Raw genomic sequence first — 56,717 nt, 5'->3', positions numbered from 1 at the left:
CGGTGTTCGCGGAGGGGGCGAGCCTGGACTGGTCGGCGGTGTTCCTGCGAGACCGGATGGACAGCTCGGCCGGAGTGGCGGCGGCCACCACCACCGGGTTCATGCTGGCCATGGCGGTGGCCCGGATCAGCGGGGACGCGGTGGTGAACCGTTTCGGCGCCGTCCGTACCGTGCGCGCCGGGGGCGTGCTGGCCGCTTTCGGCGGACTGCTGGTGGTCCTCGCCGGGCAGCCGGCGGTGGCGATGACCGGGTTCGCGCTGATGGGCCTCGGCATCGCGGTCGTCGTACCGCTGTGCTTCGCGGCGGCCGGGCACGCCGGGCCGAACCCGAGCCAGGCCATCGCGGGCGTGGCGACGATCACCTACACCTCGGGCCTGGTCGCGCCCAGCCTGATCGGTGGAATCGCCCAGGCGACCAGCCTGGTGGTGTCGTTCTGCGTGGTCACGGCGCTGGCACTGGGTCTTGTGGTGTTCGCGGGCGTGCTGCGCGCCGGGACGCGGCGTTCCCGTGAGGAGGTCAGCTCCGAGGCCGCAGCAGTTCCCGGCCCACGGCCCTGAACGCCTCGCTCCAGGGCGCGGGGCGCAGGGTGGCCGCGTCCAGCCGGACGAGCACCCGGGTGCCGCGCGCGTAGGTGGTCGCGCCGTCCGGCGAGCAGAAGCGGAAGCCGTAGGTCAGGCCGGTGGTGCCGAGCCGTTCCAGCCAGAGGTGGACGGCGTAGGTGCCCGACCTGGTGACGGGTGCCTCGTAGCCGATCAGCAGCTCCCTGACCACGTTGCAGGCGTCGCCCGCCGCGGCCCAGTCACCGTCGAAGCGGATGCCGTGCCCCTGCCACAGCTCGGTCCAGGCGCGCTCGACCAGCAGCGGGTAGCGGGCGTTGTGCAGCATCCCGAGGGCGTCGAGGTCGTCGAAGTGGACGCTGACCGGCAGTAGCCGGCCGAAGGAGAGGGCGGGGGCGGGCAGGGCTTCGGCGGTCACGGGTGGGGCTCCTGAGCACTGGACGAAGCGGTGGGGACACTCCATCCTAAGCGGACGCTCAGGAGCCCCGGTCCGGAAGGGACTGGTCAGCCCGCGATCGAGTCCAGCTGCTCGGCGGCCGGACGCAGTGCCCAGAGGTCACCGCCGGGCGGCGCCTCCAGCCGCCGGACCGCCTGCCGGGCCGCCTTGTCGCCGGCGTCGGCCGCCGCGTGCACGACGTCGCTCGCCGCGTACCGGTGGAACTCCAGCTCCGGGTACGGCCAGGCGGCCGCCCCGGTCGCGGCCGGCAGCAGGTAGTCCACGGCCTCGGACAGGCTCTGCCCGTCCGGCCCCCGGTAGCTCCAGAGGTTCACGCCGACGTGCCGGCCGATGGCCGCGAGCCGGGTGTAGGCGACCAGGTCGAAGGTCGAGTAGTGCCAGCTCCTGGTGCGGGCCAGTTCCTGCGGCTGGCTGCCGTCGCCCGCGACCTGCGGATCTATCCGCTTCGCCCGCGCGTCCAGCACGGTCTTCCTGGCCAGCGCCCTGTCGCCGGTCGCGTAGGCGAGGGCGGCGAGCTGCATGTCGTAGAAGGTGCCGTGGTTGTTGGCCGCGGCCCCCTCCTCCTTGCCGAAGGCACTGTCCTTGAGCCAGCCGAGGAAGTCGGTGTTCCAGCTCCGCATCCCCGCCCGGTCGGCGGCGCCCCAGCCGGGGGCCCCGGTGCCGAGGATCGCCAGCGCGTCGACCACGCTGGTGTACGACTGGGAGAAGTCGATGATCCCGATGGCCCGGCCGTCGTACTTGCACGGGATGAACTGTGCGTGGTCCAGGTTGGGGTTCATCCGGGTCGCCGGGTCGAGGAACCAGGTGCGCAGGACCTGCCCGGCCTTCTCGGCGTACTCCCGTCTGCCGGTGTAGTACCAGGCCAGGGAGAGGTCGTAGGTCGAGTCGAAGACCTTCTCGACGTCCTGGCGGTCGGTGCCGGTGTCGACCTCGGGGTTGCGTTGGCCGTCGCGCTGGACGTAGGGACAGCCCCAGGGGTTGTCGGCGGTGGGGGTGGTGGTGGGCCACCAGTAAGGGGCCTGGCTGAGGTACTCGTGGACGTCGCCGCCCGGGGCGGGCTTGGGCTTGTCGACGACCGTCCAGGGGCCCTGGTCCAGCCAGCCGTCGGCGCGGGTGGTCAGGTCGCGCAGGGCGCGCCGCAGCCGGGGGTCGCCGTCGCGCAGTTCGGTCCTGGTCTGCTGGAGCCGGGCACCGTCGAGGACGGCGGTGTCCGGGGCCCGGGTCGTGGCGTGGGCGGAGGGGACGAGGACCGCTCCGAACGCCACCAGGGTCGTCAGCAGCACGGCCGCGCGGGATCTTCCACTCATCGAGCGACTCCGATCAAACTGAAATCAGATATATGAACGCAGTTCATGAGTAGGACCGTGTGAGCGTAGAACCGCAGGCCGGCCGTGACAATGGTTCGGACCGTCTTCACGTACAAGGAAAGCGAAGCCCACCATGGATCTCGGCGTGCGCTGGAAACTGCACGGCGACGGGCGCACGCCCGCGCCCGGAGCGGTGGTACGCCCCGACGAACGGCTCTCCTGGCCGCGGACGGTAGGGCTCGGCGCCCAGCACGTGGTGGCCATGTTCGGCGCGTCCTTCGTGGCGCCCGTCCTGATGGGCCTGAACCCCAACCTCGCGATCATGATGTCCGGCGTCGCGACCGTGCTCTTCCTGCTGGCGACGCGCGGCCGGGTGCCCAGCTACCTGGGCTGTTCGCTGTCCTTCGTCGGGGTGGCCGCCGTCATCCGTGCCCAGGGCGGCACCAGCGCCACCGTGACCGGCGCGGTCTTCGTGGTCGGCGGAGTGCTGTTCCTGGTCGGGCTGGCCGTCCGGCGCTTCGGCGCCCGGATCATCCATGCCGCGATGCCGCCGATCGTCACCGGCGCGGTCGTGATGCTGATCGGCTTCAACCTCGCGCCGGTCACCGCCTCCACCTACTGGCCGCAGGACCAGTGGACGGCCCTGCTGGTGATGGCGTTCACCGGTCTGGCCGTCGTCTGTCTGCGTGGTTTCTGGTCGCGCATCGCGATCTTCCTGGGCCTGGTCTTCGGATACGCCCTGTCCTGGGCCCTGGACCGGATCTTCGGCCGGATCCACTCCGTGGGCCCGAGCGGCAAGGTCACCGACCACTGGCGCCTGGACCTCTCCGGCGTCGGCCGGGCCGACTGGATCGGGCTGCCGTCCTTCCACGGCCCTTCCTTCCAGTGGTCGGCGATCCTCGTCGCCCTGCCCGTCGTCATCGCCCTGGTCGCCGAGAACACCGGGCACGTCAAGGCGGTCGGCGAGATGACCGGCGACCCGCTCGACGACAAGCTGGGCACGGCGATCTCGGCCGACGGCGTCGCCTCGATGCTCTCCACTGCCGTGGGCGGCCCGCCCAACACCACCTATTCCGAGAACATCGGCGTGATGGCCGCGACCCGCGTCTACTCCACCGCCGCCTACTGGGCCGCCGCCGGCTTCGCGCTGCTCTTCGGCGTCTGCCCCAAGTTCGGCGCGATCGTGGCCGCGATCCCGGGCGGGGTCCTCGGCGGCATCACGGTCATCCTCTACGGCATGATCGGCCTGCTCGGTGCCCAGATCTGGCTGCACGCCGAGGTCGATCTGCGCAACCCGCTGAACCTGGTCCCGGCGGCGGCCGGCATCATCATCGGCGTCGGCAACGTCAGCATGAAGTTCACCGACACCTTCTCCCTGAGCGGCATCGCCCTCGGCACCCTGGTGGTCATCGTCGGCTACCACGTCCTGCGCGCCCTGGCCCCGGCCCACCTCAAGCGAGCCGAACCGCTCCTGGACGAGGGCACCAGCTCGTACGACGACAACCGGCCGTAGAGGGCGCCCGGCGGGCCGGTTCCCCCTTTCCGGGGAAGCGCCGGGCCCGTCGGCACGCGCGCCGGGCCGGAGCTGGGACCCTTCCCCCATGGCGCAGTTGCACCACCTCACCGCCCCGGTCGGCACCGTCCTCGACCGGATGCGCGCACTGGACGCGGACCTGCCCGAGCGGGACGGGATCGCCGTCTTCAACCGTGTCTACCTCGCCGTCACGGAGGAGGTCGAACGGCGCCTGGACGCGGGCCGGTTCGCGGACCCCCGGGCCGCGGCGACCCTGGACGTGCGGTTCGCCGAGCGCTATCTGTCCGCCGTGGACGCGGAGGCGGCGGGCCGTCGGCCCCCGGCCTGCTGGCGGCCGTTGTTCCAGTTCCGCCGCCATCCCGGGGTCGGCCCGCTGCAGTTCGCGCTGGCCGGCATCAACGCGCACATCGGGCACGACCTGGCGCTGGCCGTGGTGGACGCCTGCCACACGCTCGGCTGTGAACCGGCCGACCTGGAGGACGAGTTCGACCGCGTGGGCGAGCTGCTCGTCTCGCTGGAGGAGCGCGTCCGCGAGGACCTGATGCCGGGTCCCGACCTGCTCCAGATCGCCGACCCGCTGACCCACCTGCTGGGTTCCTGGAGCCTGGAGCGGGCCCGGGAGGCGACCTGGGCGGCGGCGCGGGCGCTGTGGGCGCTGCGGGGGTTCGGGGACATCGCCGAGGAGTTCACCGACCGGCTGGACGCGGCGGTGGGCCTGGCCGGCCGGATGCTGCTCACGCCGATGTGCCGCTGAGCCGGCCGGATCCGACCGGCCCCGCACCCGCCCCGAAATCCCCGGACCCCCGCCCCGCGTTGACAGCGGGCACCCGACTGCAAAGGAGCACCGGCATGACCACCCGGCTCGGCTTCGGCCTTCCCCAGATGCGGCAGTACTCCCTCGGCACCGACGTCCCCGACGTGGCACGCGCCGCCGAGCAGATCGGCTACGACAGCCTGTGGGTCTTCGAGCGGGCCCTCTTCCCGGAACCCGCCACCCAGGGCCTGTACAACATCCCGGGCCTGCCCTGGCCCGACACGTACCGGAACGTGGCCGAGCCCCTGGTCACGCTGACCCTGGCCGCCGCGGCCACCGAGCGGGTCCAGCTGGGCAGCAGCGTCCTGGTGGCACCGCTGCACAACCCCTTCCAGCTGGCCAGGTCCCTGGCCACGCTGGACGCGGCGAGCGGCGGCCGGGTGCTGGCGGGATTCGGCACGGGCTGGTCGCTCGACGAGTACGCGGCCGCCGGAATCCGGCCGTTCGAGGAGCGCGGCAAGGTGCTCGACGAGCTCATCGACGTGTGCCGGGCGGTGTGGGGCCCGGACCCGGTGCGGTACGACGGCGAGATCACGAAGATCGCCTCGGCCGTGGTCGGCCCCAAGCCCGCCCGGCCGATCCCGATCCTGCTGGCGGCGTCCAACAGGAGGGCCCTGACCCGGCTGGTCGACCGCGCGGACGGCTGGCTGCCACTGGGGATGGGCGCCGAGCAGCTGGCGGCGCAGTGGCGGGGGCTGCAGGACCTGGCCGCCGGACGCGGCCGGACGAAACCGCTCCGGACGGTGCTGCGGATCAACGCCACGTACACGCCCAAGGCGTACGACGGCTCCGACCGGCAGCCCTTCCAGGGCAACGCCGACCAGATCGTCGAGGACCTGGTGGCGCATGCGGCGGTCGGTCTGGAGGAGATCCTGATCGACCTGGAGACCACCCCGCGCGACGCCCAGGAGCTGAAGGAGGTCGGCGCCGAGGTGTACGAGAAGGCGCGGGCCGCCGGGGTCTGAGCAGCCCGCCCTGTCGTCGGTCGTCTGCGGCGCCGTCGTGGCTGGTCGCGCGGTTCCTCCCCCAGCCTTCGGCCGGGGGACCCCCAGCGCCTCTTACGGGGCGCTCAGTCCTCCGGAAGCTCCACCGGCGCGATCTCGTCGTAGACGTCGCCGGGGCCCGGGTTGGCGGCGTCGGTGGCGCCGCCGAAGTGGTGCATGACGCCCCAGACCGCGTTCAGCGCGGTCTGGACGGCGCCCTCGGCCCAGCCGGCCGTCCAGGAGATGTCGTCGCCGGCGAGGAAGATGCCCCGCTTGTCGTCGGGCAGCGAGTCCTGCATGAAGTGCGTGAACAGGCGCCGCTGGTAGCGGTAGTGGCCGGGCAGGTTGGCCTTGAACGCGCCCATGAAGTAGGGCTCGTTCTCCCAGGACACGGTCACCGGGTTGCCGATGATGTGCTTTCTGATGTCGACCTTCGGATAGATCTCGCCGAGCGACTTCAGCATGACCTCCATCCGCTCGTGCGCGGACAGCGGCAGCCACTTCAGGCTGTCGTCGCACCAGGTGTAGGAGAGGCAGATGACGGCGGGCTTGTCCGGACCGTCGTCGAGGAGGTAGGTACCGCGGGTCATGCGGTCGGTGAGCGTCATCGACATGACGTCCCGCCCGGTGTCCTCGTCCTTGTCGAGCCAGAACGGCCGGTCGACCGGTACGAACAGCTTCGAGGACTCCATGTAGTGGGTGCGCTCGATCGCGGTCCAGTGGTCGATCGGGAAGAGCGAGTCGTCGCAGGCGATCTTGGAGAGCAGCATCCAGGACTGGGCGGTGAAGACCGCCGCCTGGTAGGTGCGGATGTCGCCGTTCGCGTCCGTCACCGTGATCCGGTTGCCGGTGGTGCGGTGCAGCCGGGTCACGGCGGGCCGGGGCACGCCGTTCTCGTGCAGCGTCGCGAGCGACGTCCCGTACGCCCAGTGCACGATCTTCTCCGGCTCGCGCTCCCAGAGCCTGAGCGGCAGCTGCTGGGAGCCGCCGACGATGCCGCGGTGGTGGTCGTCGGCCTCGGTGTAGACGACCCGCAGGATCTCCAGGATGGAGTTGGGGAAGTCGGTGTCCCAGCCGCCGGTGCCGAAGCCGACCTGGCCGAAGATCTCCCGGTGCCGGAAGGACCTGAACGCCTCGGAGTCGCAGAGGAAGCCGTAGAAGGTCTGGTTGTCGAGCTGCTCGACCAGCTTGGCCCAGATCTCGCGGATGCGCGGCACGTCCCGTTCGCGCATCGCGCGGTTCATGTCGGAGAAGTCGGCGCCCTCGTCCAGGCACCGGTTCCAGGCGGCGGCGACGTCCCGGTAGACCTGCGGGAGGTCGTCGATCGTCTCGGCGTAGTGCGACTCGCCCTTGAGGTCGACGACGGTCGAGGGGGTCGCCTCCGCGAGGGGGTTGGGGAAGGGCCGGGTCTCCAGACCCACCAGGTCGATGTAGTGCTGGAGGGCGGTGGAGGAGGGCGGGAAGCGCATCGCACCCATCTCGGCGGTCAGCGAGGGGTCGCAGCCCTCGAAGCCGACGGTCCGCAGCCGGCCGCCGATCTCGTCGGCCTCGTAGACGACCGGCTTCAGGCCCATCTTCATCAGCTCGTACGCGGCCACGATGCCGGACAGGCCGCCGCCGATGACGGCGACCTCGGTGCCGTGCTCGGTCGCCGGGATCTGGCCGAGGCCCGCCGGATGGGCGAGGAAGTCGTCGTAGGCGTAGGGGAAGTCCGGGCCGAACATGGTGATCGGCGGCTGCTGCTCGTCGGCGTGCTCGACGGCGTTGGGCACGGTGGACGTCATGGGGTACGGACTCCTTGCGAAACGCGAAAGGTGTGCTGAAGAGCGGGGCGGGTCAGGCCAGGGACCCGTAGAGGCCGGGACGGCGGTCCTTCAGGTACGGGTTCGCCTCGCGGGAGGCGGCGAGCAGGGCGGGGTCGAGGTCGGCGAGGACGAGTTCCTCGCCGCGGCCGGCCCGGGCGCGGGCGATCCCGTCGGGTCCGGCCAGCGCGGAGAGCCCGAAGAACTCGAACTCGCCCTCCTGGCCGACGCGGTTGGCGTAGGCCACGTACATCTGGTTCTCCCAGGCCCGCACCGGGACCAGGGACTCCGCGACGATCTCGAACGGGTGCATGTTCGCCGTCGGGACCAGCAGCAGGTCGGTGCCTGCCAGGGCGTGGGCGCGGACCAGTTCCGGGAACTCCACGTCGTAGCAGATCATGATCCCGACGGTGAGGCCGTTCAGCCGCGCCTGGACGACGGGCCGGTCGCCCGGGGTGAAGTGGTCGCGCTCGAAGCCGCCGAAGAGATGGGACTTGCGGTAGTTCGCGAGCCGGGTGCCGTCGGCGGAGATCAGCTGGGCGGAGTTGTGGACGCGGTCGCCGTCGCGCTCCGGGTAGCCGTAGGTGATCGCGAGGCCGTGCCGGTGGGCCAGCTCGGCGATCGCGTCCGCGCTGTCGCCGTCGGCGGGCTCGGCGAGGCGGGCGACGTCGTCGCCGATCGCGTACCCGGTGAGGAACATCTCCGGGGCGACGAGCAGCGCGGCGCCCGCGGCGGCGGCCCGGCCGGCGGCCTCGTCGAGCACCTTGAGGTTCTCGAAGGTCGAGCCGGGGCGGCCGGAGCTCTGCAGGAGGGCGGTGCGCATGCGGGTCCTCACCGGGTACGGAAGGAGGTCTGGGGGTCAGTAAGACGGTACGGTCGGCCGGCCGGACCGGACAAGGCGGAGCCGTTGCGCGTGGCCGCGCGGTTCGTTGCGCGGGAGGGGGGTGCGGTGGCGATTCGTTGCGCGGGGTCACAGCTCCCGCAGCCGGTCCACGATCACTTTCAGCAGCTCGGGGTCGGCGGCTGGACCGGTCGTCGCCACCCGGCGCGGCTCGTCGATGCGGACCAGTCCGGCCTCGGCGAGATCGGCGAGCAGCACGCGGACGACCGTGAGCGGCAGGTCGGCGTCCGCGGCGAGCTCGACGACGGGGCGGGCCCCGCGGCGCACCAGGGCGAGCAGCGCGGCGCGGGCATGGTCGACCGCCGCCTGGGACGCGTCCGCCTCAAGGGCCGTGACCTGGGACATCAGGTCGATGGAGTGCTTGCCGGAGGGCTCGGTACGGCCCCGGGTCACGGTGTAGGGGCGGACCAGCGACCCGGTCTCGTCCTCGTACCAGTGCTCGTCGCTCACCGGAGGATCAGGGGGTCGAGCGGGCGGCCGCGTCGAGGTGCCGGCCGAGGCGGCGGACGAGCAGGGCCATCTCGTGGGCCAGCTGGCCGACGTCGGTGCGGACGTCGCTGAGCACGGCGAGCCGGCTGCCGTGCCCGGCCGGGGTGACGAAGAGGTAGGCGTCGTCGAGCATCACCATGGTCTGCCGCACCTCCCCCGCGCCGAACCGGTCCCCCGCGGAGCGGGCCAGGCTGTGGAAGCCGGAGCAGACGGCCGCGAGGTGCTCGATGTCCCGCCGCCGCATCCCCTCGGAGTGGCTGAGCGGCAGCCCGTCGGCGGTGAGCAGCACGGCCTGCCGGACGTGCTCGGTCCTGGCGACGAGGTCGTCGAGAAGCCAGCCGAGGTCACTGCCGGGCGGCTGGGGCTGGTCGTCACTGGTCATCGTCGGCACGGGTCCCTTCCTCGGTGTGGTCCGGCTCCTCGGGGCCGGTCGGCAGTCCTCTGCGTCCCCGGTCCAGGCCCCGCTGGAAGGCTCCGAAGACCGCCCGCATCTCGTCGGCGTCCAGGTCACGCGCCGTGCCGGGAGCCTGTGCCGTGCGCAGTTCCGGGGCCAGGGAGGCCTGACGGGTGCGGGTGGGCAGGGCCGGCGGCGGTTGCGTGCCGGGAGCGGAGGTCGCGGACCGCCCCGTCCCGGACGGCGACAGCACACCGACCGCCGACGCGGACCGCTGCCCGTGCTCCCCGACCGGCTCGCCCGGCTCGCCCGACGACGGCCGGGCTCGGTCCTGCGCCGACGGCGGCCGTCCCGCCCGCTGCCCGTCCCGTCGGCCGCCCTCCGGCCCCGTCTCGGCCAGCACCGTCGCCGGCAGCAGCACCACCGCCGTCGTCCCGCCGTACGGCGACTCCCGCAGGGTCACCCCGATGCCGTGCCGTGCGGCCAGGCGGCCCACGACGTAGAGGCCGAGGCGGTCGTGGCGGGTCGGGTCGAAGGCGTCGGGGTCGGTCAGGGTGCGGCCGGCCTCGGCGAGCTGGTCGGCGTCGAGGCCGAGGCCCCGGTCGTCGATCTCCAGGGTGAAGCCGCGGCCGGCCCGGCCGGTGCGCAGGGTCACCTGGGTGTGCGGCGGCGAGAACACCGTGGCGTTCTCGAGCAGCTCGGCGAGCAGGTGCACGACGTCGGCGACGGCGTCGGCGGCCACGCCCACCTCGGGCATCGGCGGCACCACGACCCGCGGGTAGTCCTCGATCTCGCCGACCGCCGAGGACACCACGTCGGCGATCGGCACGGGCCGCCGCCAGCGCCGCCCGGGGGTCGCGCCGGAGAGGATGATCAGGCTCTCCGCGTGCCGGCGCATCCGGGTGGTGAGGTGGTCGATGCGGAACAGCTCGCCGAGGACGGCCGGGTCGTCGGTGCGCCGTTCCAGCGTGTCGACGAGTTTCAGCTGACGGTGGACGAGCGCCTGGTTGCGGCGGGCGATGTTGAGGAGGACCGCGAACAGGCCCCGCCGCAGCGTGGCCTGCCTGATCGCGGCCTCGACCGCGGCCAGCCGCGCCCGGTTGAACGACCGGCCGACGTCCCCGATCTCGTCGTCCCCGGCCTCCCCCGCGGCCAGCGGCGGCGCCTCGGTGACCGCGTCCACGTCCTCACCCGCGCTCAGCCGTTCCATGAGGGCGGGCAGTCGATGCGCGGTCAGCAGGTCGGCCGCGTCCCGCAGGTTCTCCAGGCGGCGCGAGACGCGGCGCGCTCCGCGGACCGCGAACCACAGGGACAGGCCCACCGCCGCGAGCCCGGCCGCGCCCACGACGGCGGCCTTGGCCAGCTCCCGGTAGGCGAAGGCCCGGCCACGGGCGGCGGAGTTCTCCGCGGAGTGCGTGCACAGCAGCATGTACTGCTTGACGGCCCGGTCGGTGGTCGACCGCCAGGTGTCGGCGGCGACGGCCGCTCCGGCCCGGTCCGCGCCCGCCCGCAGCAGCGCGTCCTCGCCGCGCACCAGCGAGCGGTACAGCGCACCGCGCTGGAAGGTCTCGAACAGGGACCGCGAGTCCGACGGCAGGTCGGGGACGTAGGTCCGCTGGAAGACCCGCCGGTCCTCGACGGTCGCGGCGAGGGTGTCGTACTGCCCGTCGGTGAGCCGTCCGGCGGCCCGTGCCCCCGCCACCAGCGCGTCCTCGCGGGAGACGAACTCCCGCACCCGCACCAGTTCGACGACGACCTGGGACTCGCGGGCCAGCTGTCCGGCCTGGAGCGCGGTGAGGGCGGACTGGACGTCGAAGCCGGGCTCCACCAGGGCGTTGTAGCCGGCGACGGCGCCGTCCCAGGAGATCTTCCGGGACAGCACCCGCCCCCGCAGCTCCTCCAGCCCGCCGGTGGCGGCGGCCATCGTGTCGAGGGCCGCGCGCTGCCGGCCGCTGAGGCGCCCGCGGTCACCGTCCCGGATCGCGTCCCGCATGGCGTCCACCGCCCGGTCGGTGCGCCGTTGCTGGGCCAGTAGGCCGGCGGCGGTCGCCGTGCCGGGGCGGCCGCCCAGGTAGGCCGCCGACAGCCGCCGTTCGATCTGGATCTGCCCGACGGCGGTGTCGACGGGGGTGCCGAAGTCGTCGTACACCCCCTGGACCCGGATCAGCGCGCGTAGCTCGCCGGTGACGGACACCATGGCGAAGCTCCACAGGGCCGTCAGCGCGACGACCGGGGCGAGCGCGAGCGCCACGATCCGGGTGCGGACGGTGGTGGGTCGGCCGGGCCAGCGCATGGGTTACCTACCGGTGTTACCAGTCAGTAAGGGGGGAGGCCCGCACAACTTACGGGATCGTCACCCCGACCGCAACGGTTGCCCCGGGTAACCCCCGATCAGGGCTGGACGGCGAACGTGGTGACGACGGCCGCGTGGTCGGAGGGCCAGTCGTTGCCGGCCACCTCGGGCCAGGGCGCCGGGGCGCCGGTGACCCAGGTCCGGGAGTCGAGCACGCGCAGCCCCCTGTGCAGCACGTAGTCGATCCGGTCCTGCGGTTCGGGCCGCCCGCTGCCGTCCTCGTGGACGGGGTGGACCGGCGACCAGGTGTGGCCGGGCGCGGCGGCCGGGTCCGGGTGCGCCTCGCGGTAGGAGTCGCGGAACCCGGCCTCCTCCGCGGCCCTGGTCACCGGCCACCCGACCGCCGGCCAGTCCAGGTGGGACGGGCAGTTGAAGTCCCCGACGAGCACCACGGGTACGTCACCGTCCCCGATCCGCCCCAGGGCCTCCCGCATCTGCCCGAGCCGCACCTCCTCGTGGGCGATCAGCTCGTCGGCGCCGAGTCCGTCGAAGTGGAACTCGTAGGGCCCGTAGGGCGTGTAGTGCAGGTGCGCGGTCCAGATCTCTACCTCGCGGCCGGGGCGGACGGCGATCCGCACCCCGGCGGCGCCGTAGAAGCCGACGCCAGGGTCGCCGAGGCGGGCGGTGATCGGGTGGCGGCTGATGACGCCGAGGTTCTCGCCGGCCGTGTGGTGGTGCCAGCCGAGCGCGTCGGCGAGTTCCCGCGCGCTGGTCCCGGCGGTCTCCTGGAGGCCGACGACGTCCGCGCCCGCGTCCATGATCGCCTTGACCTGCTTGGCCCGGTGGTCGTCGACCGGGCTGCCGCCGAGCCACAGGTTCCAGGACATCACCCGCAGCTCCGGTACGGCCATGTCGCTCAGCTCCTTCGGGGTGACCCCGACCAGCGTGTCACGCACGGTCCGGCCGGGCGCACCGCCGATCGGGGCGAGCGAGGGCACCGCCAGCACGGCGCAGCCGGCGGCCTCGGCGGAGGCGACCCCGGTCTCGGTGTCCTCCACTGCCACGCAGGCGGCCGGGTCGACGCCGAGGGCGCGGCACGCGGCGAGGTACGGGTCGGGGGCGGGCTTGGTGCGGCCCGTGTCGTCGGCGGTGACGGACGCCGCGAACCGGTCGGGGCCGAGGGCGTCGAGGACGAGGTCGGCGACCGCGCGTGGGGACGCGGTGACCAGGGCGGTGCGGACACCAGCCGCGGCCAGCGCGTCCAGCAGGTCGAGGGCGCCGGGGCGGGGCACGATGCCGGTGCGGACGCGGTCCGCGAACTCCCGGTGCAGCCCGGCCGCGAGATCCGCGGCCGGCCGGCCGGTTCCGGTGGCCAGCCAGGCGGCGGTGTGCTCCACCGGGCGGCCGAGCACCTCCGGCTCGTCGGCCTCGGTGAGCGGCCGCCCGGCAACCTGTTCCACCGCCTCCCACCACAGTCGCTCGGTGTCGACGAGCGTGCCGTCCATGTCGAACAGGACGGCCTGGAGCGGGAGTCGTGGGTGGGGGGTCACGTTGTCGTCATTCCTCACGTGGGGGGGACTTCGGGAAGGGTTACTTCTGGACGCGTGGCGCCACGAGCACGGGCCGCTCGGGCAGGGACACGCTCACGGCGGATCCGGCCCCCAGTTCGGCGGCCTCGTGGGCGGGCAGGTCGGCCTTGGCCTCGGTGCCGTCGGCGAGCCGTGCGGTGACCCGGACGACCGCCCCCAGGAAGGCGGTGGCGACGACGGTGGCCGTACCGGCGCCGTCCGCGCGCACCCGGACCGCCTCGGGGCGCACGAGCACGTCGACCTCGCCCGCGCCCGGTTCCTGCCCGTCGACCGGCAGCCGCTGCCCGAGCACCTGGACCGTGCCGTCCTCGACCGTCCCCGGGATCCGGCTCATCGTGCCGACGAACTCGGCGACGAAGGCGGTGGCCGGACGGCCGTACAACTCGGCGGGTTCCGCGCACTGTTCGAGCCGCCCGGCACGCATCACGGCGACCCGGTCCGCGATCGACAGGGCCTCCTCCTGATCGTGCGTCACGAACAGGGTGGTGATGCCGAGTTCCTGCTGGAGGCGGCGGATCTCCTCGCGGAGGCTGAGCCGGACCTTGGCGTCGAGGGCGGACAGGGGTTCGTCCAGCAGCAGCACGCGGGGGCGCAGGGCGAGGGCGCGGGCGAGCGCGACGCGCTGCTGCTGGCCGCCGGAGAGCTGGTGCGGGAACCGCTCCCGCTTGTCGCCGAGCCCGACGAGCTCCAGCAACTCGGCGGCCCGCGAGCGCCGTTCACTCGTACGCACCTTGCGCATCCGCAGCCCGAAGGCCACGTTGTCGACGGCGTTCAGGTGCGGGAAGAGGCTGTACGACTGGAAGACCATCCCGGCGTCACGGCGGTGGGCCGGGACGTGGGTGACGTCCTCGCCGTCCACGAGCACGGCGCCGGAGTCGGGGTGTTCGAAGCCGGCGAGCATGCGCAGCGCGGTGGTCTTGCCGCAGCCGGACGGGCCGAGCAGGGCCAGGAACTCACCCGGCTGGACGGTCAGGTCGAGTCCGTCGAGGGCGACGGTGGCGCCGAACTCGCGCCGTAGCGACCGGAACTCGACGGTCGCGGCCTTCTCAAGGGTGGCGGTGGTCATGGTGTCATCCCCGGGAGGAAGCGGTTCGGTCGCGGCCGCCGGCACCGGCGAGCGCGAGGAGCAGGGCCCAGGTCACCAGGAGACTGAGCACGGAGACGGCGACGGACATCTGGGCCTGCGAGCCGCCGACGTTGTAGATCCACACGGCGAAGGGCTGGAAGCCCAGCAGCTGGGCGACCGTGAACTCGCCCAGCACCAGCGCCAGGGTGAGGAAGGACGCGTTGAGCAGCGCCCCGCGCAGGTTGGGCAGCACGGCCCGGACGAGCGCCTGCGGCCAGTTGGCCCCGCAGCTGCGGGCGGCCTCGACGAGGGTGCGCACGTCGATCGCGCGCAGCCCGGCGTCCAGCGCCCGGTAGACGAAGGGCAGCGCCATGACGACGTAGGCGAGGACCAGGACGACCGGGAAGGTCGGGTTCTGGACAGCGACGAACGTCTCGAACAGCGGGGTCCTGGACAAATGGTCCGGGCCCCACTTGAGCACGGTCACGATGCCGGCGACGAACGCGATCGGCGGCACCACCAGCGGCAGCGAGCAGACGATCTCGACGACCGGACGCAGCTTGGGCGCGCTCAGCCGCAGGGCGACCACGGCGGGCACCATCAGCAGCAGTACGACGGCGATGGTGGCGACCGCGAGTTCCAGCGAGAGGGCCAGGCTGGAGAGGAAGCCGTCGGCGGACAGGATCTGGGAGTAGGCGTCGAAGGTGACGCCCTGGCCGGGTACGTCCACCGTGAAGAGGACGGAGGCGCCCAGCGGGACCAGGAAGTAGAGGGCGGCAAGGCCTAGGACGGCCCAGCGCCAGGGGGTCAGGCGTCGAGCCATCGGGCGCTCCGTCGTTGCAGGGGCAGGTACACGGCCATCACCACGCCCGCCACCAGCACCATGTCCAGGCTGAGGGCGAGGGCCACGTTCTCCTGGCCGACCAGGACGTTGCCGGAGAGGGCGTCGGCGATCTGGAGGGTGACGAGCGGGACCGCGCTGCCGACCATGGCGGCGGCGGTGGCGTAGGCGGCGAAGGCACTGCCGAAGAGCAGCACGAGCCCGCCGAGCAGCGAGGGCGCGAGCACGGGCAGGGCCACGAACCGCCAGTACTGCACGCCGGTGGCGCCGTTGTTGAGGGCGGCCTCACGCCACTGCGTGCGCAGTCCGTCGAGGGCCGGGGTGATGGTGAGGACCATCAGCGGGATCAGGAAGTACAGGTAGACCAGTACGAGCCCCCAGAAGCTGTACAGGTTCCAGCCGTGGTCCGCCAGGTGCAGGTGCACGGTGAGCACACCGGCGTTGCCGAGGGTCGCCACGAACGCGAACGCCAGCGGCACACCGCCGAAGTTGGCGAGCACACCGGAGGCGGTGAGCACGGCCTCGCGCAGCGCCCGGGAGCGCGAGCTGACGACGGCCTGCGCGAGCGGCAGCCCGAGGAGGGCGGCGATGACGGCGGAGAGCGCGGACAGCTTGACGCTGCCGACGAGGGCGGTGAGGTACGGCCCCTGGAGCGAGTTGCTGAGATTGCTCGCGGTGTACGAACTCACCCCGCTGGACGGGTCCTTGACCGTGAAGGCGCCGTTCAGCATGGCGACGGCGGGCAGTCCGAAGGCGACGGCCGTGAAGGCGAGGAGCGGGACGACGGCGAGCCAGCCGGGGGCGCGGCGCCGCCGCTTCTGGGAAGCGGCGGACGCCACGTCGGCCCGCGTGAGCGTGGCCGTCATCCGGAGACGGCCTTCGACCAGCCGGTCGAGAGGACCGTCTTGGCCTTGTCCTGCTGGGCCTCGGTCGGGAAGGTGGGCGTGCCGGTGACCGCGGGCAGCTTGGCGGCGGCGGTCTTGTCGAGGGTGCCGGCCTTGTCCATGGCGCTCATCAGGACCGGGCGGGCGTAGCCCTTGAGCCACAGGTTCTGGCCCTCGGTGCTGTACAGGTACTCCTGCCACAGGCGGGCGGCCGCCGGGTGCGGGGCGTCCTTGTTGATGGCCTGCGAGTAGTACTGCGCGTACTGGCCGTCGGTCGGGATCGACACCTTCCAGTCGACGCCCTTGGACTTGAACTCGTCGGCGTAACCGGCGTTCAGGTAGTCCCAGTCGATGGAGATGGGCGTCTCGCCCTTCTCGACGGTGGCCGGGGTGGACTCGACGGGCGTGTAGTTGCCGTTCTTCTTCAGTTTGGCGAAGAAGTCGAGACCGGGCTGGATGTCGTCGAAGGAGCCCTTGCCGGCGAGCGCGGCCGCGTAGACGCCGCCGAAGGCCGAACCGGACTTGGTCGGGTTGCCGTTGAGGGCGACCTGGCCCTTGTACTGCGGCTTGAGCAGGTCGGCGAAGGTGGTCGGGCAGGTCTTGACCCGCTTCGCGTCGCAGCCGATGGAGATGTAGCCGCCGTAGTCGTTGTACCAGCGGGCCTGCGGGTCGGCCTGGCCCGTGGGGATGTCGGAGAACGAGGTCACCTTGTACGGCGCGAGCAGCCCCTGCTGGGCGGCGCTGAGCGCGAACGACGAACCGAGGTCGAGCACGTCCGGCGCCCGGTCCTGGCCCTTGCGCGAGGTCACGGCATTGATCTCGTCCTGGCTGGAGCCGTCGGGGCTCTCGTCCTCGATCTTGATGCCGTACTTCTTCTGGAAGCCGTCGATGATGGCGCCGTAGTTCGCCCAGTCGCGGGGGACGGCGATGATGTGCAGCGCGCCCTCCTTCTTGGCGGCGGCGACCAGCTTGTCCATGCCGCCGAGGTCGGCGGCGGAGGTGGCGGTGGCGGCGTTCTTGCCGTCGGAGGTGGTGGACGACGCGTTGTCGGGGGCGGCGCCGCAGGCGCTGAGGGCGAGCGCGGCTACGGCGGCGAGGGAGCCGCCGAGGAGGGCGGTTCTCGGCAGGGACACGGTCACGGTCTCTCCAGGGAGTACACACGAGGGTGGGTGGCGCTGTGGGCGGCGCCTGGCGAACTTGTCTGAACAAGTTGGCTCACAGTACGCCCGCTGCGGGTGTCGGGACTGTGAACTCCGGAAAAACCCTGACCCCCAATTCCCTGCACACTCCTGACCGGTTCCGGGCTGACACGAATCACCTGGGAACGTCGATTAGGCTGGTCACGCTGTGCACAGCGGCCTACTCAGAGGGGAAGCATGACGGCGCGACACGAGGAGATCGCCGACGAGCTGCGGCGCGCCATCGACCGCGAGGAGTACACCGTCGGCAGCCGGCTGCCCTCGGAGACGGAACTCGCGGCGGAGTACGGCGTCTCCCGCGGCACGGTCCGCCAGGCGGTCGCCGCGCTCACCGCCGAGGGGCTGATCGGCTCCCGCCAGGGCGCCCGCCGGGTGGTCCTGGCCAGCCGCCGCAGCCAGAGCTTCGCGGAGCTGCGCAGCTTCGCGCAGTGGGCGAAGGCGATGGGCCGCGCGGCGACCGGACACGTGGTGTCCCAGGAGTACCGGCCGGCCACCCAGGAGGACGCAGTCCGCCTCCAACTGGCCTTCGGAACACCCGTGTTGCATGTGCTGCGGGTACGCGGGCTGGACGGTGAACCGGTGTTGCTGGAGCGCACCGTGTACGCGGACTGGATCTCTGCGGCGGTCGAGGCGATAGAGCCGGACTGCCCGTCGGTCACCCAACGCCTGTACGAGGACAAGGGGTTGGTCTTCGCCTACGGCGAGCACGTCATCGACGCGGTGGCGGCGGGGGCCCAGGACGCCGAACTGCTCGGCATCCGCCGGACGAGCCCGCTGCTGCGGGTACGACGGGTGACGACGACGCGGGAGGGGCGGCCGGTGGAGTGGTCCGACGACCGCTACCGCTCGGACGCCGTGAGCTTCAGCGTGCACAACTCCATCGACAACAATGCGCTGGCGCGAAAGACCGCGGAGTAGGGGGCGGGGGGAGCGGTGGTGTGCCGGGTGCCGGTGGTTCGTGGCTGGTCGCGCGGTTCCCCGCGCCCCCGGGTCGGCGGGGGAACCGCCTCCTGAACGGGCGCGGGGAACTGCACGGCCAACCCCGACGGACTCGCACCCGGCACACCACCGGCGCCCCCGCCCCCTCCCCCGGTCTCACCCGGGGGCGCCCGACGAGAAGCGGCGCAGCAGCGGCGACAGCACCAGTACCGACTTGGTGCGTTCCACGAACGACTCCCCCGCGATCCGCTCCAGCACCCTCTCGAAGTGCCGCATGTCGGAGGCGAAGACCTGCACGACCGCGTCGGCCTCACCGGTGACCGTCGACGCGGCCACCACCTCCTGGTAGCGCTCCAGGCCCCGCTGGATGGTCTCCGGGGACGTGTTGCGCCGGCAGTAGATCTCGACGAACCCCTCGGTCTCCCAGCCGAGGGCCGCCGGATCGACCCGTACGGTGAATCCGGTGATCGCCCCGGTGGCGCGCAGCCGGTCCACACGCCGTTTGACGGCAGGCGCCGACAGGCCGACCAGTTGCCCGATGTCCGCGTAGGAGCGGCGGGCGTCCTCGGCGAGGGCGTGCACGATGCGTTCGTCGAGATCGTTCAGCAAGGGGTCGTTCAGCTTTCAGGTGGTGCAGGACGGGACCGGCCGCAGCCGTACACGAAGTAGAACACGAGCGGCGGCGCCGAGGCGCTCTCCCGGCGGTGGCCTAACTCCAGCTGGCGTGCAGCGGCTTCCCCTCCGCGTACCCGGCCGCGCTCTGGATCCCCACGATCGCCTTCTCGGCGAACTCCTCCAGGGATCCGGCGCCGGCGTAGGTGCAGGACGACCGCACGCCCGCGATGATCGAGTCGATCAGGTCCTCCACGCCCGGCCGGGCCGGGTCGAGGAACATCCGGGACGTGGAGATGCCCTCCTCGAAGAGCGCCTTGCGAGCCCGGTCGTAGGCCGACTCGTCCGACGTGCGGTTGCGCACCGCCCGCGCGGAGGCCATGCCGAACGACTCCTTGTACAGCCGTCCGTCGGCGTCCTGCTGCAGGTCGCCCGGGGACTCGTAGGTGCCCGCGAACCAGGAACCGACCATCACGTTGGCCGCACCGGCGGCCAGCGCCATGGCGACGTCACGGGGGTGCCGGACACCGCCGTCGGCCCACACGTGCTTGCCGTACTTCCGTGCCTCGGCGGCGCACTCCAGGACCGCCGAGAACTGCGGCCGGCCGACGCCGGTCATCATGCGGGTGGTGCACATGGCACCGGGGCCCACACCGACCTTGATGATGTCCGCGCCCGCGTCGACGAGGTCCTTGACCCCCTCTGCGGAGACGATGTTGCCGGCCGCGATCGGGACCTGCGGGTCCAGGCCGCGGACCAGCCTGATCGCGCTGATCATCGACTCCTGGTGGCCGTGCGCGGTGTCGATGACGAGCGTGTCCACGCCCGCGTCGAGCAGCTGCTTGGCCTTGTCCGCGAAGTCCCCGTTGATACCGACGGCGGCGGCGATGCGCAGCCTGCCGTGCGCGTCGGTCGCGGGGGTGTACAGGGTGGCGCGCAGAGCGCCCTTGCGGGTGAGGATGCCGGCCAGCTTGCCGTCCCGGTCGACGGCCGGTGCGTACCGGCGGTTGGCGCCGTCCAGCTTGTTGAAGGCCTCGCGGGGGTCGATGTCCGCGTCCAGGAGCAGCAGGTCGCGGGACATGACCTCGGCGAGCTGGGTGAACCGGTCGACACCGGTGAGGTCCCGGTCGGTGACGACGCCGACGGGGCGGCCGTCCTCGTCGACGACGACACCGGCGTTGTGCGCCCGCTTCGGCAGCAGGGCCAGCGCGTCGGCGACGGTCTGGTGCGGGGCCAGCACGATCGGGGTGTCGAGGACCAGGTGGCGGCTCTTGACCCAGGTGATGACGTCGGTGACCACGTCGATCGGGATGTCCTGCGGGATCACGACGAGTCCGCCCCGCCGGGCCACCGTCTCGGCCATCCGCCGGCCCGCGATCGCGGTCATGTTGGCGACGACCAGCGGGATGGTGGTGCCCGTGCCGTCCGGGGAGCCGAGGTCCACGCCCTGACGCGAGCCGACCGCCGAGCGGCTCGGCACCATGAAGACGTCGTCGTACGTCAGGTCGTACGCGGGCTGGATGTCATTGAGGAAACGCACGTGCCGCACATCCCAGTCGATCAGAGGTGACCCCCGGACCGGCCGGCCAGAGGGAAAAGCACGTACTTCATTCTCCCATGCCGACCGGCACGTCATGCCCGGGACGAACGTCCAGGCAGGTCAGGGCCCGTTCGGAGGAACCTACAGGTGGCTTCGGTGGGGTCACCGCGGGGCCAGGGCGACGGTCAGCGCGGGTTCGTCGGCGGACGCGTCGGCGAACACCCGCCGGGCGGTCTCCCACTCGTCGGGTCTGCTCCCCGCGTACCCCTGCCAGCCGGTGACGACGATCAGGAGCCCGCGGCCGACCGCCTCCGGCGGCCACACGGAGGGGTCGCGGAGGCTGTCGGTGAGGGCGTCCCAGTTGCGCCCGAACCACGCGGGCAGGTGGAGGGCGGAGACGGTGCGGTCCATGAGGCCGGCCTTGTCGGTGACCCCGGCGAGGTCGAGGGTGACCCGATACGGGCTCGTCGTCATCTCAGTGCCGTCCGAACGGGGTTGCCGGGGCGGTCTGTTCGGCCAGCCAGGTGGCCGCGGAACGGGTCCAGGTCGAGGCCTCTCCCGCGCCGTGGGCGAGGCCCAGGCCGTGCGGGCCGTGCGGGTAGACGTGCACGGTGTGGGGCACGTCGTGGGCGGCCAGGGCCGTGGCCAGGCGGTAGGTGTGCTCGGGCCAGACGTACGGGTCCTCGGCCGTGTGCCAGAGGAAGAACGGGGGCGCCGACGGGGTCACCAGCGCGTCGAGCGAGGTGGCCCGGCGCAGCTCCGGCGGGGCGTCCTCGCCCAGCAGGACGTCCTGGGAGGGCCGGTGGGTCTCGGTCTCCATCGAGGTGATCGCGTAGCCGAGCACGGCGAACTGCACCGCCGACCGCACGTCGCCGTCCGCGGCCAGCGCGGCCAGACCCGCGAGGTGCCCGCCCGCCGAGAACCCCACGAGCCCGATCCGGTCGGCCCCCGCGGCGCGCAGCCGCCGGATCTCGGCGCGCAGGGCTGCCAGGGGCACCGGATGCCGGACCCCGAGGGGATACCGGAAGACGCTCGCCTCGATGCCCAGTCCCAGCCCGGTGAGCCACTCGGCCACCGGCTCCGCCTCGTGCTCGGCGTACTGCGCGCAGCCGCCGCCCGGCACCACGATCACCTGCGCGGACACCGGTCTCACCGTCCCCCCTCACCGGCCCCGGGGAGCGCGGGCAGGTCGTCGAGGAAGTCGTCGGACGGCACGAAGAAGAGGGTGCCGGTGACCGCGGTGGAGAAGTCGAGGATCCGGTCGTGGGCGGCGTCCGCGGTGCCGAGGAACATGTTGCGCAGCATCTGTTCGATGACGTCCGGCGTCTGGGCGTACCCGATGAAGTAGGTGCCGAACTGGCCGCCGCCGGGGCTGCCGAAGGGCATGTTGTCGCGCAGGATCTTCTGCTCCTCGCCGTCCGGTCCGGTGACCGTGTTCAGGCCCTTGTGGGAAGCCGGCTCCTCCAGCTCGATGTTGGTGGCCTTCGTACGGCCGATGATCCGCTCCTGCGTCTCCACGGGCAGCGCGTTCCAGGCGTCGAGGTCGTGGAGGTACTTCTGCACGACCACGTAGCTGCCGCCGGCATGGCCGGGGTCCTCCGCGCCGATCAGGACGGCCCTGCGGGCGGCGGCGCCGACCGGGTTCTCGGTGCCGTCGACGAAGCCCAACAGGTCGCGCGCGTCGAGGTACTTGAAGCCCGGCACCTCGTCCTCGACGGTCACCGCGTCGCGCAGCCGGTGCATGAGCTCGGCGGCGAGCCCGAAGCACAGGTCGAACCGGGTGGCCCGGATGTGGAAGAGGAGGTCGCCGGGGGTGGCGACCGCGGTGTGCCGGGGGCCTGCCAGGGGCCGGAAGGGGTGCAGGCCCGCCGGGCGGGCGTGGTCGAAGAGCCGGTCCCAGGCCTCGGAGCCGATCCCCGCCACACAGCTCAGCGCGGCTTCCGGGGCGCCGAACCCGAAGCTGCGCTGCAGCCCGCGGACATCGCCGAGCACCTCCCGCGCCGCGGGCTCGCCACCCGGGCGGACGGTGAGCACCAGGAAGATCGCGGCGGTGGTCAACGGGCCGAGCACCGGCTGTGGTTCGGCGCCCGGCTCGGAGTGGGGTCCAGTGGTCAACGCGTCCTCCCGATGTGATCGGCACATGGTCTGTCGTACACATACTCGGGGCTCACGGCGTTCAGCCGGCGAAGACGCTCCATGGGAGGGGACCGTACCCGCTCCGCGCGGTGCCCGGAAATTTTTCAAAAGTCCTTCGCGCCGCGGAATAGACAGACCTGTCCATGAGATTGACCAGGTATGGTAGACAGACTGGTCTACTCAATGTGTGTCTTCGAACCGACGCTCCTCGGCCCCGTCCCCGCGAAGGATCTCCGATGAACCACCTCGCATCGCACGAGCGCACCGTGCGCGCCACGGCAGCGCGCAGGCCCATTCCGCCGCGTGCGGCGTTCTACGTGCTCGCCTCCGTCGTCGTCTCCTTCCTGGCCGCCTCCAGTGCACCCACCCCGCTCTACGCGACCTACCAGGCCGAATGGGGATTCAGCCCGATCACCACCACGGTCGTCTTCGGCGTCTACGCGATCGCCGTCCTCTCCGGCCTGCTCGTCCTCGGCAAGCTGTCCGACCACGTGGGCCGCCGCCCGGTCCTGATCATCGCGATCGCCGCCCAGGCCGTCGCCATGCTGGTCTTCTCCACCGCCGGGGGCGTCGGCGAACTGCTCGCCGCCCGTATCGTGCAGGGCCTGTCCACGGGCGCCGCGCTCGGCGCCGTCGGGGCCGCGATGATGGACATCAACCGTTCCCGCGGCACCATGGCGAACGCCTTCGCGCCCGGCCTGGGCACCGCAACCGGCTCGCTGGTCAGCGGCTTCGTCGTGCAGTACCTGCCCGCCCCCACCCACACGATCTACCTGGGCCTGCTGGCCGTGTTCGCCGTCCAGGCCGTGGCCATCGCCCTGATCGACGAGACCGTCACCAAGCAGCCGGGCGCCCTGGCCAGTCTGGTGCCCGAGATCAGCCTCCCGCGCACGGTCCGTGGCGCGGTCCTCGCGGCGGCGCCCGTCGTCTTCGCCGTCTGGGCCCTCGCCGGGTTCTACGGCTCGCTCGGCCCCTCCCTGGTCCGCACCCTGGTCGGCTCCACCTCCGCGGTCTGGGGCGGCCTCGGCCTCTTCGTCCTCGCGTTCGTCGCGGCCGTCTCGGTCCTCGCCCTGCGCAAGGCGCAGTCCACGACGATGATGTACACCGGCATCGGCGCACTCGTCGCCGGCGTCGCCCTGACCCTGCTCGCCGTCGACCGGAGCGCTCCGGCGCTGTTCTTCGTCGGCACGGCCGTCGCCGGCCTCGGCTTCGGCAGCGGCTTCCAGGGCGGCATCCGCACCGTGCTGCCGCTGGCCAGGCCCCACGAGAGCTCGGGCGTGCTGTCCCTGCTCTTCGTCGTCGCCTACCTCGGCATGGGCGTCCCCTCGGTCGCCGCCGGCGCGCTGGTGGTGCACGGAGGCGGACTGGTACCGACCTCCGAGGAGTACGGTGCGGTGATCATCGCCCTGGCGCTGCTGGCCCTGGCCGCCCTGCTGCTGCGCGGCGGACCGCAGATCGCGCCCGGCGTGAAGGTGGCCTCCGGCGGCACCCGGCCGGTGCCGGTCCGGGCGGAGCGGCCCGAGAGCGTCACGCGGGCACGATGACCGAGCAGGCCGGCTCGGTCGGCCGGTGACGGGAAGACCGGATGCCGGGAAGTCCGGATGCCGGGAAGTCTGGAAGTATCGGGAAGGTGAGTGACATGACCAGGACGTCGACCGATGCAAAGGCCCCCACCGCCCGGGAGCGCCTGCTCTCGGCGGCGAACGAACTGTTCTACGCGGAGGGCGTGCAGTCGGTCGGGATCGACCGGATCATCGAGCGCGCCGGGGTCGCCAAGGCCTCGCTGTACAACACCTTCGGCGGCAAGGACCAGCTCATCCGCGCCTACCTCGACTCCCGGCACACCAGGCTCGCGGAGCGGCTGCTGCGCGCGGTCGACGGCGCCGACACCCCGCGGGGCCGGCTGCTGGCCGTCTTCGACGCACAGGCCGAGCTGTTCACCGACCAGAACTACCGCGGGTGCGCGTTCATGGCGGCCAGCGCCGAGGCCAAGCCCGGCAGCACCATCGAGGAGGCCTCCGACGTCTCCCGCGCCTGGGTCCGGGCCCTGTTCACCGACCTCGCACGGGACGCCGGCGCCCCGGATCCGGAGGCTCTCGCCCGGCGGCTGCACCTGCTGTACGACGGGAGTGTGGCGTCCGCGCGGATGGACCGCGACCCGTCGGTGGGTGCGGTCGCCCGGGAGGCGGCCGCCGTCCTGATCGACGCGGCACTGCCCGCCGAGGCCTGAAGGCCCGGCGCGGCCGGGCCGGCTCGTCCGCCGCGGCAGCGTTGTCACCCCGGCTGCCGCGGCACTGCCGCGCTCCCGGTCAGGGACCGTCGGGGTCCGCGCGGTTCAGGGCGGGCTTCGGAGTGGTCCCCGCCGTCATCAGGTAGTCGGCCGCCGAGGTGTCGGTGACGAGGCTGGTGACCAGCCCCGACCGCAGCACCGCGTCGATCGCGGCCGCCTTGCGCTGGCCGCCCGCGATCGCGACGACCTCCGGGATCCGGCGCAACTGGTCGGCCTTGACCGTGATGCAGCGTTCCCCCAGGTCGCGTCCGACCCGGCGGCCCTCGGCGTCGAAGAGGTGCGCGGCCATCTCGGCGGCGACGCCCAGCGTGGCGTAGTGCGCACGCTCCTCGTCGCTGAGCATGTCGTGCACCGTGGAGATGCCCGGCTCCCAGGAGCCGATGGAGACGCAGGCGACGGTGACCTTGTCGAAGTACTCGAAGGCGCGGGCGATCCCGGTCTGGTTGCGCAGCGCCGCCGCGGTGGCCGCGTCCGGCAGCAGCATCGGCGCGTAGATGGGGTGCGCGTCGCCGCCCGAGACCTGGGCGGCCCGCCGGACGGCCTCGACCGAGCCGCGCTCGGAGGTCCCGGCGTCGTACACGCCGGTCAGCTGCACCACCGTGCAGGGGGGCAGCCGGTCCAGCGCGGCCGCCATGTGGATGGTGGACCGGCCCCAGGCGAGGCCGAGTACGTCTCCCTCGCTGACGAGTTCGCCGAGCAGGTCCGCGGCGACCTCGCCGAGGTTCTCGGGGTCGGGGGTCTCCTCCGCCTCGGCCGGGGACTCGACCACGACGGCATGCCGCAGGCCGTACCGGGCACGGAGCGCGTCCGAGCGCTCGGCGTCCAGTTCGGCCGGTACGCGGATCTCGATGCGTACGAGATCCCTTTCGAGGGCAGTCTCCAGTACCCGGGCCACCTTGAAGCGGCTGACGCCGAACTCCTCGGCGATCTGGATCTTGGACTTGCCTTCGAGGTAGAAGCGGCGGGCCATGGCCGCCGCCTGCACCAGCTCTGCGGGTCCCATCCGCATGGCTGACCGGCCCGCCGACATACCCGACACGGCCATCTCCTCACTGCTGTTCACACTCTGGATACGCCGTTCATCCTTGCAGATCCGGCGCACTTGATCAGCCCTGATCGGAGCCGTTCACGTTCCCGTACCTCAGTGGTCGCACGCCCACGACGCCCGGGCGGTGGCAGCCGCCGCCTGGTTGCGTAGTGCACGTACCGCCTCTGCCGGGTCGTTTGCCCCGTACACCGCGGAACCTGCCACAAAAACGTCGGCTCCTGCGTCCGCACACCGTTCGATCGTCGACGCGGAAACTCCACCGTCGACCTGGAGCCACAGTTCCAGTCCGTGCTTGCTGATCAACTCCCGGGTGCGGCGGATCTTGGGCAGCATGATGTCGAGGAACGCCTGGCCGCCGAAGCCCGGCTCCACCGTCATGATCAGCAGCATGTCCAGCTCGGGGAGCAGGTCCTCGTACGGCTCGATGGGCGTGGCGGGCTTGAGCGCCATGGAGGCGCGGGCGCCCTTCGCCCGGATCTCCCGCGCGAGGCGCACCGGGGCGGCCGCCGCCTCCACATGGAAGGTGACGGAGGAAGCCCCCGCTTCGACGTACTGCGGCGCCCACCGATCGGGGGCCTCGATCATCAGGTGGCAGTCCAGCGGGGTGTCCGTAGCCCGGGCCAGGGACTCTACGACCGGCACACCGAGCGTCAGGTTCGGGACGAAGTGGTTGTCCATGACGTCGACGTGGAGCCAGTCGGCGCCTTCGACCGCCCTCGCCTCGTCCGCGAGGCGGGCGAAGTCGGCGGACAGGATGCTGGGGTTGATCTGCACGGCCATGCCCCAAGCGTGCCATGCCCTGGCGGGGGGAGCCGAGTGGGGTTCGGGCAGGTTGCGGATGAGTGTCGGCCGCGGGTGGGCGGGGGTTGCTCGCGCGGTGCCCCACGCCCCTGACGGGGCGCGCCTCAGCCGGTCCTCCGGATCAGTGCCAGATACATGGCGTCCGTGCCGTGCAGGTGCGGCCACAGCTGCACATCGGGCCCCTCGCCCAGTTCCGGCACCCCCGGCAGCAGCGGACGCGCGTCCACCAGCTCGGTCTCCGGGCGCTGCTTCAGGACGTCCTGGACCACCGCCCGCGTCTCCGCCAGGTGCGGGGAACACGTGGCGTACCCGACCACCCCGCCCACCCGCACCGAGTCGATCGCGGTACGCAGCAGCGCGCGCTGCAGCGGGCCGAAGTTGTCGAGGTCCTCGGGGCGGCGCCGCCACCGTGCCTCCGGGCGGCGGCGCAGCGCGCCCAGGCCCGTGCAGGGGACGTCCATCAGGACCCGGTCGAAGGTGCCGGCGCGCCACGGCGGCCGGGTGCCGTCCGCGGCGATGACCTGGTACGGCCCCGGGTTGCCGTGCAGCGCCTTGGCCACCAGCCCGGCCCGGTGCGGCTGCTTCTCGGAGGCGAGCAGCACGGCCCCGCGCTCGGCGGCCAGCGCGGCGAGCAGCGCGGCCTTGCCGCCGGGTCCGGCGCAGCCGTCCAGCCACTTCTCGTCCGGCCCCTCGACCGGCACGTTGGCCAGCGCGAGGGCGACCAGCTGGCTGCCCTCGTCCTGCACGCCGGCCCGGCCCTCGTGCACGGCCGCGATGGCACCGGGCTCCCCGCCCTCGGTGAGCCGCACCGCGTACGGCGACCAGCGCCCGGGTACGGCGGCCTCCTCGCCGAGGAGTTCCCCGGTGGTGGCCCGCCCGGGCCGGGCGACCAGCGTCACCTCGGGCCGCTCGTTGTCGGCGGCCAGCAGGTCCTCTATCCCGGCGCGCCCGCCGCCCAGGGAGTCCCAGAGCGCGGAGACGACCCACCGCGGATGCGAGTGCACCACGGCCAGATGGTCCTCGGGGTCCTGGTCGTAGGGCGGCGCGACCTTCGCGATCCAGCCGTCGAGGTCGTCCTGGGCGACCTTGCGGAGCACGGCGTTGACGAACTTGGCCCGACCGTCGCCCAGCACCACCCGGGCGAGCTCGACGGAGGCGGAGACGGCGGCGTGGCTGGGGATCCGCGTCCCGAGCAGCTGGTGCACACCCAGACTGAGCACGTCGAGGACCGGCGGGTCCACCTCGCGCAGCGGCCGGTCGACGCACTCGGCGATGATCGCGTCGTACGTCCCCTGCCGACGCAGCGTCCCGTACACCAGCTCGGTCGCGAGCGCGGCGTCCCGCCCGTCGAACTTTTCGGGTCCCTCCTTCTCCCGGGCCTTGCGCAGCAGCGGCGGCAGCACGAGGTTGGCGTACGCGTCCCGCTCGTCCACGGCGCGCAGCGCCTCGAAGGCGAGGAGGCGGACGGGGTCCTTCTGGGGACGGCGGTAGGGCTTGGCGGGCCTGCGCGGCCGCCGGGACTGCTCGCTCACGAAAAAGGTGCTCCGGGTATGGGAATGAGGCGACTCCCAGCGTACGCCGCGTACGCCGGAAAGCCGCTGGTGGGGAATGGGGCTCAGGCGCCGAGGGTCTCGTCGGCGCCGATGCGCACGCCACGCGCCCAGTCGGCGGCCCGCATCGGCTTCTTGCCCTGGGCCTGCACCCAGAGCAGTTCCACGGCGTACGACCCGGTCCCCACGTGCACGCTGTTCTTCCCGACGGCGATCTCGCCGGGGCTCAGCTCGGTCCGCTCGGGCACCGGCGTGACCTGGACGAGCTTGAGCCGCTCACCGCGGAAGGTGGTCCAGGCACCGGGCGCAGGGGTGCAGCCGCGCACCACCCGGTCGACCCGCAGCGCGGGCGCCGACCACTCCACCTTCGCGTCCTCGACGGTGATCTTCGGTGCGAGGGTGACGCCCTCCCCCGGCTGCGGTACGGCCTTGAGCGTGCCGTCCTCGATACCGTCCATGGTCGCGGCGAGCAGCCCGGACCCGGCGAAGGCGAGCCGGGTCAGCAGGTCACCGCTGGTGTCGGTGGGCCGGATCTCCTCGGTGACGGTCCCGTAGACGGGCCCGGAGTCCAGCCCCTCCTCGATGAGGAAGGTGGACGCGCCCGTGATCTCGTCGCCCGCCATGACGGAGTGCTGCACGGGAGCCGCCCCGCGCCAGGCGGGAAGCAGCGAGAAGTGCAGGTTGACCCACCCGTGGATGGGCACGTCGAGCGCGACGCGGGGCAGCAGCGCGCCGTAGGCCACCACCGGGCAGCAGTCCGGCCCGATCTCCCTCAGCCGCTCCAGGAACTCCGGCTCGCGCGGCTTGAGCGGCCTCAGCACCTCGATCCCGGCCTCCATCGCCCGCTCGGCGACGGGCGAAGCGACCAGCCTGCGCCCCCGCCCGGCCGGCGCGTCGGGCCGCGTGACCACGGCGGCCACCTCGTGCCGTCCGGAGGAGATGAGAGCGTCCAGAGCGGGAACGGCTACTTCGGGGGTACCGGCGAAGACAAGCTTCATGGGCGACTGAGACCCTCTCGAACGGCATCAACACGGGCAACAAGCAAGTCTATGCCGCACCGGTCGGCCACCGACCCAGCCCACGGCGCCCGAACCGCGGGCCGCCGACGGCGACACCCCCGCAGGTCGGTGGACCTCTCTGCCGGCGGGGACGGATGGCGCGCGGGTGGGAGAACGCCCGGTGGTGCGGACCCGGCGTACGCATATGCCCATACGCCCCCACACCGTGACCCGCGGAGCGCCCACGCGTTGGTCAAGAGAGAGTTGACCACAACGGGCCGCATGCACGGCCCATTCCTTTCAACGCCGGTTCGAGAGGCTTGTTCATGGCCGACCACGCAACCCACGACGCCCAGGCCCGGGCCAGCCTGCACTTGTTGGTGCGGGACATCGAGCGGGTCCGCCGCCAGGTGGACGCACTACGCACGCTCACCGCCCAGTTGGGCAACGTCTACCGCCCGCGCCGATCCGGCCCGTCCACGGGCTTCGTCGTCTACGGACGCGCCCCCGCCCCGACCGTCCGGCTCGCCCAGGAACTCCGGGACAGTGTCGAAACCCTGGTCACGGCCGCCGTGGACTTCGACCGTTCGCTCGGCTTCTCGTGGGACGCGGTGGGCTCCGCGCTCGGAGTCACCAAGCAGGCGGTGCACCGCCGTTACGGCGCCCGCCGCGCCGCGGCCCAGACGCCGGCCACGGCCGAGCCCGACCGGTCCACGGAACCGTCGGGCTCCCGCACGCTCAACGTCGGCGGCGGCCTGCCGACGGTGCCCACGGTCCCGGCCGCCCGCTCCATGCCGACCCAGCCGACCGCGGGCAGCCCGGCCCTCCGCGACGAGGCGCGGCCGACGGCCTTCCCCGGCCCGCGCAACGGCTGAGACAGGTAACGGCTGACACACGCGACGGCTGCCGTCGGCAAGGGCCGGCGGCCCGCCCGCTCCTGCCCTCCCGGCACGCATCCGGGAGGGCAGCCGTCTGCCCGGTCACCCGATGTCCGGCGGATCGATCCGCACCCGAACCGCCTCCCCGCCCCCGGTTCCGCTCCCCCGCGCCATCCGGGCGGCCTGAGCGGACTTCAGGGCTGCGGCGAGCGCCGCCCCGCTCCCCGGCGGCACCCGTACCAGCGCCCGCTCCCAGTGCTCCCCGGGCGGCGGCGCGCCCGCCCGCCGAGGCGCCCCGGCCCGCACCACGGGCACCGGAACCGGCCCCAGCACCTCGGCGTCCGGCGGCAGTTCGGCCGCACCGAGGAATCCGGCGAGCGCCTCCGCGGTCCCCGACACCGCGGCCATCCGGGACACCGGCGGGAACCCCAGCTCCGCCCGCTCGGCGAGCTCCCGCACCGCGTGTCCGACGGGATCCCAGCGCACCAGCGCCTGCACGGGCCGCAGCGTCGGTTCCGCGACGACGACCACGGTGCCGCCGTCCGCCTGCGGCCGCACCAGTGCCCCGGCCGCGATCCACCGGCGCAGCGCGTCCTCACCGGCCCGCAGGTCGGGTCGCCCCAGCATCGCCCAGCCGTCCAGCAGCAGGGCCGCCGCGTAGCCGCCCTCGGCGACCGGCTCGGCGCCCGGTGTGCTCACGACCAGCGCGGGTGTCCCGGGCACGGTGTCCAGCACCTGCTCGCGTCCCGAGGTCCGTACCGGGACGGCGGGAAAGGCCCGTCCCAGCTCCTCGGCGGTCCGCCGGGCGCCGACCACCTGGGCGCGCAGCCGGAAGCCGCCGCACTCGGGGCAGTGCCAGTCGCTCTCCGGCCGGCCGCACCACCCGCACTGCAGCGCCCCGGCGTCCCGCGCCTCCAGCGGACCGGCACAGTGCCGGCAGCGGGCCGCCGCCCGGCACTGGGCGCAGGCCATCCGTGGCACGTAGCCCCGCCGGGGCACCTGCACCAGCACCGGCCCGTGCCGCAGTCCGTCCCTGACGGCCTGCCAGGCGAGCGTCGGCAGCCGGGCGGCGCGCGCGGCCTCGTCCCGCGCGAGGTCGCCGTCCCCGACCGTCCGCACCAGCGGCGCGGCCTGCCGCACCTGCTCCCTGCCCGCCACCAGGGGCCGCGCCCACCCGTTCTCCACAAGCTGCGCTGCCTCCACCGTGCAGCTCCAACTCCCCAGCAGAAAAGCGCACTTGTCCAGCGCCGCCCGCAGGAGCAGCACGTCTCGCGCATGCGGCTGCGGCGCGTGCTGCTCGCTGTGGCTGTCGTCCCCGTCGTCCCAGATCGCGACGAGCCCGAGATCGCGCACGGGCGCGAACATGGCCGCCCGCGTCCCCACGACGGCCCGCACCGACCCGCGGCTGACGGCGAGCCACTGCGCGTACCGCTTCTCGGGCCCGGCGTCGGCCGTGAGCAGCGCGTGCCGCCCCTCGCCCAGCACCTCGCTCAGCGCGGCGTCGACGCGCGCGGCGGCCCGCCCGTCCGGTACGACGACCAGCGCGCCGCGCCCCGAGGCGAGCGTGGCGGCGACGGCGCGGGCGATCTCCACGCTCCACCCGGGCCCCGGCAGTGCGTTCCACACGGCGCGCGGCGCGCCGCCGGAGGCGAGCGACTCGACGAAGGCGGCCCCGTGCTCGTACCGCGACCAGCTTCCGGCGTCCGGCACGGGCGGGGGCGGCAGCGGCTCCGGCGAGGGCCGCTGCTCGGCCCGGGCGCTGCGCGGCGGAACGGCCAGCTGCAGCACGTCCGCGAGGCTCCCCGCGTACCGGTCGGCGACCGCGCGGGCGAGCCGCAGCAGCTCCTCGCCCAGCACCGGCTCGGGCGACACCACCTGGGCCAGCGCGGCCAGCGGCCCCGAGTAGTCGGACGCGGCGAGCCGCTCGACCAGGAACCCGTCGATGAGCCCGCCGCCCTCGCGGCGCCCGTCCCGCACCCGGTGCCGCCCGGCCCCGAACCGCACGCGCACCCGGACCCCCGGCTGCGCGTCGGCGTCCAGGTCGGCGGGGACGGCGTAGTCGAAGTAGCGGTCGAGATGGAGCACGCCCTTGTCCACGAGCACCCGCGCGACCGGCAACCGCTCGGCCAGCTCGGCCCCCCGCCAGGTCCGCGGCTTGGCCCGGGGCGCCTTGGCCCCCCGCACGCTCTCCCGGATGAGCGCGAGCTGCTCCGGCGGCGCCCCTGCGGCGCCCTCGCCCCCCTGCCCGTTCTCGCTGCTCACCCTTGCATTCTTACCAAACGCCTCTGACAACGGAGGCCGCCCTGGCCCGCCGGTGGGCCAGGGCGGCCGAGGTCTCCCGAGGTCGGTCCGGCAGCGGTCGGAACACACCAGTATCACCGCGCGCCCTGGGCGCACTCCACGGAAGTAACCGCGGCCATCGCACCGGGAGGCCTCCACCGTACTGATCACCCGTTCCGGTGACCAGCCGTTCTCCGCGGCCCCCGGCACGCGGCGGGTCGCCGGTCTCCCGGAACGCGCCGAGGCCCGGCTCCCCCGAGGGGGAACCGGGCCTCGCGACGGACGTGGTGGGGTTACAGACCCACGGCCGCGCGCAGGGCGTCCACGCGGTCCGTGCGCTCCCAGGTGAAGTCGGGGAGCTCACGGCCGAAGTGGCCGTACGCGGCGGTCTGGGCGTAGATCGGGCGGAGCAGGTCGAGGTCGCGGATGATGGCGGCCGGGCGCAGGTCGAAGACCTCGTCGATGGCCTTCTCGATCTTCTCGTGGTCGACCTTGGCGGTGCCGAAGGTCTCGACGAAGAGACCGACCGGCTCGGCCTTGCCGATCGCGTAGGCGACCTGGACCTCGCAGCGGGCGGCCAGGCCCGCGGCGACGACGTTCTTGGCGACCCAGCGCATGGCGTAGGCGGCCGAGCGGTCGACCTTGGACGGGTCCTTGCCGGAGAAGGCACCGCCACCGTGGCGGGCCATGCCGCCGTAGGTGTCGATGATGATCTTGCGGCCGGTCAGACCGGCGTCACCCATCGGGCCGCCGATCTCGAAGCGGCCGGTCGGGTTGACCAGCAGACGGTAGTTCTCGGTGTCGAGCTTGATGCCGTCGTCCAGCAGCGCCTTCAGCTCCGGCTCCACGACGAACTCGCGGATGTCGGGGGCGAGCAGCGACTCCAGGTCGATGTCGGAGGCGTGCTGGCTGGAGACCACGACCGTGTCGAGGCGGACGGCCTTGTCGCCGTCGTACTCGATGGTGACCTGCGTCTTGCCGTCGGGGCGCAGGTAGGGGATGGTGCCGTTCTTGCGGACCTCGGAGAGGCGCTTGGACAGGCGGTGCGCCAGGAAGATCGGGAGCGGCATCAGCGTCGGCGTCTCGTCCGTCGCGTAGCCGAACATCAGGCCCTGGTCGCCGGCGCCCTGCTTGTCGAGCTCGTCCTCGTCGCCCTCGACCCGGGTCTCGTACGCCGCGTCCACGCCCTGGGCGATGTCCGGCGACTGCGCGCCGATGGAGACCGAGACGCCGCAGGAAGCGCCGTCGAAGCCCTTCTTCGAGGAGTCGTAGCCGATCTCCAGGATCTTGTTGCGGACCAGCGTCGCGATGTCCGCGTACGTCTTGGTCGTGACCTCGCCGGCCACGTGCACCAGGCCGGTGGTGATCAGCGTCTCGACGGCGACCCGGGAGGTCGGGTCCTCGCGCAGCAGCGCGTCGAGAATGGTGTCGCTGATCTGGTCAGCGATCTTGTCGGGGTGACCCTCGGTCACGGACTCCGAGGTGAACAGGCGACGGGACACAACGCTCCCTGGGGTTGCAGCGGCTGCTGTCTGATCATTGGCGGACGACACGGGGGCTGCACCCGGGCGTCGTCCGAGAACAGTTTATCGGTCGCACTCGGCCGCCGGCCTACCTGTCTCGACACTCGGAAGTGCTGTGACCTGCGGCACGGGCATTCTGCCCAATGGTCGGCGGCCTTGACCAGAGCCCCCGCACCGCAATGTCGCGTCCGGGAGAGTTGACATATGGCTGAAATAAGTCAACCCAAACGGGCCGCCACCAGGTCCCAGACGATGTCGGCGAGAGCCTCCTTGGGCCCGTGCGGCACCGGCGTCTCGCTGCCGTCGGCGCCGAGCACCACGGCCTCGTTCTCCTCGGAGCCGAAGGTCTTGCGCTCCCCCACCTCGTTCACCACGAGCAGGTCGCAGCCCTTGCGCGCCAGCTTGGTCCGGCCGTTGGCGAGGACGTCGTCGGTCTCGGCGGCGAAGCCGACGATCACCTGTCCGGACCGCGCCCGGTCGGCCGAGATCTCCGCGAGGATGTCCGGATTCCGCACCAGGACGATCGGCTCGGGATCCTGGCCGTCCTTCTTCTTGATCTTCCCAGCCGCATAGACCGCGGGGCGGAAGTCGGCGACGGCGGCGGCCATCACCACGGCGTCGGCGTCGGCGGCCGCCTTCAGCACCGCCTCCCGCAGCTGCACGGCCGTACCGACCGGGACGACGTCCACGCCGGCCGGGTCGGGCAGTCCCGCGGTGTTGGCGGCGACCAGGGTCACGCGGGCGCCCCGGGCGGCGGCCGTGCGGGCGAGGGCGTAGCCCTGCTTGCCGGAGGAGCGGTTGCCGAGGAAGCGGACGGGGTCGAGGGGCTCCCGGGTGCCGCCGGCGGAGACGACGACATGGCGGCCGGCCAGGTCGGGCTCCGCCGCTCCTCTCGCGAGCACGCGGCGGCAGGCCTCGAAGATCTCCGCCGGGTCGGGGAGACGGCCCTTGCCGGTGTCGACGCCGGTGAGACGGCCGACCGCCGGTTCGATCACGACGGCGCCGCGGCGGCGCAGCGTGGCCACGTTCTCCTGGGTGGCCGGGTGCTCCCACATCTCGGTGTGCATCGCGGGGGCGAAGACGACCGGGCAGCGGGCGGTGAGGAGGGTGTTGGTGAGCAGGTCGTCGGCGAGGCCGTGGGCCGCCTTGGCGAGCATGTCGGCGGTGGCGGGGGCGACGACGACGAGGTCGGCGTGCTGGCCGATGCGGACGTGCGGGACCTCCTCGACGTGGTCCCAGACCTCGGTGGAGACGGGGTTGCCGGAGAGGGCGGACCAGGTGGCGGCGCCGACGAAGTGCAGCGCGGAGGCGGTGGGCACGACCCGGACGTCGTGGCCCGACTCGGTGAACCTCCGCAGCAGCTCACAGGCCTTGTACGCGGCGATGCCGCCGCTGACCCCCAGCACGACCTTCGGCTTGCCCACCGGGCCTCCACTCGTCGAATCCATGACGCCATCACACACCACAGGCCCGGCAGTCGGGCTGCCGGGCCTGTGGATAAGTCAGCTGCACTACGAAAGTATTACTGCAGCACTACTGCGCCGGACCCTCGATGGCCTCGGACGTCAGCAGACCCGCGTTGATCTCGCGCAGGGCGATGGAGAGCGGCTTCTCGTGGACGTGGGTGTCGACGAGCGGACCGACGTACTCGAGGAGGCCCTCGCCGAGCTGCGAGTAGTACGCGTTGATCTGACGGGCGCGCTTGGCCGCGTAGATCACGAGGCTGTACTTCGAGTCGGTGGCCTCGAGGAGCTCGTCGATCGGAGGGTTGATGATGCCCTCGGGCGCGGTGATGGAAGAGGACACGCTCTGCCTTCCGATGGATGGGAAAGATTCAGTCTGCATGATCAGCGACGATCACACAACGTCCATCAAGGCTAGCAGCTCGCGCGCCACGTCCTTGACGGAGGTGTTGACCAGGGTCTCGTCGAACTCAGGCTCGGCAGCGAGTTCGACCTTGGCCGCGTCCAGTCGCCGCTCGATCACCTCGGGCGCCTCGGTGCCGCGCCCGGTGAGCCTGCGCACCAGCTCCTCCCAGGACGGAGGGGCCAGGAACACCAGCCGGCCGTCCGGCATGGTCTCGCGGACCTGCCGGGCGCCCTGGAGGTCGATCTCCAGGAGGACCGGCACACCGGCCTCCAGGTGCTCGAGGACCGCGGCCCGCGGAGTGCCGTAGCGGTTGCCGGCGAATTCGGCCCACTCCAGGAGTTCGCCGTTGGCGATCAGTTTGTCCATCTCCTCGTCGGAGACGAAGAAGTAGTGGACGCCGTGCTTCTCGCCGGGGCGGGGCTTGCGCGTGGTCGCCGACACCGAGAGCCAGACCTCGGGGTGTTCCTTGCGCATATGGGCGACGACCGTGCTCTTGCCGACCCCGGAGGGGCCGGAGAGCACGGTCAGCCGCGGACGATCGTCCGGGGGCTCGGGGGTCGTCCCCCGGAATGTTGCAGCCATGCAGCGATTATTCCAGCAATCGCAGGCCGTCCGGGACGGCCCTCCCGGACGGCCCCGTGATCAGGAGCCGGTGCTGCCGAACTCGCGCTCCAGGGAGGCGATCTGGTTGGAACCGAGACCACGCACGCGGCGGCTCTCGGAGATACCGAGTCGCTCCATGATCTGCTTGGCGCGGACCTTGCCCACGCCCGGCAGGGACTCGAGCAGGGCGGAGACCTTCATCTTGCCGATGACGTCGTTTTCCTGGCCCTGCTTGATGACCTCGTGGAGAGAGGCGCCGGAGTGCTTGAGTCGATTCTTGACCTCGGCCCGCTCCCGGCGAGCCGCGGCGGCCTTTTCGAGCGCGGCTGCGCGCTGTTCAGGGGTAAGGGGCGGAAGAGCCACGCCTACGTCACCTCGGATGTCGAACTGTCGGATACGGACCGGTGAGGAACCTAGTCGCCCCACACCTGGGGAGCTACGAGCAACACGCGCGCCCGTTGTCCCCCACTATCTAAAGGGTGTGGGGGTGCCCCCACTGCTCGGAGACTAGCGGGCAAGTCCGCCGGAGTCAGCGAGAACAGCGGAAAAGTCCTGGTCAGCCTCCGCCAGGCCGGACATTTCAGACATATTGCCCCGGATTTGAGGATGTATTCACGATCGGGCGGTCGCCGAAGTGCCCGGCGAAGCACTCGCCCGGCTCTCGCCGGAGCCCTCACCGACCTGCGACGACATCCCGGATCTCGCCCGCGAACCGCTCCGCGGCCGCCCGCAGCGCCCCGGCATCGGGACCGTGACGCAAAACACCTCGGCTCACGTTTGGAACCACGTTGCGCACCGCGGGCCCGAAGACCGTGGGCAGGTCGGCCGCCGTCGCCCCCTGCGCGCCGACGCCCGGCGCGAGGAGCGGACCGTTGATGTCGAGGTCGTACGACGACAGGTCGCCGACCGTGGCGCCGACGACGGCGCCGAAGGAGCCCAGCGGCTCCTCCCCGGCGTTCTCGGCGGCGAGGTGGGCGAGCACGGTCGCGCCGACCGTTCGCCCGTCGGCGCGCACCGCGTGCTGCACCTCAGGCCCCTCCGGGTTGGAGGTGAGCGCCAGCACGAACAGGCCGGCCCCGCTCTCCCGGGCCAGCGCGACGGCCGGGCTGAGCGAGCCGTAGCCGAGGTACGGGGAGACGGTGAGGGCGTCCGAGAACAGCGGGGCGTCCTTGCTCAGGAACGCCTCCGCGTACCCGGCCATGGTCGAGCCGATGTCGCCGCGCTTGGCGTCCATCACGACCAGCGTCCCGGCCGCCCGCGCCTCCTCCACCACCCGTTCCAGCACGGCGATTCCGCGCGAGCCGAACCGCTCGAAGAACGCGCTCTGCGGCTTCATCACGGCGACCCGGTCGGCCACCGCCTCGACGACGGTGCGGCTGAACCGCTCCAGGCCCGCCACGTCGTCGTTCAGACCCCACTCGGAGAGCAGCGAGGCGTGCGGGTCGATGCCGACGCACAGCGGACCGCGCTCGTCCATGGCGCGGCGCAGCCGCGCGCCGAAGGGCTCCAGCGGGCTCATACGGACTTCCTCACGTCGGCGCCGACCGCGTCGGCGAGGGTGGCGTACGGACTGGTGCGCAGGCGTGCCGCGAGGCCCTTGTGGACGGCGCGGCCCCAGAAGGGACCCTGGTAGATGAAGGCGCTGTAGCCCTGGACCAGCGTGGCACCGGCGAGGATGCGCTGCCAGGCGTCCTCGGCGTCCTCGACACCGCCGACGCCGACCAGGGTGATCCGGTCGCCCACGCGCGCGTACAGCCGCCGCAGCACCTCCAGGGAGCGCGCCTTGAGCGGCGCCCCGGAGAGCCCGCCGGTCTCCTTCACCAGCGCGGGATCCGACCGCAGCCCGAGCCCCTCGCGCGCGATCGTCGTGTTGGTGGCGATGATCCCGTCCAGGCCCAGCTCGACGGCCAGGTCGGCGACGGCGTCGACGTCCTCGTCGGCGAGGTCCGGCGCGATCTTCACCAGGAGCGGCACCCGGCGGTTGGCCACCACGCGGTCGGCGGCCTCGCGCACGGCCGTCAGCAGCGGACGGAGGTGATCGACGGCCTGGAGGTTGCGCAGGCCCGGCGTGTTCGGCGACGACACGTTCACGACCAGGTAGTCCGCGTACGGCGCGAGCCGCTCGGCCGACTTCACGTAGTCGCCGACGGCCTCGGCCTCCGGTACGGCCTTGGTCTTTCCGATGTTGACGCCCACGACGGTCCTGAACACGGTCTCACGGGTCGCCAGCCGCGCGGCCACGGTCAACGAGCCGTCGTTGTTGAACCCCATCCGGTTGATCAGCGCCCGGTCGCCGACGAGCCGGAAGAGCCGCTTGCGGGGATTGCCCGGCTGCGCCTCGCCGGTCACGGTCCCGATCTCGACGTGGTCGAACCCGAGCATCGACATCCCGTCGATCGCGACGGCGTTCTTGTCGAACCCGGCGGCCAGCCCGAAGGGCCCGTGCATCCGCAGCCCGAAGGCCTCGGTGCGCAGCTCCTCGTAGCGGGGCGCGAGCGCGGCCGCGACGAAGGTGCGCAGTACGGGGATGCGGGCGGCGAGCCGGATCCACCGGAAGGCGAGATGGTGAGCCTGTTCGGGATCCATCCGCTTGAAAACAAGGTTGAAGAAGATCTTGTACATCGTGTCCTCATGAAGAGGGGGACACCGTTTTCCGGTGCCCCCCTCGTAGACGGCTGGGCAACGCACCTTCCAGGGGCGCTGGGATTCCCCCCGGCCGAAGGCTGGGGGAGGAACTGCGCGACCGGTCACCACCGGCCCGCAGCCGAACCACGGCCTGTCAGTCCCTCGCGGCCGTCAACCGCTCCGCGTGCTCCTGGAGCGACCGCACCCCCACGTCCCCGTGGTTCAGCGCGTCGATCCCCTGCACGGCCGCCGCAAGGGCCTGCACGGTCGTCAGACAGGGCACCGACCGGGCCACCGCGGCCGTCCGGATCTCGTACCCGTCCAGGCGACCCCCGGTGCCGTACGGAGTGTTGACGATGAGGTCCACCTCGCCGTCGTGGACGAGCTGCACGATCGTCCGCTCGCCGTTGGGGCCGACCCCCTCCGACTGCTTGCGCACGACGGTCGCGTTGATGCCGTTGCGCTTGAGCACCTCGGCCGTGCCGGAGGTGGCCAGCAGCTCGAAGCCGTGGGCGACCAGCTCACGCGCCGGGAAGATCATGGAGCGCTTGTCGCGGTTGGCGACGGAGATGAACGCACGGCCCTTGGTCGGCAGCGGCCCGTACGCCGCGGCCTGCGACTTGGCGTACGCCGTGCCGAAGACGGAGTCGATGCCCATGACCTCGCCCGTGGAGCGCATCTCCGGGCCGAGGACGGTGTCGACGCCCCGGCCGTGGATGTCGCGGAACCGCGACCACGGCATGACCGCCTCCTTCACGGAGATCGGCGCGTCGAAGGGCAGCTCGCCACCGTCGCCGCGGGCCGGCAGCAGCCCCTCGGCGCGCAGTTCGGCGACGGTCGCGCCCAGCGAGATCCGGGCGGCGGCCTTGGCCAGCGGCACCGCGGTCGCCTTCGAGGTGAAGGGAACCGTGCGGGACGCGCGCGGGTTGGCTTCGAGGACGTAGAGGATGTCCCCGGCCATCGCGAACTGGATGTTGATCAGACCGCGTACGCCGACACCCTTCGCGATGGCCTCGGTCGAGGCGCGCAGCCGCTTGATGTCGAAGCCGCCGAGCGTGATCGGGGGCAGGGCGCACGCCGAGTCGCCGGAGTGGATGCCGGCCTCCTCGATGTGCTCCATGACGCCCCCGAGGTACAGCTCCTCGCCGTCGTAGAGCGCGTCGACGTCGATCTCGATGGCGTCGTCCAGGAACCGGTCGACGAGGACCGGCCGGGTGGGGCTGATCTCGGTCGACTCGGCGATGTACGCCGCCAGCCGGGTCTCGTCGTAGACGATCTCCATGCCACGCCCGCCGAGGACGTACGACGGGCGGACGAGCACCGGGTAGCCGATCTCGTCGGCGATGGCCTTCGCCTCGGCGAAGGTGGTCGCCGTGCCGTGCTTGGGGGCCGGCAGGCCCGCCTCCGCGAGGACCCGGCCGAAGGCGCCCCGGTCCTCGGCGGCGTGGATCGCCTCGGGCGAGGTGCCGACGATCGGCACGCCGTTGTCCTTGAGCGCCTGGGACAGGCCCAGCGGGGTCTGCCCGCCCAGCTGCACGACCACACCCGCGACCGGTCCGGCCTGCTGCTCGGCGTGCACGATCTCCAGCACGTCCTCCAGGGTGAGCGGCTCGAAGTAGAGCCGGTCGGAGGTGTCGTAGTCGGTGGAGACGGTCTCCGGGTTGCAGTTGACCATGACCGTCTCGTAGCCGGCGTCGCTCAGCGCGAAGGACGCGTGCACGCAGGAGTAGTCGAACTCGATGCCCTGGCCGATGCGGTTGGGGCCGGAGCCCAGGATGATGACGGCCGGCTTCTCGCGCCGCGCGACCTCGGTCTCCTCGTCGTAGGAGGAGTAGAAGTACGGCGTCTTCGCGGCGAACTCGGCGGCGCAGGTGTCGACCGTCTTGTAGACCGGGCGCACGCCCAGCGCGTGCCGGACCTCGCGCACGACGTCCTCGCGCAGGCCGCGGATCTCGGCGATCTGCTGGTCGGAGAAACCGTGCCGCTTGGCGTCGGCGATCAGCTCGGCGCTCAGCTCCGGCGCCTCGGCCAGCTCGTCGGCGATCTCCTTGATCAGGAAGAGCTGGTCGACGAACCACGGGTCGATCTTGGTGAACTCGAAGACCTCCTCGGGGGTGGCACCCGCCCGGATGGCCTGCATGACCGTGTTGATCCGGCCGTCGGTGGGCCGTACCGCCTCGTGCAGCAGCGTCTGCTTGTCGCCGGGTTCGCCGACGAAGGTGAACTGGCTGCCCTTCTTCTCCAGCGAGCGCAGCGCCTTCTGGAAGGCCTCGGGGAAGTTGCGGCCGATGGCCATCGCCTCGCCGACCGACTTCATGGTCGTGGTGAGCGTGGAGTCGGCGGACGGGAACTTCTCGAACGCGAAGCGCGGGGCCTTGACGACCACGTAGTCGAGCGTGGGCTCGAAGGAGGCCGGGGTCTCCTGCGTGATGTCGTTGGGAATCTCGTCCAGGGTGTAGCCGACGGCCAGCTTCGCGGCGATCTTCGCGATCGGGAAGCCGGTCGCCTTGGAGGCGAGCGCCGAGGACCGCGACACGCGCGGGTTCATCTCGATGACGATGACCCGGCCGTCCTCGGGATTGACGGCGAACTGGATGTTGCAGCCACCGGTGTCGACGCCGACCTCACGGATGACGGCGATGCCGATGTCGCGCAGGATCTGGTACTCGCGGTCGGTCAGCGTCATCGCCGGCGCCACGGTGATCGAGTCGCCGGTGTGCACGCCCATGGGGTCGAAGTTCTCGATGGAGCAGACGACCACGACGTTGTCGTGCTTGTCGCGCATCAGCTCCAGCTCGTACTCCTTCCAGCCGAGGATGGACTCCTCCAGGAGCACCTCGGTGGTGGGCGAGAGCGTGAGGCCCTGCCCGGCGATGCGGCGCAGCTCCTCCTCGTCGTGGGCGAAGCCGGAACCGGCGCCGCCCATGGTGAAGGACGGGCGGACGACGACCGGGTAGCCGCCGCCGAGCTCCTCGACACCCGCGATGACCTCGTCCATGGTGTGGCAGATGACCGACCGGGCGGACTCGCCGTACCCGATCTTCCTGCGCACCTCCTCCACGACCTCCTTGAACAGGTCGCGGTCCTCGCCCTTGTTGATGGCCTCGACGTTGGCGCCGATCAGCTCGACGCCGTACTTGGCCAGGACGCCGTTCTCGTCGAGCGAGATCGCGGTGTTCAGCGCCGTCTGACCGCCCAGGGTGGGCAGCAGCGCGTCGGGGCGCTCCTTGGCGATGATCTTCTCGACGAACTCCGGGGTGATCGGTTCGACGTAGGTGGCGTCGGCGATCTCCGGGTCGGTCATGATCGTCGCCGGGTTGGAGTTGACCAGGACGACCCTGAGGCCCTCGGCGCGCAGCACGCGGCAGGCCTGGGTGCCGGAGTAGTCGAACTCGGCGGCCTGGCCGATGACGATCGGGCCGGAGCCGATGACCAGGACGGACTGGATATCGGTGCGCTTAGGCACGCTGGCCCTCCATCAGGGAAACGAAGCGGTCGAACAGGTAGGCGGCGTCGTGCGGGCCCGCTGCCGCTTCGGGGTGGTACTGGACGGAGAAGGCCGGCTGGTCGAGCAGCTGCAGCCCCTCCACGACGTCGTCGTTCAGGCAGACGTGCGAGACCTCGGCGCGGCCGAACCTCGTGTCGCTGACCTTGTCGAGCGGCGCGTCGACGGCGAAGCCGTGGTTGTGCGCGGTGACCTCGACCTTTCCGGTCGTACGGTCCTGGACCGGCTGGTTGATGCCCCGGTGGCCGTACTTGAGCTTGTAGGTGCCGAACCCGAGCGCGCGGCCGAGGATCTGGTTGCCGAAGCAGATGCCGAAGAGCGGGGTCCTGCGCTCCAGGACGGCGGACATCAGGGCCACCGGGCCGTCGGCCGTGGCCGGGTCGCCGGGGCCGTTGGAGAAGAACACGCCGTCCGGGGAGACGGCGTACACGTCGTCCTCGGTGGCGGTCGCGGGCAGCACGTGCACCTCGATGCCGCGCTCGGCCATCCGCTGCGGGGTCATGCCCTTGATGCCGAGGTCGACGGCGGCGACGGTGAATCGCTTCTCCCCGACGGCCGGGACGACGTACGCCTCCTTGGTGGCGACCTCCTCGTACAGCGAGGCGCCCTTCATGTGCGGCTGGGCCCGCACGCGCGCGACGAGCTCGGCGTCGGTGGCGATCGCCTCGCCGGAGAAGACGCCGGCGCGCATCGAGCCGCGCTCGCGCAGGTGGCGGGTGAGGGCGCGGGTGTCGATCCCGGAGATGCCGACCACGCCCTGGGCAACCAGTTCCGCGTCCAGCGAACGCTTGGCGCGCCAGTTGGAGGGCACGCGCGCGGGGTCGCGCACGACGTAGCCGGAGACCCAGATGCGGCTGGACTCGTCGTCCTCGTCGTTCCACCCCGTGTTGCCGATCTGCGGGGCGGTGGCGACCACGATCTGGCGGTCGTACGACGGGTCGGTCAGGGTCTCCTGGTAGCCGGTCATGCCGGTGGAGAACACGGCCTCGCCGAAGGTCTCCCCCACGGCCCCGTAGGCGCGGCCGCGGAAGATCCGGCCGTCCTCCAGGACGAGTACCGCGGGAACCTTGCCGGCTCCCCTTGTGGAGGTCGTCATCGTTCGGCGCCTTCCGTGCTGGGTGTCTTGGTCATGGAGTTGATGGCGTCGACCCACTCGGTGTGCTCGGCCGCGTGGTCGGAGCGGAAACCGGAGTCGATCAGCTTGTCGCCGTGCGCCCAGGTCACCACGAGGAGTCCGCCCTCGGTGAGGACCTTGCCCGCGATGCCCTTGCCGAGCAGGGCCTCGCGGAGCGCGTCGGCGGGGATGAAGAAGTCGGTCGCGCCGGGGCGCACGACGTCCAGGCCCGCGTCGGTCAGGGTGAGCTCGGCCCGGCTGCGGGAGCCGAGGCCGCGGGCCACGATGCGGTCCAGCCACTGCCCGGCGGTGGTGGAGCCGTGGTAGCGGCCGCTCATGGTCAGTTTCGCCTCGCCGGGGTCGTCCGGCGCGGTGGGGAGCTCGGGGAGGTCGCCCTGGAGGGTGCCGCGCCACTTCCAGCCCTCGCGCATCAGCCAGTAGACGAGCGCGACGAAGAGGGCGAGGCCGACCAGCCAGCCGATGCGGGCCCACCAGTCGGTGACCGCGGCCGACTTCTTCTCGTCGGCCAGCAGGATCAGAGGTGTCACGTCAGCTTCCCGTCCACGAGCGTCGCCTTGCCCCGCAGCCACGTGTGGGTGACACGGCCCGGCAGCTCGCGTCCCTCGTACGGGGTGTTGCGGCTACGCGAGGCGAAGCCCGCGGGGTCCACCAGGCCACGGTATTCCGTGTCGACGAGCGTGAGGTTGGCGGGCTCGCCTGCCGAGACGGGACGGCCGTGACCGGCGGCCCCGCCGATCCGCGCGGGCTTGACGGACATGCGGTCGGCGACACCGGCCCAGGTCAGCAGGCCCGTGTCCACCATGGTCTCCTGCACCACCGACAGCGCGGTCTCCAGGCCGACCATCCCCATGGCGGCCGCGGCCCACTCGCAGTCCTTGTCCTCGTGCGGGTGCGGGGCGTGGTCGGTGGCGACGATGTCGATCGTGCCGTCCGCCAGGGCCTCGCGCAGCGCCAGGACGTCGCGTTCGGTGCGCAGCGGCGGGTTGACCTTGTAGACCGGGTTGTACGACCGCACCAGTTCGTCGGTGAGGAGCAGGTGGTGCGGGGTGACCTCGGCGGTGACGTCGATGCCGCGGGACTTGGCCCAGCGCACGATCTCGACGGAGCCGGCGGTGGACAGGTGGCAGATGTGGACGCGGGAGCCGACGTGCTCGGCGAGCAGGACGTCACGCGCGATGATCGACTCCTCGGCGACCGCGGGCCAGCCGCCGAGCCCCAGCTCGGCGGAGACGACGCCCTCGTTCATCTGGGCACCCTCGGTCAGCCGCGGCTCCTGGGCGTGCTGGGCGACGACCCCGCCGAAGGCCTTCACGTACTCCAGGGCGCGGCGCATGATCACGGCGTCGTCGACGCACTTGCCGTCGTCGGAGAAGACGGTGACCCCGGCGGCCGACTCGTGCATGGCGCCCAGCTCGGCGAGCTTGCGGCCCTCCAGGCCGACGGTGACGGCGCCGATCGGCTGGACGTCGCAGTAGCCGTGCTCCTGGCCGAGCCGGTAGACCTGCTCGACGACGCCGGCGGTGTCGGCGACCGGGAAGGTGTTGGCCATGGCGAACACGGCCGTGTAGCCGCCGCTCGCCGCGGCGCGGGTGCCGGTGAGGACCGTCTCGGAGTCCTCACGGCCCGGCTCGCGCAGGTGGGTGTGGAGGTCGACCAGGCCGGGCAGCAGCACCCGGCCGGCCGCCTCGACGACCTCGGCGCCGTCGGCGGACAGGCCGGAGCCGACCGCCGCGACGACCTCACCGTCGATCAGGACGTCCTGCGGCTCACCGCCGAGCACCTTCGCACCACGGATCAGGATCTTGCTCATGGGTCTTACTTCTCCTCGGTGGTGCGGGCGTGGCTGACGGCGGGTTCGTTGCCGCCGAGCAGGAGGTACAGAACCGCCATCCGGATGGAGACTCCGTTTGCGACCTGCTCGACGACGGTGCAGCGCTCGGAGTCGGCGACCTCGGCGGTGATCTCCATGCCGCGCACCATCGGGCCGGGGTGCATCACGATGGCGTGCTCGGGCATCTTCGCCATGCGCTCGCCGTCGAGGCCGTAGCGCCGCGAGTACTCGCGCTCGGTCGGGAAGAACGCCGCGTTCATGCGCTCGCGCTGCACCCGCAGCATCATCACGGCGTCGGACTTGGGCAGTACGGAGTCGAGGTCGTACGACACCTCGCACGGCCAGCGCTCGACACCGACCGGCACCAGGGTGGGCGGGGCGACCAGGGTGACCTCGGCGCCGAGGGTGTGCAGCAGGTCGACATTGGAGCGGGCGACCCGGCTGTGCAGGACGTCGCCGACGACGGTGATGCGCTTGCCGGCCAGGTCCTGCCCCGTCCCGGCGTCCCGGCCGACCAGGCGGCGGCGCATGGTGAAGGCGTCCAGGAGGGCCTGGGTGGGGTGCTGGTGGGTGCCGTCGCCGGCGTTGATGACCGCGGCGTCGATCCAGCCGGAGTTGGCGAGCCGGTAGGGCGCTCCGGAGGCGCCGTGCCGGATGACGACCGCGTCGACGCCCATCGCCTCCAGGGTCTGGGCGGTGTCCTTCAGGGACTCGCCCTTGGAGACGCTGGACCCCTTGGCGGTGAAGTTGATGACGTCGGCGGAGAGGCGCTTCTCGGCGGCCTCGAAGGAGATCCGGGTCCGGGTCGAGTCCTCGAAGAAGAGGTTGACGACGGTGCGGCCGCGCAGGGTCGGCAGCTTTTTGATCGGCCGGTCGGCGACCCGGGACATCTCCTCGGCGGTGTCGAGGATCAGGACGGCGTCGTCGCGGGTGAGGTCGGCGGCCGAGATGAGATGACGCTGCATCTGTCAGGCTCCGTAAGGAAGTTCACATATCGGGAGATTGCGGGCAGGCAAGGGCGCACCGGGGTGGTGCGGGTCCCTCGGCCTGCTACGGGGTCGGCTTCGCACCGAGCAGGACGGTGTCGCGACCGTCCTCCTCGGCGAGCAGGACCTTGACCGTCTCCCGCAGCGACGTGGGGAGGTTCTTGCCGACGTAGTCGGCGCGGATGGGCAGTTCGCGGTGGCCGCGGTCGACGAGGACCGCCAGCTGGACCGCACGGGGGCGCCCGATGTCGTTCAGGGCGTCGAGGGCGGCGCGGATGGTGCGGCCGGAGAAGAGCACGTCGTCGACGAGGATCACGAGTCTGCCGTCGATGCCGTCACCGGGGATCTCGGTGCGGGCCAGCGCACGCGGCGGGTGCATGCGCAGGTCGTCGCGGTACATGGTGATGTCGAGCGAACCGACGGGCATCTTGCGGTCGGTGATCTGCTCCAGCTTGGCGGCGAGCCGCTGGGCGAGGAAGACGCCGCGGGTCGGGATGCCGAGGAGCACCACGTCGTCGGCGCCCTTGGCGCGCTCGACGATCTCGTGGGCGATGCGGGTCAGCACCCGCGCGATGTCCGGGCCCTCGAGAACGGGCCGCGCCTCGGAGGCCTGCGCCGCGGCTCCGGACTGTTCCTGCTGGTCGGGCTTTTCCTGCTTGTCCATACGAAACGGACCCCCTTCTCCGCCTCACGGGACGGACCTTAAAGGACGTCGGATTTGCGCCATCCACGGTAGCAGGTGACCGAGAGGTGCCCGATCACCCCCCTGGCGTAATCGGTCATCGCCACCACGGAAGAGTCGGTGCGGACCATTCGGCTTGACGCAACAGAGTAACGCTGCGTAACCTCACAGTGAGTTACCAGCCGCGCGGCAGGAACCAAGGCCGGCCGCGTCGACACAGTGTCCGGGGAGCTATATGTCCAGCGAATACGCCAAACAGCTCGGGGCCAAGCTCCGGGCCATCCGCACCCAGCAGGGCCTTTCCCTCCACGGTGTCGAGGAGAAGTCCCAGGGTCGCTGGAAGGCCGTGGTGGTCGGTTCGTACGAGCGCGGCGACCGTGCCGTGACCGTACAGCGCCTTGCAGAGTTGGCGGATTTCTACGGGGTCCCGGTGCAGGAGCTGCTGCCCGGCACGACGCCCGGCGGTGCCGCCGAGCCCCCGCCGAAGCTGGTCCTCGACCTGGAGCGGCTGGCCAACGTGCCGGCCGAGAAGGCGGGACCGCTGCAGCGCTACGCGGCGACGATCCAGTCCCAGCGCGGTGACTACAACGGCAAGGTGCTGTCGATCCGCCAGGACGACCTGCGCACCCTGGCCGTCATTTACGACCAGTCCCCCTCGGTCCTCACCGAGCAGCTGATCAGCTGGGGCGTCCTGGACGCGGACGCCCGCCGCGCGGTGGCCACCCACGAAGAGGCCTGACCCCCACCACACCTGAGCAGAAACGTGCCGCCGGGGTGGCCGGAACTCGACGGTTCCGGCTGGCCCGGCGGCCTTTAAAACGCCCCGTGGGGGCTCGGGGAACTGCGCGAGCGGCCCCACACGGGCCGCAGCCGACCTACCACCGCACCACCCCACCCATGGGCGCACACGAACGCCGGAGGGCCTGCAGCGAGGCACGCTGCAGGCCCTCCGGCGTTTCGTCGGCTCACGCCTCGCGGCGCAGCGACGGCTTCAGCTCCTTGAGACGTCCCAGGAGCCCGTTCACGAACGAGGGCGACTCGTCCGTGGAGAACTCCTTCGCGAGCTGCACCATCTCGTCGAGGACGACGGCGTCCGGCGTCTCGTCGACCCAGATCAGCTCGTACGCGCCAAGGCGCAGGATGTTGCGGTCGACGACAGGCATCCGGTCCAGCGTCCAGCCGACGGCGTACTGGGCGATGAGCTCGTCGATACGCGTGGCGTGCTCGGCGTAGCCCTCGACCAGCTGCATCGTGTACTCGCTCACCGGCGGCTGCCGGGTGTCGTCCCGGGAGAGCCGGATCCAGTCCGCGAGCACGGTCAGGACGTCGGCCCCGCGCTGGTCGCCCTCGAAGAGGATCTGGAAGGCGCGCTTGCGGGCCGTGTTGCGGGCAGCCACGGTTAGCTGTTCACCCGGCCGAGGTAGTCGCTGGTGCGGGTGTCGACCTTGATCTTCTCACCGGTCGTGATGAAGAGCGGGACCTGGATCTGGTGGCCGGTCTCCAGGGTGGCCGGCTTGGTGCCGCCGGTGGAGCGGTCGCCCTGGACGCCCGGCTCGGTCTCCTGGATGGTCAGCTCGACGGCGGCCGGGAGCTCGACGAAGAGCACCTCGCCCTCGTGCTGGGCGACGACGGCCGTGAAGCCCTCGATCAGGAAGTTCGCGGCGTCGCCGACGGTCTTCCGGTCGATGTGCAGCTGGTCGTACGTGTCCATGTCCATGAAGACGAAGTAGTCGCCGTCCATGTACGAGAACTGCATGTCGCGCTTGTCGACAGTGGCCGTCTCGACCTTGACGCCGGCGTTGAAGGTCTTGTCGACCACCTTGCCGGACAGCACGTTCTTGAGCTTGGTGCGCACGAAAGCGGGGCCCTTGCCGGGCTTGACGTGCTGGAACTCGACGACGGACCAGAGCTGGCCGCCTTCGAGCTTGAGCACCAGGCCGTTCTTGAGGTCGTTCGTGGAAGCCACGGTTGCGGAATCTCCTGGACTGACGTGGACGACCCCGGGGCACGCACCTTGCCTAGAGTGCGAGCAGCTCCTTGGTCGTGATGGTGAGTAGCTCGGGTCCGCCGTCCGCCTCGGGGCGTACGACGAGCGTGTCATCGATCCGGACGCCGCCCCGGCCCGGGAGGTGGACCCCCGGTTCGACGGTGACCGGCACGCAAGCGTCCAGTTTACCCATGGCTGAAGGGGCGAGCTGCGGGTCCTCGTCGATTTCGAGTCCGACGCCGTGTCCGGTGAGGGGCTGGAGGCCCTCGGCGTAGCCCGCGGAGTCCAGTACCTGGCGGGCGGCGCGGTCGACGTCCCGGTGGGCGGCGCCGGGAACCAGGCTCTCCCGGCCGGCCCGCTGGGCGGCGAAGACCAGGTCGTAGAGGTCGATCTGCCAGTCGGCGGGCGAGGTGCCGATGACGAAGGTACGGCCGATCTCGCAGCGGTAGCCGCGGTAGGTGGCGCCGAGACAGACGGTCAGGAAGTCGCCCTCCTCGACCCGCCGGTCGGTGGGGCGGTGGCCGCGGCGGCCGGAGTTCGGGCCGGTCGCCACGGAGGTGGGGAAGGCCGGGCCGTCGGCGCCGTGGTCGACCAGGCGCCGCTCCAGTTCCAGGGCGAGGTGCCGTTCGGTACGGCCGACGAGGATCGACTCCAGCAGCTCGCCGAGGGCCTGGTCGGCGATCTCGGCGCCGATGCGGAGGCAGGAGATCTCCTCCTCGTCCTTGACGACCCTGAGCTGTTCGACGGTGTTGCCGAGGTCGGTCAGGCGGAGGCCTGGGGCGACGGAGGCGAGGGCGCGGTGCCGGGCCACGGTGAGGTGGTGCTCCTCGACGGCGAGGGTGTCGGCGTCCTGGGCGGCGGCGAGGCCCGCGGCGGCCACGGCGGGGTCGCCGCCGGGTCCGGCCAGCAGGTGCGGCCGCAGAGCTTCGTCGGGGCCGGCCTCCCCGGGGCGGTCGTCCAGCGGGCCGGGGCAGACCAGGAGGTCCTCGCGTCTGCCGAGGAGCAGGACGGAGCCCTTCGGTGTGGCGCCGGCGAGGTATCTCACGTTGGCCGGGTGCGAGATGACGGCGGACTGGCTGCCGGCCGCGTGGCAGCGTTCCCTCAGCCTGGTTCGGCGGGCCGCGTACACGTCTGACATGAGTCGAGCGTAGGAGGGGTGGGCGGTTTGTGCCGGTTGAAGGGGGCCGAGTGGGGTGGCTGAGCACCGTCTCCGGGTGCGGGTCCGTGGGGGTTCTCGCGCCGTTCCCCGCGCCCCTGAAGCCGCAGGCCGTCCCTCGGCCGCCGGACGGTGGGGGGTTCTCGCGCCGTTCCCCGCGCCCCTGAAGCAGCAGGCCGTCCCTCGGCCGCCGGACGGTGGGGGGTTCTCGCGCCGTTCCCCGCGCCCCTGAAGCAGCAGGCCGTCCCTTGGCCGCGGGTCGGTGGGGGTTCTCGCGCCGTTCCCCGCACCCCTGAAGCAGCAGGCCGTCCCTCGGCCGCCGGACGGTGCGGGCCGTGGTGCTGAAACTGCGGGGCTGGGGCGTGGCTTGGTTACCAGGTTGGGGGGCTTGCTATGGCTCGGGTGAGGACCTCGTCCAGGACTCTGGCCGTTGCCGGGACGTCCAGCTGGGAGTTGTCGATGATGGGGAGGCCGGAGCCGTACCAGCCGGCCATGCGGCCGTGGATGCGGGCCACCTCGTCGTCGGTGAGGCGGCGGTTGCCCCTGCGTTGCGCGTTGCGTTCCAGGACGATGTCGAGGCCCGGGAGGAGGACGACCGGGAGGAGGCCGGGGCCCACGTGCCGCTTCCAGCCGCCGAGGCCGACGACCGGGCGGTCCGGGAAGACCGCGTCGTCGAGGATGCACGAGATGCCGTTGGCGAGGAAGTTGCGGGCGGCGAAGCCGCAGGTGCGGCGGGCCAGGCGGTACTGGGCCTCGGAGTGGTCGTTCCACCCGGACTGCGGGTCGGCGAAGCCGGAGCGGACCCACTCGCGGACGTCGTCGAGGCTGATGTGGGCGGTGGGCACCCGGCGGTGGTCGGCCCAGTACTTGGCCACGCTGGTCTTGCCCGCACCGGCGGGGCCGATCAGGAGGACGGCCAGGGTGGTGGTCGTCGGGTCGGGGACCGTGGCGGCGGGGGGCGCGCTCGGCATGCCCACCGGGGCGCCCGGCGGCAACGGGACGTGACCCGTGGTGTCGGGCGGCAGCGGGGGAAGCGGCGGCTGCGGGGGCGCGGTCGGTGGCGGCGGCACGGGCGCGGGCCCCTGCGGCGCTCCCGGGTGCTGTGCGGCCGGCTGCCAGCCGGTCGGTCCCTGCCCCGGCTGATGGGGCGGCGGCAGCGGAGATCCCACTGCGTGCTGCATCCGGTGCCACTCCGTCTCGTCATGTTCGGCTGCGCTCGTTACCGAACGGTACCGCCCCCGGTGGTCGTTTGGTGAAACGGCCGGGGGCGGTCCGAAGTGCCCGTTCCACACGGTGAATCGGGCAGAAGGAACAGCTGCAGACCTACTGCCCGACCTCGCCGTACGCGGCGAGCAGCACGGCCGGGTCCGGGCCCTCCAGGACGGTCGGCTTGGCGAGGCCGTCCAGGACGATGAAGCGGAGCAGGTCACCGCGGGACTTCTTGTCGACCTTCATGGTCTCGACCAGCTTGGGCCACTGGTCGTAGCGGTAGTGCAGCGGGAGGCCGACGGACTCCAGGACCGTGCGGTGGCGATCGGCGGTCGCGTCGTCCAGGCGCCCGGCCAGCCGGCCCAGTTCGGCGGCGAAGTGCATGCCGACGGCGACCGCGGCGCCGTGCCGCCACTTGTAGCGCTCGTTCTTCTCGATGGCGTGGCCGAGCGTGTGGCCGTAGTTGAGGATCTCGCGCAGGCCCGATTCCCTGAGGTCGGAGGAGACGACCTCCGCCTTCACCCGGATGGAGCGTTCGACCAGCTCGGCGGTGTGCGGGCCGGCCGGGGTGCGGGCGGCCTCGGGGTCGGACTCGATGAGCTCCAGGATCACCGGGTCGGCGATGAAGCCGGCCTTGATGATCTCGGCGAGCCCGGAGACGTAGTCGTTGACCGGGAGCGAGTCGAGGGCGGCCAGGTCGCAGAGGACGCCCGCCGGGGGGTGGAAGGCGCCGACCAGGTTCTTGCCCTCGGCGGTGTTGATGCCGGTCTTGCCGCCGACGGCCGCGTCCACCATGGCGAGGACGGTGGTGGGGACGGCGATCCAGCGGACGCCCCGCAGCCAGGTCGCGGCCACGAAACCGGCGAGGTCCGTGGTCGAACCGCCGCCCACGCCGACGATCACGTCGGAGCGGGTGAAGCCGGACTGGCCGAGCGCCTTCCAGCAGTAGGCGGCGACCTCGGCGGTCTTGGCCTCCTCCGCGTTGGGCACCTGGATGGCCACGGCCTCGTAGCCCTGCCCGGCCAGGTCGGCGCGGAGCGCGTCGCCGGTCTCGGCGAGTGCCTCGGGGTGGATCACGGCCACCCGCTTCACCCTGTCCCCGATCAACCCGCCGAGCTCGCCGAGGAGCTGACGGCCCACCAGGACCTCGTACGGCTCGGTGCCCGCCGTGCCGCCGACCTGGATCCGGGTGACTGCCTCGCTCATGCTTCCTTCAACTCCAGTGCGTCCAGGGCTGCTTGGGTGACCTCTTCGGGCGTACGGCCGTCCGTCGCCACGACGGCCGTGGCGACCTCCTCGTACAGGTGCCGCCGCGCCTCCATCAGCTCGCGCCACTGCTTGCGCGGGTTGATGGCGAGCAGCGGCCGGGCCGCGTTCAGGCCGGTGCGCTTGACGGCCTCCTCGACGTCCATCGAGAGGTAGACCACCGTGCGGCCGGCCAGCAGACCCCGCGTCTCCGCGTCGAGGATCGCGCCCCCGCCGAGTGCGAGGACACCCTCGTGCTCGGCCAGCGCCACCCGCACCGCCCGCTTCTCGATCGCCCGGAAGACCGGCTCGCCCTCGGCCACGAAGATGTCGGCGATGGCGCGGCCCTCGGCGGCGACGATGTCCTCGTCGGTGTCCCGGTAGCCGACGCCGAGCCGCTCGGCCAGCAGCTGCCCGACCGTGGACTTGCCCACCCCCATCGGCCCGACCAGCACCACCCTCGGTGCGCTGGTCACCGGATGGCCAGGTTCTCGAGGTACGACCGGACGTTCCGGCGGGTCTCGGGGACCGAGTCGCCGCCGAACTTCTCCGCGACCGCGTCCGCGAGGACGAGCGCGACCATCGCCTCCGCGACGATCCCGGCCGCCGGCACCGCCGACACGTCCGAACGCTGGTGGTGGGCCTGGGTGGCCTCGCCGGTCGCCACGTCCACGGTCTGCAGGGCCCGGGGCACGGTCGCGATCGGCTTCATCGCGGCCCGCACCCGCAGCAGTTCACCCGTGGACAGGCCGCCCTCGGTGCCGCCGGCCCGGCCGGAGACCCGGCGGATGCCCTCGGGCGTGCTGACGATCTCGTCGTGGGCCTTGGAGCCGGGCACCCGGGCCAGCTCGAAGCCGTCGCCGATCTCGACGCCCTTGATCGCCTGGATGCCCATCAGGGCTCCGGCGAGGCGGGCGTCCAGCTTGCGGTCCCAGTGGACGTGCGAGCCGAGGCCGACGGGGACGCCGTAGGCCAGCACCTCGACCACACCGCCGAGCGTGTCGCCGTCCTTGTGCGCCTGGTCGACCTCCGCGACCATCGCCTTCGACGTGTCGGCGTCCAGGCAGCGCAGCGGGTCGGCGTCCAGCCGCTCGACGTCGGCCGGGGTGGGGTAGACGCCGGCCGGGGCCTTCACGGAGCAGAGTTCGACGACGTGCGAGACGATCTCGATGCCGGCCGTCTCCTTCAGGTACGACCGGGCGACGGCGCCGAGCGCCACGCGGGCCGCGGTCTCCCGGGCGGAGGCGCGCTCCAGGACCGGGCGCGCCTCGTCGAAGCCGTACTTCTGCATGCCGGCCAGGTCGGCGTGGCCGGGGCGGGGCCGGGTCAGCGGGGCGTTGCGGGCGAGCCCGGCGAGGATCTCCGGGTCGACCGGGTCGGCCGCCATGACCTGCTCCCACTTGGGCCACTCGGTGTTGCCCACCATGATCGCGACCGGGGAGCCGAGGGTGAGGCCGTGCCGGACACCGCCGAGGAAGGTGACCTCGTCACGCTCGAACTTCATGCGCGCACCGCGGCCGTAGCCGAGCCGCCGCCGCGCCAGGTGGTCGGCGACCATCTCGGTCGTGATCGGCACGCCGGCGGGAAGGCCCTCCAGCGTCGCGACAAGTGCGGGACCGTGGGACTCCCCCGCGGTCAGCCAACGCAGCCTGCTCAACGATGCTCCTCAGTGCTCGCGCCCTGGTACTGCCCTGCGTACGCGCGTCCTCGCGTACGGCGACGGCCGACCGGGTGGGCGGGCCCCGGTCCGTCATGTCCGATCCTCCCACGTCCGGGCCCTGGACCCGGCGCCCGGTCCAGCAGACGGACGCGGATCCGCCGGGTCAGCGCTCGGTGAGCGCCTTCTCCCCGGCCCGCCGCATGGCGTCGACCGGCGCCGGGCCGCGGCCGGTCATCTGTTCGACCTGGAGCACAGCCTGGTGCACCAGGAGGTCGAGGCCGCTGACGACGGCGCCTCCGAACATCGACCAGCGGGCGGCCAGCGCGGTGGGCCAGGGGTGGTAAAGGACGTCGAAGAGGGTGGTGGGGCGCTCCGGTACGGCGGTGGCGAGGGCGTCGGTGGTGCCGGCGGGGGTGGTGGCGATCACCAGCGGCGCGTGCAGGGCCTGCTCGGCGTCGGCCCAGTCGGCGGTGCGGACCTCGACGTCGAGCCGTTCGCCCCAGTGCCGCATCTCGGCGGCGCGCTCCTCGCTGCGGACGTAGGCGACGACCTCGCCGGTGCAGATCCGGGCCAGGGCGGCCAGGGCGGAGGAGGCGGTGGCACCGGCGCCGAGGATGGCGGCGGAGCCGACCTGTTCGATGCCGTGCTCACGGAGTGCGGCGACCATGCCCGGGATGTCGGTGTTGTCGCCGAGGCGGCGGCCGTCCTCGGTGAAGACGACGGTGTTGACCGCGTCGACCGAGGCGGCCGTCTCGCTGATCTCGTCGACCAGTGGGATGACCGCCCGCTTCAGCGGCATGGTCAGCGACAGCCCCGCCCACTCCGGTCCCAGCGTCCCGAGGAAGCCGGGCAGCCCGGCCTCGTCGACCTCGAAGCGCTCGTAGGACCACTCGGTGAGCCCGAGTTCGTCGTACGCGGCCCGGTGCAGCACCGGGGAGAGGGAGTGGGCGATGGGCTTACCGAGCACGGCGGCCCGGCGGGCGTCAGTTGCCCGAGTTGGCATTGAATTTTTCCTTGAGCTGCTGGAATTCCACGTAGGTCTTGGCGAATTCGGTGTTGTTCTGGCCGTCGGTCGCCACGAAATAGATCCAGCCGTCGTCGGTCGGATTCAGTGCCGCCTTCAGTGCGTCCTCGCCGGGGTTGCCGATAGGACCGGGCGGAAGCCCCTTCTGGGTGTACGTGTTGTACGGGTCCCGGTTGCTGTTGATCTCCGACTCGCTGATGTGGATGTTGCTGGTGCCCTTCAGGTAGTTGAAGGTCGAGTCGAATTGCAGCTTCTGGTTCGTCTCGGTGTTCGTGGGCTTGAGACGGTTGTAGATCACTTCCGCCATCTTGCGGAAGTCGTCGTGCGTCTTTCCTTCGGCCTGGACGAGGCTCGCGACCGTGATGACCTGCAGCGGGCTGTCCAGGTCGTACTTCTTGGCCTCCGCCTCCAGGTCGTAGCCGGCGTACTGCTCCTTGGCCGCGGCGACCATCTGTTTCAGGATCGCGTCGGGCTTCATGCCCTTGGCCGCGGGATAGGTACCCGGGTAGAGGAATCCTTCCAGCGGATCCATGATCTTGCTGTTGGTGTTCGCGTAACTCGGCAGGCCGAGGCTCTTGTACTGGGCCTTCGCGGCCTTCTTCGAGGAGCCGGCGGAAAGGCCGAGTTTCTTGTCGAGCGCCACATAGACGGCTGCCGCCCGCTCGCCCGGGGTGACCACCACATTGGCCTGGCTCTTCGGGTCGAGCATCAGCAGCACGCAGCTGGCGGCGGACATCTCCTTCTTGAGGGTGTAGGCACCCGCCTGGATCGTGTCGCCCTTGGAGTTCTGCGTCTGGGCGTGGACGAACGCGTCGACGCTCTTGACGACACCGGCTTCCTTCAGCCGGCGGCCGATCTCGTATCCGCCCGCGCCCTTGGGGATCTGGACGGTCACGGTCTCGCTGTTGCCGCTGCCCGCGTAGTCAGGAGCCGCGCCGAAACGATTTTGGTAGAAGTGCCAGCCGAAGTAGCCGACGGTGGCCGCGCCGCCGCCGAAGACCAGGCAGACCACCAGGCAGGCACAGCCGCTGCGGCGTTTCTTGGCGCCCTTGCCGCCCTTCGCGTCCTTGCCGCGGCCACCACCGCGGCGTCCTTTCGGATCGTCGTCCCCGTCGTCGTCACCGTCGTCGGCGCCCGTGAAGAAGGGGTGCTGCTCCTCTTCCTCCTCCTCGACGGCGGGCTCCGGCTTCGGCTCGGGCTCGGGGCGCCGGCGGCCGGGCGGCTCCGGGGGCGGGTAGGCGTCCTCGGTGCCGTAGAAGTCGGGCTGCTCGCCGCCGTAGGCCACCGGCTGCTGGCCGTAGGGGTCACCCGGGTCGGCGGCGTAGGGGACGTGGCCGTGGGTGCCGGTCGCGTCCCAGGTGCCCTGGTGGTACTGCTGCGGGGCGTGGCCGACGTACTGCTGCTGGTCGTACTGCTGCTGGGCGTGCCCTTGGACGTGCTGGCCGTGCCCGTCGGCGTACCGGAGTTGGCCCTGCTCGTCGTAGTACGCGTACTG

The 56,717-nt window shown here is 72.0% G+C and carries 53 protein-coding genes (2 of these 53 running past the window's edge); 9 read left to right on the top strand and 44 right to left on the bottom strand.

All coding sequences use genetic code 11. The features are described from left to right. Nucleotides 1-557, top strand: partial view of an MFS transporter gene (locus AB0472_RS04575; RefSeq protein ID WP_366353327.1) — the 3' end only. It extends 658 nt beyond the left edge of the window; only the last 557 of its 1,215 coding nucleotides appear in the window; its start codon lies beyond the left edge, outside the window; the stop codon is at nt 555-557. Here AB0472_RS04575 and AB0472_RS04570 read toward each other — a convergent pair. Together AB0472_RS04570 and AB0472_RS04565 are read right to left on the bottom strand one after the other, a co-directional pair. After that, complete coding sequence (locus AB0472_RS04570) at nt 517-975, bottom strand: thioesterase family protein (RefSeq protein ID WP_366353326.1); 459 nt, start codon at nt 973-975, stop codon at nt 517-519. The genes AB0472_RS04575 and AB0472_RS04570 overlap by 41 nt on opposite strands. An 86-nt stretch (nt 976-1,061) precedes the next feature. Beyond that, entirely contained in the window at nt 1,062-2,321 is a 1,260-nt protein-coding gene (locus tag AB0472_RS04565; RefSeq protein ID WP_366353324.1) for an alginate lyase family protein, read from the bottom strand. 133 nt (nt 2,322-2,454) lie between these two features. Here AB0472_RS04565 and AB0472_RS04560 point away from each other — a divergent pair, with 133 nt between their 5' ends. The 3 genes from AB0472_RS04560 (at nt 2,455) to AB0472_RS04550 (ending at nt 5,634) form a co-directional block, all read left to right on the top strand. Next, the gene (locus AB0472_RS04560; protein ID WP_366353322.1) at nt 2,455-3,834 is read left to right on the top strand and encodes a solute carrier family 23 protein; all 1,380 of its coding nucleotides are present in this window, start codon (nt 2,455-2,457) and stop codon (nt 3,832-3,834) included. Between the two features lie 88 nt (nt 3,835-3,922). After that, nucleotides 3,923-4,609 (top strand): DUF5995 family protein, encoded by a 687-nt coding sequence (locus AB0472_RS04555; protein WP_366353320.1) that lies wholly within the window; start codon nt 3,923-3,925, stop codon nt 4,607-4,609. Nucleotides 4,610-4,704: 95 nt separating this feature from the next. Next, nucleotides 4,705-5,634 (top strand): LLM class F420-dependent oxidoreductase, encoded by a 930-nt coding sequence (locus AB0472_RS04550; RefSeq protein ID WP_366353318.1) that lies wholly within the window; start codon nt 4,705-4,707, stop codon nt 5,632-5,634. A 104-nt stretch (nt 5,635-5,738) separates the two neighbouring features. On the opposite strand, the gene AB0472_RS04545 is transcribed toward AB0472_RS04550, so the two are convergent. From AB0472_RS04545 to AB0472_RS04500, 10 genes are all read right to left on the bottom strand, one after another. Next, nucleotides 5,739-7,436: an NAD(P)/FAD-dependent oxidoreductase gene (locus AB0472_RS04545; RefSeq protein WP_366353316.1), complete on the bottom strand. Its 1,698-nt coding sequence runs from the start codon at nt 7,434-7,436 to the stop codon at nt 5,739-5,741. Between the two features lie 52 nt (nt 7,437-7,488). Beyond that, nucleotides 7,489-8,277 (bottom strand): carbon-nitrogen hydrolase family protein, encoded by a 789-nt coding sequence (locus tag AB0472_RS04540; protein WP_366353314.1) that lies wholly within the window; start codon nt 8,275-8,277, stop codon nt 7,489-7,491. 147 nt (nt 8,278-8,424) lie between these two features. After that, on the bottom strand, nt 8,425-8,805 hold the full coding sequence (locus tag AB0472_RS04535; protein WP_366353312.1) for a DUF742 domain-containing protein: 381 nt from the start codon (nt 8,803-8,805) through the stop codon (nt 8,425-8,427). 7 nt (nt 8,806-8,812) lie between these two features. Next, nucleotides 8,813-9,226 carry a roadblock/LC7 domain-containing protein gene (locus tag AB0472_RS04530; protein ID WP_366353310.1) on the bottom strand — a complete coding sequence of 138 codons (414 nt, stop codon included), beginning with the start codon at nt 9,224-9,226 and terminating at the stop codon, nt 8,813-8,815. Continuing rightward, nucleotides 9,216-11,531, bottom strand: a complete 2,316-nt coding sequence (locus AB0472_RS04525; RefSeq protein ID WP_366353308.1) for a nitrate- and nitrite sensing domain-containing protein — start codon at nt 11,529-11,531, stop codon at nt 9,216-9,218. The genes AB0472_RS04530 and AB0472_RS04525 overlap by 11 nt, the downstream gene beginning before the upstream one ends. A 98-nt stretch (nt 11,532-11,629) precedes the next feature. Then, nucleotides 11,630-13,081 (bottom strand): HAD-IA family hydrolase, encoded by a 1,452-nt coding sequence (locus AB0472_RS04520; RefSeq protein ID WP_366353306.1) that lies wholly within the window; start codon nt 13,079-13,081, stop codon nt 11,630-11,632. Between the two features lie 40 nt (nt 13,082-13,121). After that, the gene (locus AB0472_RS04515) at nt 13,122-14,186 is read right to left on the bottom strand and encodes an ABC transporter ATP-binding protein (RefSeq protein ID WP_366353304.1); all 1,065 of its coding nucleotides are present in this window, start codon (nt 14,184-14,186) and stop codon (nt 13,122-13,124) included. 4 nt (nt 14,187-14,190) lie between these two features. Then, a complete protein-coding gene (locus AB0472_RS04510; RefSeq protein WP_366353302.1) occupies nt 14,191-15,009 on the bottom strand; it encodes an ABC transporter permease subunit in 819 nt (272 codons plus the stop codon). Continuing rightward, nucleotides 14,994-15,893 (bottom strand): ABC transporter permease subunit, encoded by a 900-nt coding sequence (locus AB0472_RS04505; RefSeq protein ID WP_366353300.1) that lies wholly within the window; start codon nt 15,891-15,893, stop codon nt 14,994-14,996. Before AB0472_RS04505 ends, AB0472_RS04510 begins: the two co-directional genes overlap by 16 nt. After that, the gene (locus AB0472_RS04500; RefSeq protein WP_366353298.1) at nt 15,890-17,050 is read right to left on the bottom strand and encodes an extracellular solute-binding protein; all 1,161 of its coding nucleotides are present in this window, start codon (nt 17,048-17,050) and stop codon (nt 15,890-15,892) included. The genes AB0472_RS04505 and AB0472_RS04500 overlap by 4 nt, the downstream gene beginning before the upstream one ends. A gap of 237 nt (nt 17,051-17,287) precedes the next feature. Between AB0472_RS04500 and AB0472_RS04495 the strand changes: the two genes are divergently transcribed. Next, nucleotides 17,288-18,028: a GntR family transcriptional regulator gene (locus AB0472_RS04495; protein WP_366353296.1), complete on the top strand. Its 741-nt coding sequence runs from the start codon at nt 17,288-17,290 to the stop codon at nt 18,026-18,028. Between the two features lie 177 nt (nt 18,029-18,205). Here the strand turns inward: AB0472_RS04495 and AB0472_RS04490 are convergent, their stop codons facing one another. The 5 genes from AB0472_RS04490 to AB0472_RS04470 form a co-directional block, all read right to left on the bottom strand. Beyond that, on the bottom strand, nt 18,206-18,658 hold the full coding sequence (locus tag AB0472_RS04490; protein ID WP_362178420.1) for an Lrp/AsnC family transcriptional regulator: 453 nt from the start codon (nt 18,656-18,658) through the stop codon (nt 18,206-18,208). 100 nt (nt 18,659-18,758) lie between these two features. Beyond that, a complete protein-coding gene (locus AB0472_RS04485; RefSeq protein WP_366353294.1) occupies nt 18,759-20,201 on the bottom strand; it encodes a GuaB1 family IMP dehydrogenase-related protein in 1,443 nt (480 codons plus the stop codon). Between the two features lie 162 nt (nt 20,202-20,363). Further along, a complete protein-coding gene (locus tag AB0472_RS04480) occupies nt 20,364-20,675 on the bottom strand; it encodes a barstar family protein (RefSeq protein WP_366353292.1) in 312 nt (103 codons plus the stop codon). 1 nt (nt 20,676) lies between these two features. Next, nucleotides 20,677-21,345 (bottom strand): prolyl oligopeptidase family serine peptidase, encoded by a 669-nt coding sequence (locus AB0472_RS04475; protein ID WP_366353290.1) that lies wholly within the window; start codon nt 21,343-21,345, stop codon nt 20,677-20,679. A 5-nt stretch (nt 21,346-21,350) separates the two neighbouring features. After that, nucleotides 21,351-22,316, bottom strand: coding sequence for a Dyp-type peroxidase (locus AB0472_RS04470; protein ID WP_366353288.1), 966 nt, complete (start codon nt 22,314-22,316; stop codon nt 21,351-21,353). 257 nt (nt 22,317-22,573) lie between these two features. Here AB0472_RS04470 and AB0472_RS04465 point away from each other — a divergent pair, with 257 nt between their 5' ends. Further along, nucleotides 22,574-23,881, top strand: coding sequence for an MFS transporter (locus tag AB0472_RS04465; RefSeq protein WP_366353286.1), 1,308 nt, complete (start codon nt 22,574-22,576; stop codon nt 23,879-23,881). A gap of 95 nt (nt 23,882-23,976) precedes the next feature. Beyond that, nucleotides 23,977-24,567 (top strand): TetR/AcrR family transcriptional regulator, encoded by a 591-nt coding sequence (locus tag AB0472_RS04460; protein ID WP_366353284.1) that lies wholly within the window; start codon nt 23,977-23,979, stop codon nt 24,565-24,567. A gap of 79 nt (nt 24,568-24,646) precedes the next feature. Here AB0472_RS04460 and AB0472_RS04455 read toward each other — a convergent pair whose 3' ends face one another. The 4 genes from AB0472_RS04455 to fmt all read right to left on the bottom strand — a co-directional run bounded on the left by AB0472_RS04455 (nt 24,647) and on the right by fmt (nt 29,024). Continuing rightward, on the bottom strand, nt 24,647-25,690 hold the full coding sequence (locus AB0472_RS04455; protein ID WP_366353282.1) for a sugar-binding domain-containing protein: 1,044 nt from the start codon (nt 25,688-25,690) through the stop codon (nt 24,647-24,649). A 78-nt stretch (nt 25,691-25,768) separates the two neighbouring features. After that, complete coding sequence (gene rpe / locus AB0472_RS04450; RefSeq protein WP_366353280.1) at nt 25,769-26,455, bottom strand: ribulose-phosphate 3-epimerase; 687 nt, start codon at nt 26,453-26,455, stop codon at nt 25,769-25,771. A gap of 125 nt (nt 26,456-26,580) precedes the next feature. After that, the gene (locus tag AB0472_RS04445) at nt 26,581-28,008 is read right to left on the bottom strand and encodes a transcription antitermination factor NusB (RefSeq protein WP_366353278.1); all 1,428 of its coding nucleotides are present in this window, start codon (nt 28,006-28,008) and stop codon (nt 26,581-26,583) included. Between the two features lie 83 nt (nt 28,009-28,091). After that, a complete protein-coding gene (gene fmt, locus AB0472_RS04440) occupies nt 28,092-29,024 on the bottom strand; it encodes a methionyl-tRNA formyltransferase (protein ID WP_366353276.1) in 933 nt (310 codons plus the stop codon). Nucleotides 29,025-29,350: 326 nt separating this feature from the next. Between fmt and AB0472_RS04435 the strand changes: the two genes are divergently transcribed. After that, entirely contained in the window at nt 29,351-29,899 is a 549-nt protein-coding gene (locus AB0472_RS04435) for a hypothetical protein (protein WP_366353274.1), read from the top strand. A gap of 105 nt (nt 29,900-30,004) precedes the next feature. Here AB0472_RS04435 and AB0472_RS04430 read toward each other — a convergent pair whose 3' ends face one another. The 14 genes from AB0472_RS04430 to pyrR form a co-directional block, all read right to left on the bottom strand. Beyond that, entirely contained in the window at nt 30,005-32,164 is a 2,160-nt protein-coding gene (locus AB0472_RS04430; protein ID WP_366353272.1) for a primosomal protein N', read from the bottom strand. A gap of 311 nt (nt 32,165-32,475) precedes the next feature. Then, nucleotides 32,476-33,684: a methionine adenosyltransferase gene (gene metK, locus AB0472_RS04425; protein WP_093505403.1), complete on the bottom strand. Its 1,209-nt coding sequence runs from the start codon at nt 33,682-33,684 to the stop codon at nt 32,476-32,478. A 239-nt stretch (nt 33,685-33,923) separates the two neighbouring features. Further along, entirely contained in the window at nt 33,924-35,129 is a 1,206-nt protein-coding gene (gene coaBC, locus AB0472_RS04420; protein ID WP_366353466.1) for a bifunctional phosphopantothenoylcysteine decarboxylase/phosphopantothenate--cysteine ligase CoaBC, read from the bottom strand. 109 nt (nt 35,130-35,238) lie between these two features. After that, nucleotides 35,239-35,511, bottom strand: a complete 273-nt coding sequence (gene rpoZ, locus AB0472_RS04415) for a DNA-directed RNA polymerase subunit omega (RefSeq protein ID WP_005319902.1) — start codon at nt 35,509-35,511, stop codon at nt 35,239-35,241. 51 nt (nt 35,512-35,562) lie between these two features. After that, nucleotides 35,563-36,156, bottom strand: coding sequence for a guanylate kinase (gene gmk, locus AB0472_RS04410; protein WP_366353269.1), 594 nt, complete (start codon nt 36,154-36,156; stop codon nt 35,563-35,565). A 60-nt stretch (nt 36,157-36,216) separates the two neighbouring features. Further along, nucleotides 36,217-36,540, bottom strand: coding sequence for an integration host factor (locus AB0472_RS04405; RefSeq protein ID WP_003977346.1), 324 nt, complete (start codon nt 36,538-36,540; stop codon nt 36,217-36,219). A gap of 310 nt (nt 36,541-36,850) precedes the next feature. Further along, the gene (gene pyrF / locus AB0472_RS04400) at nt 36,851-37,696 is read right to left on the bottom strand and encodes an orotidine-5'-phosphate decarboxylase (RefSeq protein WP_366353267.1); all 846 of its coding nucleotides are present in this window, start codon (nt 37,694-37,696) and stop codon (nt 36,851-36,853) included. Further along, nucleotides 37,693-38,799 (bottom strand): quinone-dependent dihydroorotate dehydrogenase, encoded by a 1,107-nt coding sequence (locus AB0472_RS04395; protein WP_366353265.1) that lies wholly within the window; start codon nt 38,797-38,799, stop codon nt 37,693-37,695. Before AB0472_RS04395 ends, pyrF begins: the two co-directional genes overlap by 4 nt. A gap of 157 nt (nt 38,800-38,956) precedes the next feature. Then, nucleotides 38,957-42,268 (bottom strand): carbamoyl-phosphate synthase large subunit, encoded by a 3,312-nt coding sequence (gene carB, locus AB0472_RS04390; protein ID WP_366353263.1) that lies wholly within the window; start codon nt 42,266-42,268, stop codon nt 38,957-38,959. Continuing rightward, entirely contained in the window at nt 42,261-43,403 is a 1,143-nt protein-coding gene (carA, locus tag AB0472_RS04385; RefSeq protein WP_366353261.1) for a glutamine-hydrolyzing carbamoyl-phosphate synthase small subunit, read from the bottom strand. Before carA ends, carB begins: the two co-directional genes overlap by 8 nt. Continuing rightward, complete coding sequence (locus tag AB0472_RS04380; protein WP_366353259.1) at nt 43,400-43,969, bottom strand: hypothetical protein; 570 nt, start codon at nt 43,967-43,969, stop codon at nt 43,400-43,402. Before AB0472_RS04380 ends, carA begins: the two co-directional genes overlap by 4 nt. Continuing rightward, on the bottom strand, nt 43,966-45,252 hold the full coding sequence (locus AB0472_RS04375) for a dihydroorotase (protein WP_366353257.1): 1,287 nt from the start codon (nt 45,250-45,252) through the stop codon (nt 43,966-43,968). The genes AB0472_RS04380 and AB0472_RS04375 overlap by 4 nt, the downstream gene beginning before the upstream one ends. 5 nt (nt 45,253-45,257) lie before the next feature. After that, the gene (locus AB0472_RS04370) at nt 45,258-46,238 is read right to left on the bottom strand and encodes an aspartate carbamoyltransferase catalytic subunit (RefSeq protein ID WP_366353255.1); all 981 of its coding nucleotides are present in this window, start codon (nt 46,236-46,238) and stop codon (nt 45,258-45,260) included. Nucleotides 46,239-46,323: 85 nt separating this feature from the next. Beyond that, entirely contained in the window at nt 46,324-46,923 is a 600-nt protein-coding gene (gene pyrR, locus AB0472_RS04365) for a bifunctional pyr operon transcriptional regulator/uracil phosphoribosyltransferase PyrR (RefSeq protein ID WP_366353254.1), read from the bottom strand. 253 nt (nt 46,924-47,176) lie between these two features. On the opposite strand from pyrR, the gene bldD reads away from it, so the two are divergent. After that, nucleotides 47,177-47,680: a transcriptional regulator BldD gene (bldD, locus tag AB0472_RS04360; RefSeq protein WP_293993121.1), complete on the top strand. Its 504-nt coding sequence runs from the start codon at nt 47,177-47,179 to the stop codon at nt 47,678-47,680. Between the two features lie 226 nt (nt 47,681-47,906). Here bldD and nusB read toward each other — a convergent pair whose 3' ends face one another. The 9 genes from nusB to mltG form a co-directional block, all read right to left on the bottom strand. Beyond that, the gene (gene nusB / locus AB0472_RS04355; protein WP_352367683.1) at nt 47,907-48,338 is read right to left on the bottom strand and encodes a transcription antitermination factor NusB; all 432 of its coding nucleotides are present in this window, start codon (nt 48,336-48,338) and stop codon (nt 47,907-47,909) included. A 2-nt stretch (nt 48,339-48,340) separates the two neighbouring features. Further along, nucleotides 48,341-48,907 carry an elongation factor P gene (gene efp / locus AB0472_RS04350; protein WP_181803274.1) on the bottom strand — a complete coding sequence of 189 codons (567 nt, stop codon included), beginning with the start codon at nt 48,905-48,907 and terminating at the stop codon, nt 48,341-48,343. Between the two features lie 52 nt (nt 48,908-48,959). Next, nucleotides 48,960-50,066, bottom strand: a complete 1,107-nt coding sequence (locus tag AB0472_RS04345; protein ID WP_366353251.1) for an aminopeptidase P family protein — start codon at nt 50,064-50,066, stop codon at nt 48,960-48,962. Between the two features lie 389 nt (nt 50,067-50,455). Then, nucleotides 50,456-51,265, bottom strand: a complete 810-nt coding sequence (locus AB0472_RS04340; RefSeq protein WP_366353250.1) for a Pro-rich N-terminal domain-containing protein — start codon at nt 51,263-51,265, stop codon at nt 50,456-50,458. Between the two features lie 142 nt (nt 51,266-51,407). Then, nucleotides 51,408-52,499 (bottom strand): 3-dehydroquinate synthase, encoded by a 1,092-nt coding sequence (gene aroB / locus AB0472_RS04335; protein ID WP_366353248.1) that lies wholly within the window; start codon nt 52,497-52,499, stop codon nt 51,408-51,410. Next, nucleotides 52,496-52,978 (bottom strand): shikimate kinase, encoded by a 483-nt coding sequence (locus tag AB0472_RS04330; protein ID WP_366353464.1) that lies wholly within the window; start codon nt 52,976-52,978, stop codon nt 52,496-52,498. Before AB0472_RS04330 ends, aroB begins: the two co-directional genes overlap by 4 nt. 32 nt (nt 52,979-53,010) lie before the next feature. Further along, nucleotides 53,011-54,195, bottom strand: a complete 1,185-nt coding sequence (gene aroC / locus AB0472_RS04325) for a chorismate synthase (RefSeq protein ID WP_366353246.1) — start codon at nt 54,193-54,195, stop codon at nt 53,011-53,013. A gap of 166 nt (nt 54,196-54,361) precedes the next feature. Further along, on the bottom strand, nt 54,362-55,201 hold the full coding sequence (locus AB0472_RS04320) for a shikimate dehydrogenase (protein WP_366353244.1): 840 nt from the start codon (nt 55,199-55,201) through the stop codon (nt 54,362-54,364). Continuing rightward, nucleotides 55,182-56,717, bottom strand: partial view of an endolytic transglycosylase MltG gene (gene mltG / locus AB0472_RS04315; protein WP_366353242.1) — the 3' portion only. Its footprint extends 204 nt past the window's final position; only the last 1,536 of its 1,740 coding nucleotides appear in the window; its start codon lies beyond the right edge, outside the window — the gene reads right to left on this strand; the stop codon is at nt 55,182-55,184. The genes AB0472_RS04320 and mltG overlap by 20 nt, the downstream gene beginning before the upstream one ends.

It is taken from the genome of Streptomyces sp. NPDC086777, from assembly GCF_040702065.1.
GTDB lineage: Bacteria > Actinomycetota > Actinomycetes > Streptomycetales > Streptomycetaceae > Streptomyces.
Note: the sequence above shows the minus strand (reverse complement) of the source record. Positions and strands in the feature narration are given on the sequence as shown.

What these genes read in the sequence shown, in the direction of transcription:
- AB0472_RS04565 (WP_366353324.1), bottom strand. Translation starts at nt 2,321, where the DNA reads ATGAGTGGAAGATCCCGCGCGGCCGTGCTGCTGACGACCCTGGTGGCG.
- AB0472_RS04560 (WP_366353322.1), top strand. Translation starts at nt 2,455, where the DNA reads ATGGATCTCGGCGTGCGCTGGAAACTGCACGGCGACGGGCGCACGCCC.
- AB0472_RS04555 (WP_366353320.1), top strand. Translation starts at nt 3,923, where the DNA reads ATGGCGCAGTTGCACCACCTCACCGCCCCGGTCGGCACCGTCCTCGAC.
- AB0472_RS04550 (WP_366353318.1), top strand. Translation starts at nt 4,705, where the DNA reads ATGACCACCCGGCTCGGCTTCGGCCTTCCCCAGATGCGGCAGTACTCC.
- AB0472_RS04545 (WP_366353316.1), bottom strand. Translation starts at nt 7,436, where the DNA reads ATGACGTCCACCGTGCCCAACGCCGTCGAGCACGCCGACGAGCAGCAG.
- AB0472_RS04540 (WP_366353314.1), bottom strand. Translation starts at nt 8,277, where the DNA reads ATGCGCACCGCCCTCCTGCAGAGCTCCGGCCGCCCCGGCTCGACCTTC.
- AB0472_RS04530 (WP_366353310.1), bottom strand. Translation starts at nt 9,226, where the DNA reads ATGACCAGTGACGACCAGCCCCAGCCGCCCGGCAGTGACCTCGGCTGG.
- AB0472_RS04525 (WP_366353308.1), bottom strand. Translation starts at nt 11,531, where the DNA reads ATGCGCTGGCCCGGCCGACCCACCACCGTCCGCACCCGGATCGTGGCG.
- AB0472_RS04515 (WP_366353304.1), bottom strand. Translation starts at nt 14,186, where the DNA reads ATGACCACCGCCACCCTTGAGAAGGCCGCGACCGTCGAGTTCCGGTCG.
- AB0472_RS04510 (WP_366353302.1), bottom strand. Translation starts at nt 15,009, where the DNA reads ATGGCTCGACGCCTGACCCCCTGGCGCTGGGCCGTCCTAGGCCTTGCC.
- AB0472_RS04505 (WP_366353300.1), bottom strand. Translation starts at nt 15,893, where the DNA reads ATGACGGCCACGCTCACGCGGGCCGACGTGGCGTCCGCCGCTTCCCAG.
- AB0472_RS04495 (WP_366353296.1), top strand. Translation starts at nt 17,288, where the DNA reads ATGACGGCGCGACACGAGGAGATCGCCGACGAGCTGCGGCGCGCCATC.
- AB0472_RS04480 (WP_366353292.1), bottom strand. Translation starts at nt 20,675, where the DNA reads ATGACGACGAGCCCGTATCGGGTCACCCTCGACCTCGCCGGGGTCACC.
- AB0472_RS04465 (WP_366353286.1), top strand. Translation starts at nt 22,574, where the DNA reads ATGAACCACCTCGCATCGCACGAGCGCACCGTGCGCGCCACGGCAGCG.
- AB0472_RS04460 (WP_366353284.1), top strand. Translation starts at nt 23,977, where the DNA reads ATGACCAGGACGTCGACCGATGCAAAGGCCCCCACCGCCCGGGAGCGC.
- rpe (WP_366353280.1), bottom strand. Translation starts at nt 26,455, where the DNA reads ATGGCCGTGCAGATCAACCCCAGCATCCTGTCCGCCGACTTCGCCCGC.
- fmt (WP_366353276.1), bottom strand. Translation starts at nt 29,024, where the DNA reads ATGAAGCTTGTCTTCGCCGGTACCCCCGAAGTAGCCGTTCCCGCTCTG.
- AB0472_RS04435 (WP_366353274.1), top strand. Translation starts at nt 29,351, where the DNA reads ATGGCCGACCACGCAACCCACGACGCCCAGGCCCGGGCCAGCCTGCAC.
- gmk (WP_366353269.1), bottom strand. Translation starts at nt 36,156, where the DNA reads ATGGCTGCAACATTCCGGGGGACGACCCCCGAGCCCCCGGACGATCGT.
- pyrF (WP_366353267.1), bottom strand. Translation starts at nt 37,696, where the DNA reads ATGAGCCCGCTGGAGCCCTTCGGCGCGCGGCTGCGCCGCGCCATGGAC.
- AB0472_RS04395 (WP_366353265.1), bottom strand. Translation starts at nt 38,799, where the DNA reads ATGTACAAGATCTTCTTCAACCTTGTTTTCAAGCGGATGGATCCCGAA.
- carA (WP_366353261.1), bottom strand. Translation starts at nt 43,403, where the DNA reads ATGACGACCTCCACAAGGGGAGCCGGCAAGGTTCCCGCGGTACTCGTC.
- AB0472_RS04375 (WP_366353257.1), bottom strand. Translation starts at nt 45,252, where the DNA reads ATGAGCAAGATCCTGATCCGTGGTGCGAAGGTGCTCGGCGGTGAGCCG.
- AB0472_RS04370 (WP_366353255.1), bottom strand. Translation starts at nt 46,238, where the DNA reads ATGCAGCGTCATCTCATCTCGGCCGCCGACCTCACCCGCGACGACGCC.
- pyrR (WP_366353254.1), bottom strand. Translation starts at nt 46,923, where the DNA reads ATGGACAAGCAGGAAAAGCCCGACCAGCAGGAACAGTCCGGAGCCGCG.
- bldD (WP_293993121.1), top strand. Translation starts at nt 47,177, where the DNA reads ATGTCCAGCGAATACGCCAAACAGCTCGGGGCCAAGCTCCGGGCCATC.
- AB0472_RS04345 (WP_366353251.1), bottom strand. Translation starts at nt 50,066, where the DNA reads ATGTCAGACGTGTACGCGGCCCGCCGAACCAGGCTGAGGGAACGCTGC.
- AB0472_RS04340 (WP_366353250.1), bottom strand. Translation starts at nt 51,265, where the DNA reads ATGCAGCACGCAGTGGGATCTCCGCTGCCGCCGCCCCATCAGCCGGGG.
- aroB (WP_366353248.1), bottom strand. Translation starts at nt 52,499, where the DNA reads ATGAGCGAGGCAGTCACCCGGATCCAGGTCGGCGGCACGGCGGGCACC.
- AB0472_RS04330 (WP_366353464.1), bottom strand. Translation starts at nt 52,978, where the DNA reads ATGGGGGTGGGCAAGTCCACGGTCGGGCAGCTGCTGGCCGAGCGGCTC.
- AB0472_RS04320 (WP_366353244.1), bottom strand. Translation starts at nt 55,201, where the DNA reads ATGCCAACTCGGGCAACTGACGCCCGCCGGGCCGCCGTGCTCGGTAAG.